Consider the following 56,464-nt stretch of genomic DNA (forward strand, 5'->3'; position numbering starts at 1 on the left):
TTGAGGTACCGGCGGTATTCGTCCTTGGCCCGGTGCGATTCGAGCTTCTCCTCGAAGCACCGCGCGCGAAGGTAGCGCGCCTGCTCGCGGTGGGCCGCCCTTGGGCTGCGCTGGGCAATCTCGTCCAGGCCAACCAGGAAGCTCTCGCACTTGCGCGAGTTCACCTTGAGCCGGGCGTAGCCCAGGAATCGCTCGTCGGCGTCCTTGGACACCAGCGCCATGGGAATCAACGGCTCGCGCTTCTCCGGTGATTGCTTCGCCACGGCCCCCGGAGGCGGCTGGGGCTCCGGCGTGGGCGACATGGGGACGTTCACCGACGGCACAGGGTAGGGCGCGAACTCGTGGTTCGGGTCCACGGGGGCCGGGGGCGCGGTCGGGGTACTTCCCGCGGCGGCCACGGGGGCCAGGGCATTCGCCGGTGGCGGCGCGGGCTCGGGCGCCGGGGCTTCCCCGATGGGCTCCTGCGGCGTGGGCGTCACCGCCGCCACCGCGCCCGGCGTCATGGGGGCGGGCGCGTCGGTCGGCTCGGGTTTCTGACGGGGGGCGGGCCGAGCACTGATGGGGCGGGGCGGGCTCACGGGGACTTCGTCCACCGGGTCCCGGAGCTCCGCGATGGCCCGCAGGTCCGGCTTCGACATCTTCCGCGGGTTCAGCGTGTGCTTCGCCGCGTGCAGTTCCACCCGCTCGCCAGGACCGACCAGCCGCGGCGGCTGGCCTGCCGCCTCGACGCGGACCTGCCCTTCCGCGACGGCCACGGCGGCGCCGTCCTTCGTGCGCTCCACCGTGAAGACAGTGCCCACCACGGAGACGCGCAGGCCCGCCACTTCCACCATGAAGCCTTGGCGCGCCGTGTGTGAGGCCTCGACGGACAGGCGTCCCTTGTTCACGGTGAGGTGCACCTCGCGCGACTCCGCGCGGGACAGCTCCACCTCCGAGCCCGCCGACAGCCGAACGCGGCTCTCATCCGGCAGCCGAAGCAACGCACTGGAGCGCGCGGGCGTCCGCACCGCCACGCCTGAACGCAGCCGCATGCCGGGCTTGAGCGCGCGCTCCGTGCCTCCCGCCTCGCGCAGGATGGCCCCCGCGACGGCGACCCGTTCTGTCTCCGTGGTGGCGTCGAGCTTCTCCGCTGCATTCGAGGGTACAGCCGGCTCGCTGCCGGCCGCGGCGTGAGCAGCGGTCTCCGGAGCCGGGGGCACCGTGGGAACCGCGTCACCGCCGTTCGACGGAACGGAGACGCCGGACGCAGGCTCAGAGGGCGCATCCCCCCGAGCCACGAGCGCTCCGCCCTCATCCGTTGCCCGGGGAGCGCGGACCATCCAGAACGCCAGCATCGCCGCGCAGACACCCGCGAGCGCCACGGCCCACGGCCAGCGGGCCCTGGGCGCGCTGCGCACCATGCGCCGAGCCGCTTCCGCGCGAAGTCCTTCGCCCATGGCGTCCGTGCGCGGCGCGGGCATGGTGCCGCGGCCCTCGTGGAGGACGGCGCGGGACTGCCGCACCTGCTCCAGCGCCTGGGCACATTCGGAGCAGGTGGCGACGTGCGCCTCCACCCGGCCGCGCGCATCTGCGTCCAACTCGCCCGCGGCCAGGGCCCACAGGGAGAGGTGCTCATGGCGCGCCATGGAAACCTCCGGGGCGGTTGGCGCCGAGCAGCCGCTGCATGGCTTCGTTGAACTCCAGCCGCGCATGGTGGAGGCGGCTGCGGACGGTGTTGGGTGAGCTGCCCACGGCCTCGGCAATCTCGTCCGGGCTCATTCCACACAGCTCGTAGTACACGAAGACGATGCGCTTCTTTGGCTTCAGCCGCTCCAGGGCCAACTCCACCAGCCGGGCCGCCTGACGCCGCGAGGCCACCCGCTCGGGGTCCTCTCCCTCCGCCGCAGCTTCCGGCAGATCCCAGACGGAGTCCTCCGGCCGGCGTCGCTTCCAGCGCAGGTGAGACAGGGCCACGTTGGAGCACACGCGATAGAAGAAGGTCCGGAACCGGGACTCGCCCCGGTAGCTCTTCACGGCCGTCAGCAGCCGGAGATAGGCCTCCTGGAGCAGGTCCTCCACGTCCACGCGGTTGCCGACCAGGTGCCACAAGGTGCGCGAGGCATCCGCCTGCGTGAGCGCATAGAGCTGTTCGAATGCCGTCAGGTCGCCCTCCTGGATGCGCCGGACCAGTGCCTGGAGCCGCACCTCATCCTGGGCGGGAACACCGGACACGTCGCGTCCCTTTCGCCCCTCGGGGAGGTGGGTGACGTGCGCGAATGAGCGGGCTCCACGCAGGAACACCAGGGGTTCTCCCTCAAGGGGTGGTCGTCGTGGTCCGGCGCGATGCGAGCCCGGCCCGGTGACCGACTGAAAGGTCCAGGCCACTACATACCTCCATGGCCATGGGTCTCCGGAAAGACGAAAGCCGATCAAATAAATTTTTTGATCATCCGTCTGCGCTACGGAGTCCATCGCTGCTGAAACCGGAAAACACCCCCGGTGGCCGGACCGGTACCCCTGAGTTCTCGGAGTCCCCACTCATGCGGAACACCCCCATACGTAGCCTCATGTGGCTGCCGTTGCTCGCCGTTCTCGCCGTCCTCCCGGGCTGCATCGTCCATGGAGAGGATGACTGGTACGACGACTACGACGACGACATCTGCTACTGCTCCTCCGACAGGGATTGCAGCACAGGTGAGAGCTGCCGCAGCGGCGTCTGTCGGACCGTTCCACCTGGCTCGGGCGAATGTTCCTCCTCCCTGGACTGCCCCGGGTCCCAGATCTGCATCAACAGCGTCTGCTCGCAGTTCTGCTCGCGTGACTCCGACTGCGGTTCGGGCCAGCGGTGCGACGACCACTACTGCGTTGGGAACGGCGGGACGCGCCCGGACGCGGGTTCCGATGGCGGGACGCGCCCGGATTCGGGGACGGACGGCGGGACGCGCCCGGATTCAGGTACGGACGGCGGGACACGTCCGGACGCTGGCTCCGACGGCGGGACGCGCCCGGATGCGGGCGTGGACGGGGGTTCTCCTCAGCAGTGCCGGGTGAACGTGGATTGCGGTGCGGGGAACTACTGCATCAACAACCAGTGCATCCGCGGCTGCTATGACGATTCCTGGTGCGACGCCACGGACACCTGCGTGAGCGGCCTGTGCCGTCCGCGCCCGGTGGACCCGAACACCTGCTCCACCGCGGCGGACTGCACCGGCGGGAAGGACTGTGTGGATGGCCAGTGCCGCGCGGCCTGCGACTCCACCACCCAGTGCCCGGACGACTACAGCTGCCAGATTGGCTACTGCATGCCCATCCCGGACGGGGGCCAGTGCCGCGCCAACTGCGAGTGCCCTGCTGGCCAGGTCTGCTTCAATGGCCAGTGCAAGCCGCCGCAGCCGGACCCGGGCCAGACGTGCGTGGCCAACTGCGACTGCCCCTCGGGTGACGTCTGCACCAACGGCTACTGCCGTCCGCCGGCCCCGCCGCCTCCTCCTCCGGACGCGGGCACGGGCCCGGCCTGCCAGGCCAACTGCGACTGCCCGTCGGGCCAGGTCTGCTCCAATGGCCAGTGCAAGGTGCCTCCTCCTCCGCCGGTGCAGGATGCCGGGACGTCCACCCCGGTGTGCCGCGCCAACTGCGAGTGCCCGTCCGGTCAGGCCTGCACGGACGGCGTCTGCAAGCCCGTCAACACGGGCAGCGGCAACAGCTGCCAGGCCAACTGCGAGTGCCCCGCCGGCGAGCGCTGCATCGACAGCGTCTGCTGGCTGTAGTCGGGACGGACGCCAGCGTCAGGGAGCCACCATGCGCCAGCAGCGGTGGATCTCCTTGCGCTGGAAGTCCTCGGGGATGGAGCGAGGGGTGATTTCCTCCACCTCCATCCCCCGCGTGGCCTTCGGTTCCAACTGGAATCCCAGGAAGTTGTTGGAGAAGTAGAGGACGCCACCGGGTGCGAGCAGCGCCCGGATGGCGGCCAGCAGGCGCGGGTGGTCGCGCTGCACGTTGAAGCTGCCCGACATCTTCTTCGACGTGGAGAAGGACGGCGGGTCGCACACCACCAGGTCATACCGCTCTGGCGCGTCGGCCTGTGCCTCCACCCAGGCCTTGGCATCCGCGCGCACCAGCGTGTGCCGCGCGTTGGCCAGGCCGTTGAGGTCCAGGTTGTCCTCGGCCCAGTCCAGGTAGGTGTTGGACAGGTCCACCGTCATCGTGCTCGCGGCGCCTCCAGCGGCGGCGTAGACGGTGAAAGCCCCGGTGTACGCGAAGAGGTTGAGGAAGCGCTTGCCCCGGGCCTCCTCCCGCACGCGCGCGCGGGTGTTGCGGTGGTCCATGAAGAGGCCGGTGTCCAGGTAGTCGCCCAGGTTCACCCAGAACTTCAGGCCCTGCTCCTCCACGACGATGCGCCCGCTGTCCTGGCCCACCCGGCCGTACTGCGAGCGGCCCCAGGGCTGGGGCGTGTGCGTCTTCACGAAGATGCGCTCGGGGGGAACGGCCAGCACCTGCGTCACCGCGGCCAGGACTTCCTCCCGCTGCGTGTCCGCGGCACCTGAGGCGATGGCGCGCCGGCGGGGATATTCCACGACGTGGGCGCAGTCGCCGTAGACGTCGATGGCGTACGGGTACTCGGGGATGTCCCTGTCGTAGACGCGGAAGGCCGTCAGCCCCTGCGTCCGGGCCCACTTCCGGAAGCGCTTGTCCCCCTTGCGCAGGCGGTTGGCGAACATGCCCTCGGGGCCGGTTGCGTCGTGAGAGCCATGCGTACCTTGTGTGTCAGCCATGCCCAAGCGTCCTTCCGTCCAGACCACCGCGGCTCCCCTCATCCCTGAGTCTCCGACGTACGACAAGCTCCGAAAGGCGGCCGCGGGATGTCAGGCCTGCCCGCTGTGGCGCACGGGCACCCAGACTGTCTTTGGCGAGCCTGAGGGCCAGCCGCGCCCCGGCCCCCGGGTGATGCTGGTGGGGGAGCAGCCGGGAGACCAGGAGGACCGGGCCGGCAGGCCCTTCGTGGGTCCCTCCGGGCGGCTGCTGGACGAGTCGCTGGAGGCCGCCGGCATCGACCGCGCGCAGGTGTACGTCACCAATACGGTGAAGCACTTCAAGTGGACCGGCCAGGGGCCTCGGCGCATCCACGCGAAGCCGACCACGACGGAGATTCGCGCCTGCCTGCCGTGGCTGGAGGCGGAGATTCGCGTGTTCCGCCCGGATGTCCTCGTCTGCCTGGGGGCCACCGCGGCACAGGCGCTGCTGGGCAAGGCGTTCCGGGTGACGCAGTCGCGTGGGCAGCCGATGGCGTCGGAATGGGCGCGGGTGGTGGTGGCCACGATGCACCCGTCCTCCATCCTCCGCGCGCCTGACCCTCGGGCGAGGGAGGCCGCGCTGGAGGCCTTCGTGGACGACTTGCGCCAGGTGGCGCGCATCATCCACGGCCTGTCTGAAGGGGAGGGCGCGCACGCGCCCATGTGAGGAAGCACCGCGGCGGGATTGCGGTCCGGACGCGAGGGAAGAAGACTCCGCCGCCATGAGCGTGCGCGTCGAGAAGAACGGCCCCGTCACCACCGTCATCCTGGACCGCCCGGAGGTACGCAACGCCGTGGATGGCGCCACCGCCCAGGCGCTGGCGGAGGCCTTCCGCGCCTTCGACGCGGACCCGGACGCGCGGGTGGGCGTGCTCCATGGAGAAGGGGGCACCTTCTGCGCCGGGGCGGACCTGAAGGCCGTCTCCGAGGGCCGGTTGCCCCGCCTGGAGCTGGACGGAGATGGCCCCATGGGCCCTTCGCGCATGGTGCTGTCGAAGCCCGTCATCGCGTCTATTGGCGGCCATGCCGTGGCGGGCGGACTGGAGCTGGCGCTGTGGTGTGATTTGCGCGTGGCCGAGGAGGACGCCGTCCTGGGCGTCTTCTGCCGCCGCTGGGGCGTGCCCCTCATCGATGGGGGGACGGTGCGGCTGCCCCGGCTCATCGGCCTGTCGCGGGCCCTGGACCTCATCCTCACGGGCCGGGCCGTGTCCGCCCAGGAGGCACTGGCCATGGGGCTGGTCAACCGCGTGGTGCCCCGGGGGCAGGCGCGCGAGGCCGCCGAGGCCCTGGCGCGCGAGGTGGCCGCCTTCCCGCAGGCGTGCATGAACGCGGACCGGCGCTCCGCCTACACCCAGGCGGGGCTGGGCACCGAGGACGCACTGCGTCAGGAGTTCGCCCGCGGCGTCAAGGTGCTAGAGTCGGAGTCCATTGTCGGCGCCACGCGTTTTGCCCAGGGGGCAGGGCGTCACGGGAAGTTCGAATAGGCGGGTCCTGCTGCGCGGCCGGGAGGGACTGTGTTAGTTCCCCCGGCATGCGCTTCGACACGCTTGCCATTCACGCCGGTCAGGAGCCGGACCCCACCACGGGCGCCATCATGACGCCCGTCTACCTGACTTCCACCTACGTCCAGGACGGCCCCGGAGAGCACAAGGGCTACGAGTACAGCCGGACGCAGAACCCCACCCGCAAGGCGCTCCAGGACTGTCTGGCCGCGCTGGAGGGAGCGAAGTACGGCGCGGCCTTCGCCTCCGGCCTGGCGGGCACGGACATGCTGATGCACATGCTGGATTCGGGCGACCACGTGGTCGTCTCGGACGATGTGTACGGCGGCACCTTCCGCCTCTTCGACAAGGTGTTCCGGCGGGCCGGGCTGCACTTCTCCTTCGTGGACCTGTCCAAGCCGGAGAACTTCGAGGCGGCGATTACGCCGAAGACGAAGATGGTGTGGGTGGAGTCCCCCACCAACCCGATGCTCAAGCTCATCGACCTGGCGCGCATCGCCGAGGTCGCCAAGAAGCGGAACATCCTCTCCGTCGCCGACAACACGTTCATGACGCCGTACTTCCAGCGCCCGCTGGACCTCGGCTTCGACGTGGTGGCGCACTCCACCACCAAGTACATCAACGGCCACAGCGACGTGGTGGGCGGCTTCGTCTGCACCAGCCGCGAGGACGTGGCTGAGCGGATGTACTTCCTCCAGAACGCGGTGGGCGGCGTGTCCGGCGCCTTCGACAGCTTCATGGTGCTGCGCGGCGTGAAGACGCTGCACGTGCGCATGGACCGCCACGCCTCCAACGCGATGAAGGTGGCGCAGTTCCTGGCGTCCCACCCGAAGGTGAAGAAGGTCACCTACCCGGGCCTGGAGTCGCACCCGCAGCACGCGCTCGCCAAGCAGCAGATGACGGGCTTTGGCGGCATGGTGACGTTCGACATCCAGGGCGGCCTGGAGGCGGCGCGTACCTTCCTGAAGACGGTGAAGGTGTTCGCCTGCGCCGAGTCGCTCGGCGGCGTCGAGTCCCTCATCGAGCACCCGGCCATCATGACCCACGCCTCCATCCCCAAGGAGACGCGCGAGCAGCTGGGCATCACCGACGGCTTCATCCGCCTGTCGGTGGGCATCGAGGACGCGCGGGACCTGGTGGACGACCTGGCGCAGGCGCTCGACGCCGCGAAGTAGCCGTCAGGGCCTCGTGCCCGGTTGCCCAGGGCCTCCCCGCGCTTCTCCTTTGTGGAAGCGCGCGGAGGCCCTTGTCATGCCGTCGTCCGGGCTGGAGGCGGCGTGCTGATTTGCTAGGCTGCCCGCTCAGGCAGTGTCCGCCCCTGGAGACCGACCCCCATGACCCGAGAAGAAGCGCAGATGCTGGCGCAGGCGTTCCTCGCCGCCAACGGCACCCCCAACAGCGTCGGCATCAACCCGCAGGGCTTCGGCGGCGTCGCCCTGGGCGATGCCCAGCTCTACTTCGAGTGGCACGACAAGGAGCAGGCGCTGGAGTGCAGCGCCCTCATCCACCGGTTCCGGGACACCCCCAAGCCGGGCATCCTGGAGGGCTTCCAGGACGAGCAGAAGAAGGGCACCGACACCGGCGGCGGCACCGTGGACTTCGAGCCGGAGAACAAGTCCCTGTTCCTCAGCCGCACCTACACCACGGCGCCACAGATCCCCATCTTCAACGACGACATGAAGCGGCTGATGAAGGCCAGCCTCGAGTGGAGCAGTACCGTCCTGAACCGGGTGGCGGACCGCGTCTTCGGACGCTGATCCTTTGCCGCGGTGCGGCAAAGTGAGGGGCGCCGCAACTTCCAAGACCCTGGGGCGATAATTCCCTCACTAGCAGTCCACTCCTTCCAAACCGTCTGGAGCCCCCCATGAACCCCATCGAGCGCGGCCGGAAACTCATCAACACGGTCCGTACCGGTGCCGAGAAGGCCATTGACCGCACGCAGGACGCCGTGGGTAACGCCGTCGACAACGTGAAGGACGCCGCGGTTTCCGGTGGCCGCAAGGTCGGCCAGTTCGTGGACGGCTTCGAGAACGCCGTCTCCGGCACCGCCCGGGGCGTGGGCAACGTCGTCGGCGGCGCCGCGCGGGGCGTGCAGGAGTTCTTCGGCGGCGGCAACCAGCCGGACCGCGTGCACGACGGCAAGCTGCTGGGCGCGAACGGCGCGACGTTCCCGCCGGGTACCCCGCTGGCGGACATCCCGGGCGTGACGCCGGCCAACAACCCGAACCCGCAGTCGACGGTCCTCTACGTCAACGGCATCCTGACGACGAAGGAGGCCCAGTCCGAGAGCCTGCAGGCCATCGCCAACGCGACGGGCTCGCGCGTCGTCGGCATCCACAACGCCACCGAGGGCATGGGCGCGGACCTGGCCCAGTGCGTGAAGGACAAGCTGGACAAGGGTACCAACCCCGCCGTGGACACCCTGGCGGACGCGCTCTACACCGAAATCAAGGCCGGCCGTGACGTGCACCTGCTGGCGCACAGCCAGGGTGGCCTCGTCTCCAGCCGCGCGCTGAACGACGTGTACAACCGGCTGCGCATCGAAGATGGGATGTCCAAGCAGGACGCCAAGGCGCTGATGGGGAAGATCGACGTGGAGACGTTCGGCGCCGCCGCCACCACGTACCCGGACGGCCCGAACTACGTGCACTACGTGAACCGTGGCGACCCGGTCCCCAGCATGTTCGGCCTGGGCCCCATCCCGGACAAGTGGAACCCCATCGCGGACGGTGGCAAGGGCTCCAAGGTCCACCACTTCAACGAGTTCCACCTGAACCCGTTCGACGGCCACAGTTTCGAGGCCGTCTACCTCAAGAACCGCGTGCCGTTCGACCAGGCCCGCGAAGGCAACTTCGACAAGTAACCCATGGCTACCGCTCCCCGCAGTGGCCTCGCTGGCCTGCTCAGGTCCTGGATTTCGGGCCTGGGCCCCGCTGCTCAGGCGGATACGCCGCTGACGAGGGAGTCTGCCCAGCGACTGGTCCAGGGCTTCCTCCATGAAGAGGGCACGCCGCCCAGCCCGGGCATCAATCCCCAGGGCTTCGGCGGGCTCTCCGCGGGGGGCGCGTCGCTCTACTTCGAGTGGTTGGAGGACACCCAGGCGCTGAAGTGCAGCGCCTTGGTGTACCGCTTCCGCGAGCCGCCCAAGCCCGGCGTCATCGAGGGCTTCCAGGCGGAGGAGCAGGAGGGCACGGATGCCGGTGGCGGCACCGTGGACTACGAGCGGGAGAACCGGGGCCTCTACCTGGCCCGGACGTACACCCGCATGCCGTCCGAGCGCGCCTTCGCCAAGGAGATGCGCCGGCTGATGAAGGTCAGCATCAAGTGGAACTCCGAGGTGTTGGATCGCGTCGCTTCGCGCGTGTTCCACCCGGAGGAACTGGAATCCAAGGACACGTCGCGTTGAAGTAGCGCCCATGCGCTACTTCGAGGACTTCCAGCCCGGGGACGTGAGCGAACACGGCCCCCACGTGGTGTCGCGCGAGGAAATCATCGCCTTCGCGACGCAGTTCGATCCGCAGCCCTTCCACCTGAGCGATGAAGCCGCCCGCGACAGCATCTTCGGCGGGCTGGTGGCCAGCGGTTGGCACACCGCCTCCCTGTGTCACCGGCTGTTGGTGGACAGCTTCCTGGGGCAGACGTCCAGCCTGGGCTCGCCCGGCTTGGATGAGCTGCGCTGGCTCAAGCCCGTGCGTCCGGGGGACACGTTGCACGTGCGCGTGGAGGTCGTCTCCGCCACGCCGTCGCGCAGCAAACCGGACCGGGGCGCCATCAAGCTCCGCATGGAGGTGCGCAACCAGAAGGACGAGGTGGTGATGACGGAGCTGGCCAACGTGCTCTTCGGCCGGCGTCCCTGAACACGAAGGGCCTCCCGTTTCCACTGGGGAAACGTGGAGGCCCTCGGTGCTTCCCGGGCGCGAGTGCGCCGGGGACTACGCCGCCGTGCGGTGCAGGTAGTCGATGAGGTCGATCTTGGTGACGATGCCGACCACCTTCTCGCCGTCCTTCACCACCGCCACGTTGTCCTGAGCGAAGACTTCGCGCAGACGGGCGATGCTGGTGTCGAGCGACAGCGCGCCCTGCAGCGGCGCGATGATGCTGTCGATGCTGTCGGAGAACTTCGCCTTGCCGGCGACCAGCGCGTTGAGCAGGTCGTACTCGTGCACCATGCCCACCGTGCGGCCGTCGTCGCCCACCACCGGCATCTGGCTGATGCCGTGGCCGCGCATCGTCTCGACCACCTGGTCGACCTTGTCACCGCGGCGCGCCGTCTTCACGTCCTTGCGCTTGTCGCCCAGGATGTCGCGGATGGTGCCGGCGCCCTTCTCCTCCAGGAAGCCGTTGTCGCGCATCCACTCGTCCGAGTGGAACTTGCTGATGTAGCTGCTGCCCGAGTCCGGGAGCACGACGACAATCGTCTTGCCCTTGCCGACTTCCTTGGCCAACTGCACCGCGACGTGAATCGCCGCGCCCGAGGAGCCGCCGGCGAAGATGCCTTCCTCACGCGCCAGGCGGCGCGCGGCGATGAAGCACTGGCGGTCATCGACCTGGCGCACGTCGTCCAGGTTCGTGAAGTCCATGGCGCCGCACAGCATGTCCTCGCCGATGCCTTCCACCTTGTAGACGTGCGGCTCGGTCAGCTTGCCCGTCTTGAAGTAGCCCTCGTAGACGGAGCCCTCCGGGTCCACGCCCACGTTCTTGAGGCCGGGAATCTTCTCCTTCAGGAACTTGCCGGCGCCGCTCATGGTGCCGCCGGTGCCCAGGCCTGCGACGAAGTAGTCGAACTTGCCCTCGGTCTGCTCGTAGATCTCAGGACCGGTGGTGTTGTAGTGCGCCTCGATGTTGTCGGGGTTGTGGTACTGGTTCAGCATGAACGCGCCCGGCGTCTCGCGGTGCAGGCGCTTGGCCGTCTCGTAGTAGCTGCGCGGGTCCTCGGCCGGCACGTTCGTCGGCGTCACCACCACCTGCGCGCCCAGCGCCTTGAGGCGGTTGATCTTCTCCAGGGACATCTTGTCCGGCATGGTGAAGATGCACTTGTAGCCCTTGACCGCCGCGGCCAGCGCCACGCCCATGCCGGTGTTGCCGGACGTGTTCTCGACGATGGTGCCGCCGGGCTTGAGCTTCCCCTCCCGCTCGGCCTTCTCGAGGATGTAGAGCGCCATGCGGTCCTTGATGGACGCGCCCGGGTTCATGAACTCGCACTTGACCAGCACGGTCGCGTCGTTCGGCCCGACGAGCTTGTTGAGCTTGACCAGCGGCGTGTTGCCAATGGCGGTGAGAATGTTCTCGTGGATGTCCATCGCGGCTTCCGTAAGTTAATGAGGGTTCGCGGCGCGTCTTATATGCCGCCGCACTGGCCCGGTCGACAGCGTGTGGCCTCTTGCGACCCTGGAGAGCGTTGAACCCACCCCGGCGGGCAGGGAGTTCCGACGCACCCGGACGAGGGGGGAGGATGGCTGGCCGCCCGTCGGGTTGGCGACAGCCCGGGGGGCGTCCGGCCATCCGCCCGGACAGGCCTTTGACCCGGATGGGCGCGCCTCCGATACTCGTGTGCGACTTGCGTCAACCCCCTCCGGAGAACCCCGTCGATATGGAACTCGAGGCCGCCCTGCGCGACCAGGTGGGACAGGCCATTGGCCGTCCCGTTCCCAACGCCCCCATCACGAAGCTGAAGGGCGAGGCGAGCAGCCGCTCGTACTACCGCGTTGGCGCGCCGCCCGAGAGCTGGGTGGTGATGGTGATGCCGCCCGACTCGACGAAGAAGAGCGACGAGGCCACCAAGGGCGAGCCGCCCAAGGAGCTGCCCTTCGTCAACGTGCACCGCTACCTGGAGAAGCTGGGTGTGCGCGTGCCAGGCATCCTCCGCTACGACGAGCCGGCGGGGATGATGGTGATTGAAGATTTAAGTGACATCACCTTCGAGTCCGCGCTGGAGGGCGGCAAGCACCACGAGGCGCTCTACAGCCGCGCCGTGGACCTGCTGGCGCGCCTGCGCGCGGCGGCGGAGAAGGCGGAGGACCCGGACTGCCTGGCCTTCACCCGCGCCTTCGACGAGGACCTCTACGACTGGGAGCTGCACCACTTCCGTGAGTGGGGCCTGGAGGCGTGGAGTGGCAAGACGCCCACCGACGCCGAGCGCGCCGAACTGGACGCCACCTTCCGCGACATCGCCCGGCAGCTGGCCGCCGCGCCTCGTGGCTTCACCCACCGCGACTACCAGAGCCGCAACATCATGGTGAAGGAGGGCGAGCTGGTCGTCATCGACTTCCAGGACGCGCTCCAGGGCCCGCGCCAGTACGACCTGGTGGCGCTCTTGCGCGACAGCTACGTGGAGCTGGACCGCGACTTCGTGGACGCGATGCTGGACCGCTACATCGCCACCTTCCAGGAGGTGAGCGGCGAGCGCATCGACGCGGCGTCCTTCAAGGCCTTCTTCGACTTGCTCACCATCCAGCGCAAGCTGAAGGACGCGGGCCGCTTCGAGTTCATCCACCGCGTGAAGGGCAACCCGGGCTTCCTGGTGTCCATCCCCGCGTCGCTGCGCTACGTGCGTGAGGGCTTCGCGCGGCGGCCGGAGCTGCGCAAGCTGCAGGACCTGGTGGCGAAGTACGTCCCGGAGCTGGCGGCCTGAGATGAAGGCCATGGTCCTCTGCGCGGGCCTGGGCACGCGCCTGCGCCCGCTCACCGAACGCTGGCCCAAGCCGGCGATGCCGTTTCTGGGGCAGCCGCTGCTGCGCTACCACCTGGCGGTGCTGAAGGCCGCGGGCGTGACGGCGGTGGGCATCAACACCCACCACCTGCCGGACACCATGGAGGCCGTGGCCCGCGCCGAGTGCGCCCGCGCGGGGCTGCCGCTGCACGTGGTGAATGAGCCCGTCATCCAGGGCACCGGCGGCGGCATTCGCGGCCTGCGGGACTTCCTGTCGGACGGCGACTTCATCGTCTTCAACGGCGACATCCTCTACCCGGTGGACCTGCGGCCGGTGGTGGCCGTGCATCAGGCGTCCGGCGCGCTGGCCACCATGGTGCTGCAGCCCATGCCAGCGGGGGAGACCTACGCGGCGGTGGAGCTGGACGCGGAGGGCCGCGTGCGCCGCATCGCCGCCCACGGCCCCGGCGGTGAAGGCCTGTCGCCGTGGCACTTTACCGGTGTGCACGTGATGTCGCCGCGCGTCTTCGACTTCATGTCGCCGCAAGGTGAGGAGGACATCAACCGCGGCGTCTATGTCCGCGCCATGGAAGCGGGGCAGACGGTGCGCGGCGTGCGGGTGGACGGGTACTGGTCCGACCTGGGCACGCCGTCGCGCTACCTCTCCACCGTGCAGGACGTTCTCGCCGGGCGCGTGCGGCTGGAGTGGCTGGGCGCGGACTCACCGCTGGCGGGGACCGCGCGCGGCGCGAGTGGCACCTGGGCGCACGCGGAGGCCCGCCTGGACGGCACGGCGGAGGGCCCGGTGTACCTGGGACGGGGCAGCGCGGTGGCTGCCGGAGCCACCGTGGGGCCGGGCGTGTCGCTGGAGCCGGGCGCGAAGGTGGCTTCGGGGGCGCGGCTCTCGCGAGCCACCGTCTTCGAGGACACCGAGGTGTCCTCCGGGGAGTCGCTCTCCGAGGTGCTCGCCTGGGGCGCGCACCGGATTGCCGCGCCGCTGAAGGGGCGCTGAGCGCCGCCGCTCAGGCGGCGTGGTAGCGGGCCAGCACGCAGGTGACGTTGTCGTTGCCGCCCGCGGCGTTGGCCATGTCGATGAGCTGCGAGCAGGCCTTCTCCAGCTCCGGCGTGCGCTGCAGGATTTCCTGCATCTGCGCGTCCGTCACCATGCCGCTCAGGCCGTCCGAGCAGAGCAGGAAGACGTCGTCTTCCTGCGGCTCCACGCGGGAGACATCCACCTGGACGTTCTCCTTCATACCCAGCGCGCGGACGATGACGTTCTTGTGGGGGAAGTTCTCGATTTCCTCCGGCGAGAGCTTCTTCGCCTTGAGGTAGTCGTTGAGCAGGGAGTGGTCCTCCGTCACCTGCTTCAGGGCGCCGCCGCGGAAGTAGTAGACGCGGCTGTCACCGACGTGGCCCACGTAGACGGCGCTCTGGGAGAAGTGCACCGTGACGATGGTGGTGCCCATGCCCTTGTATTTGGACTCGGAGCAGGCCTTCTCGAAGATGCGCGCGTTGGCGAGCTTGATGCCGGTGGCGAGCCGGTTCTCGTCATAGTTGCGCGACTTGTCCATCTTGAAGGGCCAGGTGGAGTCCTGGTCCTTGGACGTGAGCTTGTAGAACTCGCCGAGCTCGTCCACCGCGATGCGGCTGGCGATTTCTCCAGACGAGTGGCCGCCCATGCCATCCGCCACGCAGAAGAGAAACTCTTCCGGGAGCATCAGGAAGTTGTCCTCGTTGTGATTCCGCTTCATCCCAACGTGGGTGCTGCCAGCTACCTTGATGCGCATGCGCGAGAACTCTTCTAAAGGGGCGAGAAAACGTGGCGCCGGAGGTTAACAAAGCGCTCGGAAATCGGTCAAAACTCGTGCATCCCGGCCTGACAGGCAGGGGCACTTCGGGCAGGGCCTCAAGGAACCGGCTCGAAGCTCAGCACATCGCCTTCCTGGGTGCCGCTGGCCGCCAGGACACCCGCGGGAAGCTCCAGGACCGAGCGTGACTGGAAATACACGGATGTCGCACGCCAGGGCGGCAAGGCGGGCATCTGCTTGACGATGCGGCCCTGGGCGTCCAGGAACAGCACGTCAATGGGGATGCGCATGAAGAAAGTGTGGATGGAGTTGCAAGGGACGATATGGAGCCCCTCGCCCACCTCCAGCGAGCGGCGCCCCATGAGTCCCTTGAACCGTTGGAGGAACGAGGTGGCCTTGTCGGCCCGGTCCGCCAGCAGCCGTTGCCGCGTCTCGTTGTTCACCTTCCAGCGCATGTAGCGCCTTCTACCCCATGCTCGAGCCCCTGGCGCGTCCTCTCCACCTGGTCCTCGTTTCTCCCCAGATTCCCCCCAACACCGGCAACGTCGCCCGCCTGTGCGCGGTGACCGGTTGCCGGCTCATCCTGGTGGAGCCCCTGGGCTTCTCCATTGACGACCGGCAGCTCAAGCGGGCGGGGCTGGACTACTGGGACAAGGTATTTCTCCGCCTGTATCCAACCTACGCGGCCTATGTGGCGGACTACCCGGAGGCCCGGCGGTGGCTGTTCTCGGCCAGGGCTGAGACATCCCTGTATGAGGCCCGGTTCGAGGAGGGGGACCACCTGGTGTTCGGCTCGGAGGTGTCCGGGCTGGCGCCGGAGGTGATGGAGGGGGGCACGGGGACGGCCGTCACCATTCCCATGATGGAGGACCGCCGGAGCCTGAACCTGTCCACGTCGGTGGGAATCGGGACCTATGAGGCTCTGCGACAGGTCCGTTTCACCGGAGCGGGCAGGCAAGCACCCCCGGCAAGTTGAGGGGCCGTGTAGAGGGATTACACTGCGGCGACGCATGACCCCGTCGCAGGCCGCCGAAGCGCTCTATTCCGCCCACAAGTCCCGAGCCACCGGGAGGCTCACGCTTTCCTCGGGAGGGCGCGAGTCCCAGCTGTGGCTGCGTGAGGGGAACCTCGTGGGGACGCAGCTGGGCTTTGGGTTCCAGAGCCCGGCGCAGGCCCTGCTCCAGTCGGGGATGCTGGATGCGGAGGCGCTGGACACGCTGTGGGCGCGGGGTGGGGCGGGGGCTCCGGACGAGGAGACGCTGGAGGAATTCAACCTGGTGCCGGACGTGGTGGCGGAGCAGCAGGTGCTCGCGCATGTCCGGCGGTTGAGTGCGCTGGCGGAGCAGGCCGCGTTCGAGCCGGGGACGGTGGAGGCGGAGGGGTTTCAGCCCATCGCGGGCGTGCGGGTGGTGCGCGCGGCGCTGGAGGGGCCGATTCATGGCGGCGCCGCGGCGCGAGTGTTCCGGTGTGAGGATGTCGAGGCCTGTGGGCCGTGGCTCGCGGATGCTTCGGAGCGGGCGTTCCTGGAGACGTTGGCGGAGTTCCGTGAGCCGGAGTCGCTGACGCCCGCGCAGGAAGCGCTGCTGCTCGTGCTGGAGCGCGAGGGCTGGGTGCAGGCGCTCTCCGTGGAGGACTGGGAGGAGCGCGAGCGGGTTCGACAGGAGGAGGAAGAGGCTCGGCAGCGGGCGGAGGAGGACGCGCGGCTCGAAGAGGAGCGGCGGCGGGCGGAGGAGGCTCGGCTTGAGGCGGAGCGGCTTGCCGAGGAGGCTCGGCTTGCCGAGGAGGCTCGGCTCGCGGAGGAGGCTCGGCTCGAGGCGGAGCGCCTGGCGGAAGAAGCTCGACTCGCTGAGGCGGCTCGGCTCGAAGAAGCGCGCCTGGCGGAAGAGGCGCGGCTCGCCGAAGAAGCGCGCCTGGCTGAAGAGGCTCGGCTGGCGGAAGAAGCGCGGCTCGAAGAAGAGCGTCGCGTGGCCGAAGAGGCTCGCCGCGCGGAAGAGGCCCGTCTCGCAGAGGTAGCTCGGCTTGAGGCGGAGCGCCTTGCTGAAGAGGAACGGCGTCTCGCGGAAGAGGCGCGGCTCGAGGAGGAGCGGCGTCTCGCGGAGGAGGCGCGGCTCGAGGAGGAGGCGCGTCTTGCCGAAGAGGCTCGGCTTGAGGCGGAGCGCCTGGCCGAAGAGGCGCGGCTCGCCGAAGAAGCTCGCCTCGCAGAAGAGGCTCGGCTCGAAGAGGAGCGCCGCCTCGCGGAAGAGGCTCGGCTCGCAGAAGAGGCTCGGCTCGCAGAAGAGGCTCGGCTCGCAGAAGAGGCCCGCGTAGCCGAAGAAGCTCGGCTGGCTGAAGAGGCTCGGCTCGCGGAAGAGGCCCGGTTGGCGGAAGAAGCGCGGCTCCAAGAAGAGCGCCGCCTGGCGGAAGAGGCGCGGCTTGAAGAAGAACGCCGCCTTGAAGAAGAGCTTCGTCTGGCGGATGAGGCTCGCCGCGCAGAAGAGGCCCGGCTGGCAGAGGAAGCTCGACTCGCTGAGGCGGCTCGGCTCGAAGAAGCGCGCCTGGCGGAAGAGGCGCGGCTGGCGGAAGAAGCGCGGCTGGCGGAAGAAGCGCGGCTCGAAGAAGAGCGTCGCGTGGCCGAAGAGGCTCGCCGCGCGGAAGAGGCCCGTCTCGCAGAGGTAGCTCGGCTTGAGGCGGAGCGCCTTGCTGAAGAGGAACGGCGTCTCGCGGAAGAGGCGCGGCTCGAGGAGGAGCGGCGTCTCGCGGAGGAGGCGCGGCTCGAGGAGGAGGCGCGTCTTGCCGAAGAGGCTCGGCTTGAGGCGGAGCGCCTGGCCGAAGAGGCGCGGCTCGCCGAAGAAGCCCGCCTCGCGGAAGAGGCTCGGCTCGCAGAAGAGGCTCGGCTCGCAGAAGAGGCCCGCGTAGCCGAAGAAGCTCGGCTGGCTGAAGAGGCTCGGCTCGCAGAAGAGGCTCGGCTCGCAGAAGAGGCCCGCGTAGCCGAAGAAGCTCGGCTGGCTGAAGAGGCTCGGCTCGCGGAAGAGGCTCGGCTCGCGGAAGAGGCCCGGCTGGCTGAAGAGGCGCGTCACCTCGCAGAAGAGGCCCGCCTCGCAGAAGAGGCCCGGCTTGAAGAGGAGCATCGCCTCGCGGAGGAGGCGCGACTTGCTGAGGAGGCGCGGCTCGAAGAAGAGCGTCGTCTGGCGGAAGAGGCCCGGCTAGAGGCGGAGCGCCTGGCGGAGGAAGCGCGTCTGGCAGAAGCGGCTCTTCTTGAGGCTGCGCGCCTCGTTGAAGAAGCTCGCCTAGCTGAAGAGGCTCGCCTCGCCGAAGAAGCTCGTCTGGCTGAAGAGGCTCGGCTCGCTGAAGAAGCCCGGCTCGCTGAAGAAGCGCGCTTGGCGGAAGAGGCTCGGCTTGAAGCCGAACGTGTTGCAGAAGAATCGCGCTTGGCGGAAGAGGCTCGGCTCGAAGAGGAGGCCCGGCTCGCTGAAGAAGCCCGCTTGGCGGAAGAGGCGCGCCTCGAAGAAGAACGCCGCCTCGCCGAAGAGCGTCGTCTGGCGGAGGAGGCTCGGCTCGCGGAAGAGGTCCGTCTCGCCGAAGAAGCTCGGGCTGAAGAAGAACGCCGCCTCGCCGAAGAGGCTCGGTTGGCGGAAGAGTCGCGGCTCGCAGAAGCGGCTCGTGTAGCCGAAGAAGCTCGGCTGGCGGAAGAGGCTCGACTCGAAGAAGAGCGTCGTCTGGCGGAAGAGGCTCGCCTGGCTGACGAGGCGGCGCGTCTCGCTGAAGAGGCTCGGCTCGAAGAAGAGCGTCGCTTGGCTGAAGAGGCCCATCTCGCTGAAGAGGCTCGGCTGGCTGAAGAGGCTCGGCTGGCTGAAGAGGCCCGGCTCGCTGAAGAAGCCCGTCTCGCCGAGGAAGTTCGGCTCGCGGAGGAGGCCCGCCTCGAAGAAGAGCGTCGTTTGGCGGAGGAGGCTCGGCTGGCGGAAGAGGCCCGCCTCGAAGAAGAGCGTCGTCTGGCGGAGGAGGCTCGGCTGGCGGAAGAGGCCCGCCTCGCCGAAGAGCGTCGTCTGGCGGAAGAGGCTCGTCTCGAAGAGGAGCGCCGCCTCGAAGAAGAGGCCCGTCTCGCCGAAGAAGCGCGCCTCGAAGAAGAGGCCCGTCTCGCCGAAGAAGCGCGCCTCGAAGAAGAGGCCCGTCTCGCCGAAGAAGCGCGCCTCGAAGAAGAGGCCCGCATCGCGGAAGAAGCTCGCCTCGAAGAAGAGCGCCGCCTGGCGGAAGAGGCGCAGCGTGTGGAGGCCGCTCGGCTCGAGGCAGAACGCCTGGCGGAAGAGGCGGAGCGGCTTGCGGAGGAGGCCCGTCTCGCGGAAGAGGCTCGGCTCGAGGCGGAACGCCGTGCCGAAGAAGCCCGCCTCATCGAGGAGCGCCGTCTCGCGGAGTCCGCCCGCCTTGCGAGAGAGGCCCGCCGCGCGGAGGAGATCTGGGCCGCGGAGGAGGCCCGTCTCGCCGAGGTCGCGCGCGTCGAGGCAGAAGCCCGCCAGGCCGAAGAAGCCCGCCAGGCCGAAGAACTGCGCCTGGAGGTCGAACGCCGCCGCGCCGATGCCGTCCGTCGCGGCAAGGAAGCTCGCGCCGCCGAGCAGGCCCGTCAGGCAGACGAACCCCGTCCCACCGAAGACTCCACGCAGTCCGCCTCCATCCCCGAACTCGCGGCCGCGGACGTCGAGGCCCTCACGCTTGATGTGGGCGACATCCTGCTCACCGAGCTTCCCGCTCAGCCTTCCGAGGCGGATTCCTGGGCCGGCTCCGTCCAGGACGCCGGTGCATCCGACCTGGACCTGGCCGCTCTGCCCGAAAGCGCGGACGCCCTGCGAGTCGCCCGGCAGAAGGCCCAGGCCGAGCTCCTCCACGACATGGAGGAGGCCCTGCGCCGCTCGAAGTCCCAGCCGCTCGAGCCCTGGCTCGCGGACGAGCCGCCCCAGCCGACACCGCCCACCCGGACGCACGACCGTGTCCCGGTCCAGGACGAGCAGTGGCACACCGAGGCCATCTCCCTCAGCGCTGCGTCCGACACCGAGTCGGAACTCCCGCTGCTGGAAGTCGAACCCGAGCCCGAACTCTGGGCCGTGGCCGAGCCACTGCCCGCGCCCGCGGCCCGCCCCGCCGCCGCGGGCGAACCTCCGGTCCTCACGCCTGTCGCCGAAGACGACGCGGACATCCTGCTGGAGGCGACCCCCGACGAGGAGGACGACGCCAGCTGGGCTACCCAACCGTCCGCGCCCGCGCCGCGCCCGGCCGCACCCAAGTCAGGGGACGAGGACCTCTGGCGCATCGTCGCCTTCGACAAGGACGAGGGCGCCGACACCCTGACAGCGTCGTTCGAGGCCGCGCTCCTCCAGGTCGATACGCACCTGGAGTCGCTCGTCCGCTCGGATGTCAATCAGGCGAACGTCGATTTCGACGAGCCTCCTGTCGAGGCCATTGTCGAGGCGACCATCGAACCGGTAGCACCGGATTCATCGGGGGCCTTCCCCGGTGACAACTCATGGCCAACTGGCCAGACTGACTGGGACGAGCCGTCCGGAGACCTGGACGACTGGGACTTTGACGAGGACGACGTGGCGGCAGATCCCTCCAACCCCGACGAGGCAGCAAAGCTCCGGCGGCAGCGTCTCTTGCGCCGCGCCATGGAGAACATGGGTGTCCTCGGTGGGCGCCCGACCGCCGCACCGAGCGCCACGCCCGCGCCCACGAGCGAACCCGCCGCCGCCCCGGCACCCGCGGCCTCCGAGCCTCCCCGGCCCGACGAGGCCCGCCTGGCCCAGAAGCTCGAGCAGCGCTTCGCGGACGTCCAGGCCAAGCGAGACCACTTCTACGTGCTCGGCGTTCCGCAGGACGCCACGCGCGACCAGGTGAAGACCGCCTTCCTCAACCTGGCCAAGATCTTCCATCCGGACCGCCTGCCGCCGTCGCTGCCCCACATGGCGCCGAAGATCACCGCCGTGTTCGAAGCCATCCGAGAGGCCTACGAGGTCCTCTACGACGACACCCGGCGCAAGACGTACCAGCAGAACCTCCAGGCCCAGCAGGCCCTGCCCAAGCCGCCCGCGTCCGCGCCGACCGCCCCGGTACTCCGCCCGCAGGGCCGTGCCGACAGCAACGCCGACGACCTCTACAAGATGGGCGAGGTCTTCTTCCGCAAGCGCGACTTCACCACGGCCTCCGACCACTACGACCGCGCCCACGCGCTGGACCCCAAGCCCCTGTACCTGTCCGCTCGGGCCTGGGCCATCTACATGGATCCGGCGCGCAAGGCGGACATGGCCAAGGCCAAGCAGATGATGGCGGACGCGGTGCGCGCCGATCCGAATTGTGATCGGGCGCACTACCAGCTCGGCGTCATTGCCCGGGTCGAAGGCGACATGGACCGCGCGGAGCGCTGCTTCCGCGAGGCCGTGCGCGCCAACCCCAAGCACCTGGAGGCCAACCAGGAGCTGCGGCTCATCGACATGCGCAAGAAGAACCCTCCGAAGAAGGGAGGCTTCTTCCGCTAACGCGGCAGGCCTCACACTGGGTACGGGTGCTTCAGCCCGGCCCGATTTGACTCTCCCCGCACCTGACTCGAGCCGCCTGTCCAGCAGGAGGCCAGCCAGGTTACCCACCGGCCCCAGCCATTGACACGCCTGGAAAGCGGGCAGGATGCTCCCGCGTCAGGCTCCCTGGGCCGTCTGCAGTGACGAAAGGCATGGAACGTGGCCAAGCAGCACCTGCTCCTGGTCGATGGTGACGCGAAGAGCCTCCGGGTCATGGAGGTCAGCCTGAAGAAGGCTGGCTTCTCCGTGACGACGGCCATTCACGGCAAGGATGCGCTCGAGAAGGTCCAGATCAGCCCTCCGGACCTCGTGCTCGCGGACACGAAGATGCCGGAGATGGACGGCTTCGAGCTGTGCAAGACGCTCAAGTCCGACGAGCGCTTCAAGTTCATCCCGTTCGTCTTTCTGACGAGTCAGAAGTCGGTCGAGTTCAAGGTGCGCGGCCTGGAGCTTGGCGGTGACGACTACCTGACCAAGCCGATCTACATCAAAGAGATCGTCACCCGCGTGAAGATGATCCTCCAGAAGGCGGAGAAGGAGAGGATCGAGAAGCGGGAGACGACGAAGGGTGGCTTCGCCGGCAGCCTCGCCGACATGGGCGTGGTGGACCTGGTGCAGACCTTCGAGATTGGCCGCAAGACGGGTCTCATCAACATCCAGGGCGAGCGCACCGGCACTGTCTACTTCAAGGACGGACGCGTCATCGACGCGGAGCTGGGACGGCTCAAGGGCGAGAACGCCTTCTACCGGATGCTGAACACCTTCGAGGGGCAGTTCGAGGTGCAGTTCAGCGCGCTGGACCGTCCGGAGCGCATCGAAATCTCCACGCAGGGCCTGCTGATGGAGGGCATGCGCCGCCTCGACGAGTGGGGCCGCATGCTCGAGCAGCTGCCGCCGCTCGAGACGGTGTTCGAGATCGACTACCACCAGCTCGCCGACCGCCTGTCGGAGATTCCGGACGAGGTGAACGGTCTCCTGAGGCTCTTCGACGGCAAGCGCGCGTTGAGCCGCGTGGTGGAGGACTCGGACTTCGAGGACCTGGCTGCGCTGGGCATCATCAGCAAGCTGTACTTTGAGGGCCTCATCCGCGAGCTGGGCAACGCGCCGCTGGAGCCGGTGCAGAGCAGCAAGCCTGGCATCGAGCAGTGGCTCAACACGGCCCCGCAGGCCAGCGCGACCGTGGAACCCGCGCCTCCCGCGCCGGAGAATCCGCCGCAGCCCGTTCCCGAAGCCGCCGTGCCCGAAGCGGCCCCCGAGCCCGTGGCCGCCGCGCCGGAGCCTTCCCCGCGGTCCATGCCGCAGAGCGTGCTCGCGCCTCCCGCGGGCGTGGAGGACGAGCCGGCCGCGCCGCCGCAGCCGACCGCCGCGCCTGCGCAGCCCGCCAACGTGGTCGTCTTCCACGCGCGGCCCAAGCGCTCGGACACGCCCGAGTACACGCCCGAAGTTCCGGTGGCCGAGCCGGTTCCGGAGGTCCCCGCGCAAGAGGGCTCGGCGTTCCTGGTCGAGCCGCCGCCGGCCCATCGCGCCGTGGAGCACGCGCGTCGCAGCCTGCTGCTGGACTGGAGCCGCGTGGACACCGAGGGCATCAGCGCGCCCACTACGTGGGGGCCCGGCTCTGGCTGGTCGCACACGCCGCGGGCCCATGGCGCCTCCTCTTCCTCCGCCTTCGCCGTGAGCGCGCCCGCCTTCGAGCCCGTGCCCTCGCCGCGTGCGCCCATCTTCGGTGGCGCGGCCGTGGCACCCAATCCGTTCCCGCCCGTGCCCCCGCCGACGCCGGCACCGCCGTCATCCGAGGTGACGCTGGTGAGTGGCAGCGGCTACGTGACGCCGCCCATCCCGCCGGTGCAGGTCGATGCGGAGTTCGTGGCCGAAGAGGTTCCCGCCACGTCCCAGCGCGCGCTGCCGCCCTATCCGGGCCACGGCGTGCCCGAGCTGTCCGCCGAGCCGCCCACGCCCAGCGCGCCACTGGCCAGCACGGTCGAACCGTTTCTCGCATCCCCGGTATCGGCTCCGCCTGCCGTGGAGACGCAGCCCGCCGAGCCGGCCGCCACCGCGCTCGCGACGCCGGTCGATACCGCTCCAGTGCCGTCCTCGACGCCCGTGGATGCCGCGCCCGTGACGCCCGAGGAGGCCGCCCCGGCTGCCTCCTCGAAGCCCACCGACGACGGAGTCGTCACGCCCGTGAAGTCAGCGGACGCCGCCCCTGTTGCGCCCGCGAAGCCCGCTTCTTCCGGACAGTCGGCCGAAAGGAAGCCGGCGGCGGCCACGCACGCGAATGACGCAGGCGTGGCCAACGCGGGTCGTTCCAAGCGCACCGGGCTCATCATCGGCGCGGCGGTGGTCCTCATCGGAGCGGTCGCGGCCGTCGTCGCGGGGACGGGCAGCGGTCCGTCGCAAACGCCTCCGTCGAAGCCTCCCGTGGTGGAGACGAAGGCCCCCACGAACGGCGACGCCCAGCAGACGCCGCCCCCTGAGAAGGCGCCACCGCCCGAGGATGCCACGGCCAATGCTCCCGAGACTCCGCCGGAGCCGCCCGCCGCTACGCCAGATGCGGGCGTGGCCATTGCCGAGGCGCCGAAGCCGCCCGAGGCGACGCCCACCGAGACCACCGAGACCACCACTCCGCCGGCGCCCGCCGTGGATCCGGAGGTCGAGTTCGCCACGCTGGTGAAGCAGGCGAGGGCGGCCGTCGTCAGTCAGCGGTTCCGGTCGGCGGCGGGAAGCTATCGCAAGGCGCTGGCGCTCAAGCCGACGGCCACGGAGGCGAAGGCGGGCCTGGGCATCGCGCTGGTGAACGGCTTCACCACGGACGGGGCCTACCGCGAGGCGGCCAAGCTGCTGCAGGAGGTCGTCAAGGAAGAGGCCTCCAACGCCCGTGCCTGGCTGTCGCTGGGCATGGCGCTACAGTTCACCGGGAAGAATTCCCAGGCGGCCGACGCCTACAAGCAGTACTTGTTGCTGGAACCGACGGGGTCTTCCGCCGAAGAGGTCCGCACGTTGCTCAGGGGGCTGGGCAACTGAGCGGGGGCGGCCCCACTTCCTTCATTGGCCCCCTGAGAAGTGAGCCGCCTTGCTCGTCCTAGGACTGGAAACCTCGTGTGATGAGACTGCCGCCGCCGTCGTGGAGGACGGCCGCCGCGCGTTGTCGGATGTCGTCTCCACGCAGGTGGACATCCACCGGCGGTGGGGTGGGGTGGTGCCGGAGCTGGCCAGCCGCAACCACATCGTCCAGGTGCTGCCCGTCGTCCACGAAGCGCTGACGCGGGCGAACAAGACGCTCGACGACGTGGACCTCATCGCCGTCACGTCCGGCCCCGGCCTCATCGGCGCGCTGCTGGTGGGCGTGCAGGTGGCCAAGGGCCTGAGCCTGGCGACGGGCAAGCCCTTTGTGGGCGCCAACCACCTGGAGGGCCACCTGCTGGCCATCCGGCTGCTGGAGGTGGCGCCGGAGCCGCCGTTCCTCGGGCTCGTCGTCTCCGGCGGGCACACCAGCCTCTACGAGGTGCAGGCCTACGGGCAGTACCGGCTGGTGGGCAGCACACGCGACGACGCGGCCGGCGAGGCATTTGACAAGACCGCTCGCATCCTCGGCCTGCCATATCCGGGCGGGCAGCCCATCGATCAGCTGGCGCAGCAGGGGAATCCGGAGGCCATCCGCTTCCCGCGCGCGCTGCCGGGCGACAACTTCGACGTGTCCTTCTCCGGGTTGAAGACGGCGGTGCTGCACCACGTGCAGAAGCACGGCGTGCCGCAGGGCCAGGCGCTGGCGGACCTGTGCGCGTCCTTCCAGGAGGCCGTGGCGGACGTGCTGTCGAAGAAGCTGGTGGCCGCCGCGCGCCGGTTGGGCCACAAGCAGCTGGTGCTGTGCGGCGGCGTCGCTGCGAACTCGCGGCTGCGGGCACTGTGTCAGGCGCGGGCCGAGGAGCGGGGGTTGAACATGTTCCTGCCCCCGGTGCGGCTGTGCACGGACAATGGCGCCATGATTGCGGTGGCAGGGTATGAGGCGTACCGCCGCGGCCTGCGCGGAGATTTCCGCCTCGCCGCCGACCCGGCCTGGCGCATGTAGAGGGGAGCAGACGGGTGGAATCGCCAAGAGACATCCTCAAGCGGCATGGCCTGCGCGCCAAGTACAGCTGGGGACAGAACTTCCTCGGAGACGAGGACGCGCTGGAGGCCATCGCCGACGCGCTGAACCTGCGCGCCGATGAGCCGGTGGTGGAGCTGGGCCCGGGCCTGGGCCACCTCACGCGCTTCCTGGCCGCCACCGGGGCCCGCGTCACCGCCGTGGAGCGGGACCGGGACATGGTGATGGTGCTGGAGAAGGAGGCCATCCCCGGCGTGCGCGTGGTGTCTGGCAATGCGGCCACGGTGGACTTCGCGCAGGTGGCCAATGCGCCCGACGTCGCGGTGGCGGGAAACCTCCCGTACCACCTCACCAGCCCCATTCTCTTCCGAGTGCTGGAGCAGCGGGCCCATGTCTCGCGCGCCGTCTTCACGCTCCAGAAGGAAGTCGTGGTGCGGCTCGCCGCGGAGCCCGGCAACCGTGACTACGGGCTGCTGACGGTGCTGCTGGGCATGCACTACGACGCGGACAACGTCCTCACCCTGGAGGCCTGGCGCTTCCATCCGCCCCCGAAGGTGGACTCCGCGGTGCTGCGGCTCACCCGCCGCAAGTCGCCGCGCGCGCCCATCATCGACGAGGCCCGCTTCACCCGCGTGGTGAAGGCGTCCTTCGCGCACCGGCGCAAGACGCTCATCAACTCCATCAAGTCGGACCCGACGCTCGGGACGACGGAGACGCTCATCGCCGCCCTGGAGGCCGCGGGCGTGGATCCGCAGCGCCGCGCGGAGACGCTGGCTCCCGAGGAGTTCGCCGCCATCGAGCGCGCGCTTGGCCCCGTGAAGGAGGCCCCGCCTACGCCCGCGGAGTAGGGCGCAGCTAGCGTCCGCGCATGCCCAGCGCCTGGAGCAGGCCGCCCTGCTGCTCCAGGTAGGCGAAGAACTCGGCTTCGGGGATGCGCATCCGGGCGAGCACGCCGCGGAGGATGTCCTCCACGGTGCCGTCCTGTCGGCGCTTCAGCTCCATGGCCGTCTTGAGCAGCACCACGCCGTAGAGCGGATCCGGCTCCACGGGAGGTGTGGGCGCTCGCTGGGTGGGCGTGCTCTGGCGGGCCTCTTCCAGCCGCACCACTGTTTTCGCCCTGTGTCTGCCGCTCATGTCCGGAGACCACCCCGCGCACACGCCAAGAAGTCGCGCGGACCGTAGGGGATGCGTCTCGGAGCGTCAAGGGACGCGGGCCGCCGTGGAAAATTGCCGGATTCCAGCGGCCGTGTTGTGTTATCCGCCCGCGTGCGTGGCCGCGCCTTCGCGCGATGTCTCGCGCGCGCGGTCTCAAAGCGCATTCCGCGGGCGGGAGGCCTCGGGCGGATGGACTACCGGTATATCGTGGTGGAAGGGCCCATTGGCGTGGGCAAGACGAGCCTCTCCAACATCCTCGCGGAGCGTCTGGCGGGGCGGCGCATCCTCGAAGTCGTGGAGGAGAACCCCTTCCTTTCCAGCTTCTACACGGACCGGCAGAAGTTCGCGTTCCAGACGCAGATCTTCTTCCTGCTGTCGCGCTTCCGGCAGCAGCAGGAGCTGTTCCAGCAGGACCTCTTCAGCTCGATGACGGTCAGCGACTACCTGTTCGCCAAGGACCGCATCTTCGCGCACCTCAATCTGGACGCGCACGAGCTGGCCCTCTACGAGCGCGTCTTCGAGGCGCTCGGGCCCCGCGTGGCCAAGCCGGACCTGGTCATCTATCTCCAGGCCCGACTGGACGTGCTCCTGCACCGCATCAAGAAGCGCGGCCGGGAGTTCGAGCGCAAGTTCGACCCCACGTACCTGGAGGGGCTCGTCCACTCCTACAACAACTTCTTCTTCCACTACACGGACACGCCGCTCCTCGTCGTGGATACCTCGGACATCGACTTCGTGAATGTCGAGGCAGACAGGGAAGACCTGCTTGCCACCATCCGGAAAGCGAAGCCGGGGACGCAGCATTACGTTCCGAAGGCTTCCCGCCGGGGCTGAAAGTCAGGCTCCTGGTGGGACGTCCGCCTTCAATGCCCCCACGGCAGGCGCGGGGGCGTTAGAGTGCGGTGGCGGGCCCAGGGCTCCCGGCGATCCCCTGAGGGGACGGCGAGGCGCGAATGGACCCGTCAGGCCGTTCAACCCGTAGCCATAGGAGGTGAACCGTGAAGGACAAGGTCACCATCCACACACTGAAGCGCTTCAAGCAGATCGGTCAGAAGATCTGCATGGTCACCGCTTACGACGCCACGTTCGCCCACATCCTCGAAGAGGCAGGCGCGGACGTACTGCTGATAGGCGACTCGCTAGGCATGGTCATCCAGGGGCATGACTCCACGCTGCCGGTGACGATGGACCAGATGGTCTACCACACGGCCGCCGTGGCCCGTGGCGCGCGCCGGGCGCACGTCGTGGCCGACCTGCCCTTCATGAGCTACCAGGTGTCGAACCAGGAAGCGGTCCGCAACGCGGGCCGGCTGGTGGCGGAAGGCGGCGCGGGCAGCATCAAGATGGAGGGCGGCGCCGAGTTCGCGGACACGGTGCGGGCCATCGTCCGCGCGAGCATCCCCGTCATGGGACACCTGGGGCTGACGCCGCAGTCCGTCCACAAGATGGGCGGCTATGTCGTCCAGGGCCGTGGCGATGACCAGGCGCGGCAGATTCTGGACGATGCGCTGGCGCTGGAGCAGGCCGGGGCCTACGCGCTGGTGCTGGAAGGCGTGCCCATGGACCTGGCGCGCACCGTGACGCAGCGCCTGTCCATCCCCACCATCGGCATTGGCGCCGGCGTGGACTGTGATGGCCAGGTTCTCGTCTGCTACGACCTGCTGGGCATGAACCCGGACTTCAAGCCGAAGTTCGTGAAGCGCTACGCCAACCTCCACGGCTCGATTACGGATGCCGCGGGCACGTACTTCGCGGAGGTCCGCAAGGGCGCGTTCCCGGACGAGGAGCACTCCTTCAAGGCGAACAAGAACATCCGGCTGGCGACGGGGGCTCCGGCTCCGGCGGCCCGGGTGGAGCCATCCGCGCCCACCGAGGATGGCGAGAAGATGGGCCCCGTCTACGGGAGACCCGCCTAGTCATGGCTCCCGCCGTCCTGAAAACCGTTGAGGACGTGAAGGACTGGACGGCGGGGCTGCGCCGGGAGGGGCACCGGCTCGCGCTGGTGCCCACCATGGGCTTCCTGCACGAGGGTCACCTCTCGCTCATTCGCGAGGGGCGGCGCCGCGCGGACGTGGTGGCCGTGTCCATCTTCGTGAACCCCACGCAGTTCGGGCCGCGGGAGGACTTGTCCCGCTACCCCCGGGACTACGAGGGTGACGTCGCCAAGTGCATCAGCGCGGGCGCGCAGGCCATCTTCGCGCCCGCGGGCCCGGAGGTGATGTACCCGCAGGGCTACCAGACGTACGTGGAGGTGACGGACGTCAGCCAGGGCCTGTGCGGGGCCCGGCGTCCGGGGCACTTCCGCGGGGTGGCCACCGTCGTCACGAAGCTGCTGACGCTGTTCCGCCCGGAGGTGGCGCTCTTCGGGGAGAAGGACTACCAGCAGCTCCAGGTCATCCGGGCACTCAACCAGGACCTGCACCTGGGCGCGGACATCGTCGGCATGCCGACGGTGCGTGAGCCGGACGGCCTGGCGATGAGCAGCCGCAATGCCTACCTATCCCCCGAGGAGCGGCAGCGGGCGCTGGCCCTGTCCCGGGGGCTCAAGGCCGCCCAGGCGCTGCTGCGCGAGGGCACGCGGGAGTCGGAGCCCCTGGTGGCGGCCGTCCGGCGCGAATTGGAAGCGGCGGGGCTCCGGGAAGACTACGTGGAACTGGTGGATGCGGAGCGGTTGACGCCGCTGGCTTCGGTGGCGCCCGGGCAGCCTGCCCGGTTGCTCGTCGCGGCCTTCAGTGGCACGACGCGCCTCATCGACAACATGCAGTTGGGTGGTGAGGAGAACGCGGGACGCGTATGACATCCGGAGGGAAGTCAAAGGGAGTGGGCAGCGAGCCCGGCGTGAGAGTCATCGCGGAAAACCGTCGTGCGCGTTTCGACTACACGGTCGACGAAAAGCTGGAGGCCGGGCTGTCGCTCACGGGAAGCGAGGTGAAGTCTCTGCGAGACGGAATCGCCAATCTGTCGGACGCCTACGCGCTCCCCAAGGGGGACGAGCTCTTCCTGCTCAACGCGAACATCGGCTCCTACAAGGCGGCGAGCGTCTTCGACCACCTTCCCACTCGGGGGCGCAAGTTGTTGATGCACCGAGGAGAAATCGACCGTTGGACGGCGAAGGTGCGTGAGCGGGGCTATTCGATCATCCCGCTTGTGCTGTACTTCAGGAAAGGCCGTGCCAAGGTGGAGCTGGGGCTCTGCCGGGGCAAGACGCACGAGGACCGGCGCCACGACATCAAGGAGCGGGAGACGAAGCGGGAGATGGACCGGGCGATGCGCCGACGTTGAGAGGGGCGCCCGAAGTTCTTTCGCCGTACACCGATGGACGACAAGAAGGTTCTCGACAAGAAGGAGCGGCTGCTGGCCGCGCTCGACCAGGGCATGGTGATGATTCACCTGGACGCGCGCCGTCCGGGCGTGCTCGTCCCAGCCTCCGTCAAGACGGAGGCGCACCTGCGCCTCAATCTCTCGTACCGGTTCGACCCACCGGACCTCACGGTGGGCGAGTGGGGCGTGCGCTCCACGCTGAGCTTCTCTGGCTCGCGCTTCACCATCGCGGTGCCGTGGTCGGCGTTGTTCGCCATCGCCAGCCACGTGACGAAGGAGTTCTGGATGTACCCGGAGGACATGCCGCCGGAGTTGCTCCAGCAGACGGCTGCGTCACGTCCGGCGCAGCCCCTGCCCGTGGCACCCGTGCCGGTGGCAGCGGAGCGCCCGCGCACCTTCCTCCGGGAAGTGCAGGGCGAGCGGCGCGATGATCCGCCCGCCGACGTTCCGCCCACGGACGGACCCCCGGACGAGCCACCTCCGCCGCGTCGTGGTCATCTCCGCCTGGTGAAATGAGGCGCGCTCAGCGCTTCAGCTTCGCCTCGATGTGGGCGGCCTCGCCGCCGGAGAACGTCCCCTTCCACGTGCGGTGGCCTTTGAGCCGGACCTGGATGGGGACGCGTCCTGCTGGATGGCGGTTCTCGAGCAGCAGCGGCGTTGTCCCCAGCTCCGCGTCCCGGACCCAGACGGTGGCTCCGGGCGGGTCGCTGTCGACGCGCAGCATCGGGGCGGACAGGCGAAGCCCCGTCGCTGACATCACCCGGATGAGCAGGGTGGAGCGCTGGGGCCACAGCCAGATGCCGGTGCCCACCAGCAGCGCCAGGAGCAGCAGCCCCAGTGCCCGTTTCAGGCGCGAACGCCGGAGGAGGGCCGCCTCATCGGGCCAGTCGCTCTCGGGTGAAGGTGGGCGCTCCGCCAGCTCCAGTGCATCGGCGTCGGTCTGGAGCACGCTCTTCGCGCCCGGCGTGACGTGTGTCTGGGGGACACTCTCCGCGAGCGTCTGATGCGCGGTGAGCTCGAGGCCCGCGGATGGAGAGAAGGCGCCCGGAGCGGTGGGCGTGCGAGGCGTTGCCGCCGCGCCGTTCGAGGCATCCGGCCACATCGCGCAGTGTGAGCACCGCGCTTGGGGCGAGGAGAGCACGTGGTTGCATCGAGGGCAGCGATGCACCATCCGCCCACTGACGCTGAGCGCCGCGCCGCCTGGCATGGAGAGCGGCTCTTCTTCCGGCGCAGCGGCCTCGGCGGGCGACGCCGCATGCACGGCCATCGCCGGCGCCCCCCCGTCAACCTGTGCCCGCGTCACGGGGCGCCCGGAAGCCGCTGCCTGTTCACTCAGGGACGGCGGCAATCCCAGCCCGCGAAGGAACGCGGCCAGCGTCTGCGACGTCGCGGGCTCGCCGACTTGGGCCAACCACCGGGCAAAACCTTCGGCCAGTGACTCCGGCGAGTGGAAGCGCTCCTGAGGCGCCCTCGCCAGCATGCGCATGACGGCGCCCGCCAGTGGCGCGGGAACGCCCTGCGGTGGCTCCACAGGCCGCGTCAGGATGGCGTAGGCCACCGCGCTCGCGTCCTTCTCGGTGTGGAACGGATGCCGCCCCGTGAGCAGCTCGTAGAACACGATGCCCAGGGAGAACTGGTCGCTCGCGGCGGTGGCGGGAGCGCCTTGCAGCACCTCGGGCGCGGTGTACGCCTCCTTCCCTCGGAAGACGCCGGGCTCGGTGTGCGCCGCGCCGGCCATTCGCGCGATGCCGAAGTCCGTCAGCTTCACCTCGCCCTCACGAGACACCAGCACATTGGAGGGCGACACGTCGCGGTGGGCCACCATCACCGGCCGCCCGTCATGCACTTTCCGGTAGGCATGGCCGAGCCCCGCCAGGGCCTGATGGACGATGAAGGCGGCCAGGTGCGGAGGGAAGCGCACGCCCTGGCGCGCGGCCGAGCGCAGCAGCACGCCCAAATCCCACCCGTCCACCAGCTCCATCACCAGGAAGAGCCCTTCGGGGCCCTGGCCCACGTCGAAGACGGTGGCGATGTTCTGGTGTTGCAGCAGCGTGGCCAGCCGAGCCTCGGCCAGGAACATGCGCGCGATGTCCGGCTCGCGAGCCAGGTGGGGCAGCACCCGCTTGATGGCCACCGGCCTCTCGAATCCCTCCGCGCCGCGCGCGACGCCGAGGAAGAGCTCCGCCATGCCTCCAGAGGCCAGCGGGCGAACGAGCCGGTAGCGTTCGTTCACAGGGCGCTCAGGCGGCGGGCTGGGTGATGTCGCGCAGCAGCTGCCAGGGGTAGATGCCGGTGGTGTGGCCGTCGCTAAAGCTGAAGGCCAGCGCGTAGTTTCCCACGGGCTGCACCTGCTTGATGCGCAAGTCGGCGGGGACCTTCGACGGGTCCAGCGTCCGCTTGTTCGTCCATTCATCCACGCACGCGGCGCAGGGGCACTGCTGGCGCAGCACCTGTGCGGTGGCGCTCGTCTTCGCCCCGTCGTCCCACGTCAGGTCCAGGCGCGCGCCATCCGAGGACAGCTGTGCGTCCGTCGCGGTGACGGCTTGGGGGGCGGGCTTGATGCGGTCCCAGAAGCTCAACGTTCCACCTTCCAGAGTCTCAACAGTCTAGCGCCCTCCCTACCATCCTTCGGCCGTCAGGAGGCGAGCTTCACGGGCAGCCGGTGGCCCTCCAGCCGCACGCCCTGCTTCGCCAGCACCTGCTTCAGGGCCTGGACGACCTTCGGGTCCAGCTGGGCGCCGCTGAGGTTGTCGAGGATTTCCATCGCCTTCTCCAGCGGCATGGCCTTCTGGTACGGGCGGGTGGAGGTGCAGGCGTCGAAGGTGTCCGCGCACGCGACGATGCGGGCCAGCAGGGGAATGTCCTCGCCCTTGAGCTTGTCCGGGTAGCCGGTGCCGTCCCAGCGCTCATGGTGGTGGCGGACGCACGCGCGCACCGCGCCCAGGAAGCTCACCGGCCCGATGATGGCGTCACCGATGGCGGGGTGCTCGCGCATGATGGCCATCTCCTGGTCCGTCAGCCGCGTCTGCTTGCAGAGGATGGACTCCACGATGCCAATCTTCCCGATGTCGTGGAGGATGCCGCCGTACTGCAGCTGCCGCAGCTCGCGCTCGGTGAGCGTCATCTCCCGGCCAATCTGCACGGAGACGTCGCCCACGCGCTGGCTGTGGCCGCGGGTGTACGCGTCCTTCGAATCGATGGAGTTCGCCAGCGCGACGATGGTCTCCAGGTAGCCCTTCTCCAGGCTCTCGTAGAGGCCGCGGTTCTCCATGTCGTACGCGAGCAGCTGCTTGCTCATGTAGTTGAACGTCTGAGCCAGCTCGCCCAGCTCGTTCTTCTGCTTGATGTCCACCTCGACGCCGAACTTGCCGTGCGCCAGCTCCAGCGCGCCGCTGATGAAGCCCTTGAGCGGCCGGGTGAGGTTCCGAGAGAAGAGCGCCGCCAGCACCACCGCCACCAGGATGGCCGCCCCCAGACCCAGGAGGATGCGCTGCTCCATGGTGTCCACCTGGCGGTAGGCGTGCTCCACGGGCTGCTCGGAGACGATGGCCCAACCCGTCTCGGGGAGTACCGTGTACGCGGCCACCACCGCGTCCCGGCCCTCGCCGAAGTTGCCGACGTGGAACAGCTCCATGTTCGACTTACCCACCAACTGCTTCAGCAGGTGCGCCACCGGGCCACGCTGCGCCACGTCCTCGCCCAGGCCGGCGACGCCGCCACCGCCCGCCACGAGGTGCCCGTGCCGGTCCGCCAGATAGGCGAAGCCGGTGCTGCCCACGCGCTCCTGCTCCAGCATCTTCCGCAGGTCGGTCAGGGACAGGTCCGCCGCGATGTACCCCCGGACGGGCTCGCCCACGGGGAAGGCCAGCGTCAGCACCGGCTCGCTGCCCTGCGGGGCCTTCACCACATCCGCGTAGCGCACGCCCTCGATGTTCTCGAGCAGCGCCCGCGCGCGCTCCTCATGTCCGGCCAGCGCGGTGGGCGGCACGTCGTGCTTGGAGAAGGCCTGGAGTCCCGGCAGCCGCTGGCGGTCGGCGTCGAACACGGTGAGCGCCAGCACATCGCGCCGCTGGTTGAGCACCGAGGCCAGGTGCGTCTGCTGCGCTTCCAAGGGCAGGCCGAAGAAGCCGGGCACGCGGGCCAGGCCCAGCACCGCGTCGGTGGGCTCGCCCAGGAAGATTTCGGCCTTGAGGCGCAGCTGCTTCACGCGCTCCTGTGCCAGTTCCTGGGCGTCGCGCACCAGGAGCTCCCGGGTGTGGGAGACGGAGAGCCACCCCACCATCAGCGTGGGGACGACGCCCACCACCAGCATCAACAGGAGGATGGCTTTGAACAGGCGCACGGCGTGGCTCCTCCAGGGGTTACTGCCACTGGCCCTTCTTCACTTCGAGTTTGAGGCGCTCGGGCACCAGTTCGAAGTGCCTGGGCGCGCTGGGCTCGGACGGGCCCGCGGGGCCCACCGCGCGCACCGTCCACCGGTAGCTTCCCGCGGGCAGCACTGGCAGCTTCGCTTCCAGGCTGGTGACTGTCTGGGTGAAGACGGCGCGTTGCTCCTGCGCGCGCGACACCTCCACTTCATAACGTTCCGCGCCCCGTACCGCCTCCCAGGTCAGCTTCACCGGGCCCAGGTGCCCGTCCCGGTCCGGGCGCCGCTTCAGGCGCGCGGAATCTTCCGGTTGCCCGGGGCTGGGGGCCACCAGCGGCGGGAGGGGCGCGGGGGGCGGACGGCCCTTCTCCACGCGGATGGACTCGCCCTTGGCGACGGGCTGGGTGACGCCCTCGGCCTCCACGCGGACCGGCGGGCCGTGCTTCACGGTGACGGTGGTGCTGTCGCCGTCGCCCACTTCCACGGAGAACGCGGAGGACTGCGGCGAGCGGTCCGCCGCCACCATCTTCCCCACGGCATTGGCCTCCGAGGCCGCCTGCGTGTAGCGCGCCTCGCGGAAATGGATCTCCGCGTTCTTCAGCCGGGTGGAGACTTCTGGGGGCACGCTCGCATCCTTCGAGCTGGCCACCAGCGTGCGCGCCGTCTCCAGGGCCTTCTGCGCCAGCACGCGCTCGTGGCCGGGCACCTTCAGCCGGGTCCCCGCCGCCACGTCGTCCGAGGAAAGTCCGTTGAATGCGCGCAGCTCCCCCACGGCGCGCGCGTCACCCAGGGTGCGCTGGGCCACCTGGCGCAGGGACTCGTTGGGGCCCACCACCACGGTGCCCGGGGGCGTCGTGCCCAGCCATGTGATGAGGAGGAGCGCCGCCTTCATTGGAAGACAATCTCCCTTCCCGCCTGGATGGTGGCGGACGGCGTGGTGACGGACAGGGACTGGGTGGCGGGCTTCTCCAGCTCCGCGTCGATGCGGCCCCGCAGCACGGTGAGGTCCGTGCGCTGCTGGCCAGGACGGGTGCGCGTCTCCGCGATGCTGATGAGCGAGTCCCCACCCAGGTGCACCGTGCTGCCGTTGGCGGCGAAGACGATGTCGGTGCCAGCGCCCGCCTCGGTGCGGACCTTGTCGTTTTCGTAGAGCGGCTGGCCTTCCCGGGCGGGGCTCCACTCGTCGGCCGTGGCGCGCTTGATTTGGACGCCGCCCTTCATGGCTCGCAGGTGCGCGCGGTGCGTGGCCACCGTGGGCAGCGTTGCCGCGTCGGGCGCGGACGGACGCTCATCGGCGGTGCAGCCGGCGGGGAGGGCCGAAAGCGCGAGCGCAAGCAGCATGGGTGACCAGCGTCGTCCATTCACGAGAGGAGTTCCGGGGACCCGAAGTCTATCGAAGGTGAACCCGAGAGGGGGGCGGGCCTGGGTACGCGCACGCTAGTCCAAACGGCGGTGCTCCAGGCAGGGGAGGTTGCGGCGGATGCGTGCTTGCAGCTCCGGGTCCACTGGCGCCAGCGCCAGCCCTTCACCCTCGGAGGCCCGCGCTGTCACCAGGCCCCATGGGTCCACCACCAGGGCGTGTCCATAGGTGACGCGGTTGGCTGAGTGCCGTCCCCCCTGAGCGGGCGCCAGTACGTACGACTGGTTCTCGATGGCGCGGGCCCGCAGGAGCACTTCCCAGTGGTCCTTGCCCGTCATGAGGGTAAAGGCCGCCGGAACCGCCAGCAGCGTGGCGCCTTCGCGGGACAGCCGCCGGTACAGTTCAGGGAAGCGCAGGTCGTAGCAGACGGACAGCCCCAGCCGGCCGACCTCCGTCTCCGCGGAGACGACCTCCGTTCCCGGCGCCACCGCCGCGGACTCCTGATAGGTCGCACCATCCCCCACCTCGACGTCGAAGAGGTGGATTTTCCGGTACACGGCCAGCCGCTCGCCGCCAGGGCCGAAGAGGACGCTGGTGTTGTAGAGGCGCCCACCCGGCGCGCCCGTCTCCAGCACGCTGCCGGCGAGGAGCGTCACCTTCAGCTCCCGGGCCAGGCTGGCCATCCGGGACAGCGACGGACCGTCGAGCCCCTCGGCGGCGTCCTGCCGCTCGGGCTCCGGCCCCATCCAGGAGAAGTTCTCGGGGAGGCCCACCAGCCGGGCTCCCAGCCCGGCGGCGCGCCGGACGAGCCGGGTCGCGGCCTCCAGGTTGAGGGCCTTGTCGGCGGTGGACACCATCTGCGCGGCGGCGATGAGGTGCATGGGCGCGTTATAACCCCCGTCGGGCCTCGGAACCCCTGGGAATTCCTCGCTCTGCCGGGCGCGTTTCACCCGGAGCAGGAGGGTGCGTCCTTCCTTTACACCCCGACGGGGCGTGTGCTACGGACGCCCCCGACATTTTTCGATGAAGCACTTCGAAAAGTGGGCCGCGTGCCCGCTTTTCGTGTTTTTGGAGACTGGTTTCCCGCTTATGTCGGAGAAGAACCTCAAGCAGACGGTGGAGGAGCGGGCCTTGGCCCTGCTCGAACCCATTGTCGCGGGTGAAGGCCTGGAGCTCGTGGACCTGGAGTTCCTCCGGGAGCGCGAGGGCTGGGTGCTCCGGTTGTTCATCGACAAGCCGGGTGGCCGCGTAGGGCTGGACGAGTGCACCCAGGTGTCGCGCGCGGTGGATCCGTCGCTCGACGTGGAGGACTTCATCCCCCACGAGTACAGCCTGGAGGTTTCCAGCCCCGGAGTGGACCGTCCGCTGAGGAAGCCGACGCACTTCGAGCGGGTGAAGGGACAGAAGGTGAAGGTGAAGACGTTCGGCCCGGTGGGGGAGCCCCCGCGCAAGAACTTCACCGGCACGCTGACCGAGGTGGCAGGCGACGGAATCTCGGTGGAGGTGGAAGGGGCCGGAACCTTCCACATCCTCTTCAAGGACATCGCCAAGGCGAACCTGGAGTTCCAGTTCTAGACGTCGACATACAGGGTGCCCCTCCGCGCGAGGGCGCCCGTGGACCCTTTTAGGAGAAGACCATGCCCACGCAGCAAGCCAACCCGAGTGTCAACCTCAACCTCGTCCTGGACCAGGTCGCCAAGGACAAGGGCATCGACCGGGCTGTGCTGATTGCCACGCTCGAAGACGCGATGAAGACCGCGGCCAAGAAGCACTTTGGCCAGGACCGCGAGCTCGAGGCGAAGTACGACCCGGACAAGGGCGTCGTGGAGCTGTTCCAGGCCATCACCGTGGTCGAGGAGATTGTCGACCCGGTCCAGGCGGTGAATCAGATCTCCCTGGTCGAGGCCCACAAGAAGGGCATGGAAGTGGAGCCGGGCGACGAGCTCGTGTTCCAGATCTTCTACCGGGACGAGGACGCCGCCGAGGCCAAGGCCCAGGACGACCAGTACGGTGACATCCTCCGCCTGAAGACCTTCCGCCGCGGCTTCGGCCGCATCGCCGCGCAGACGGCCAAGCAGGTCATCCTGCAGCGCACGCGTGACGCGGAGCGGGAGAACGTCTTCAACGAATACCGCGACCGGAAGAACGAAATCGTCACCGGCATCGCCCGCCGGTTCGAGCGCGGCAACATCATCGTGGACCTGGGCCGCGCCGAGGCCGTGCTGCCGGTGCGCGAGCAGGTCCCGCGTGAGACGTACCGCCCCGGCGACCGCGTCCAGGCCTACGTGCTGGACGTGCTCCGTGAGTCCAAGGGCCCCCAGATTGTCCTCAGCCGCGCGTCCGTCAACCTGCTCACCAAGCTGTTCGAGATGGAGGTGCCGGAAATCGCCGAAGGCATCGTCGTCATCGAGGCGGCGGCGCGTGAGCCGGGCGGCCGGGCGAAGATTGCCGTGTCCAGCCGGGACTCCGACGTGGACCCCGTGGGCGCCTGCGTCGGTATGAAGGGCAGCCGTGTGCAGGCGGTGGTGCAGGAGCTGCGCGGTGAGAAGATCGACATCGTCCCGTTCGACGAGGATCCGGCCCGCTTCGTATGCTCGGCGCTGGCCCCGGCGGAGGTCAGCCGCGTCATCATCGACGAGGCCAACCACGCCATGGAGCTCATCGTCCCGGACGACCAGCTCAGCCTGGCCATTGGCCGCCGCGGTCAGAACGTGCGCCTGGCCGCCCAGCTGACGGGCTGGAAGCTCGACATCAACAGCGAGAGCCGGGTGCGGGAGCTGCGCGAGTTCGCCAACCGCTCGCTGGGCTCGCTGCCTGGCATCAACGAGATGCTGGTGGAGACGCTCTACGCGCACGGCTTCCGTCAGGCCCGGGACATCGCCGAGGCCAACGCGGAGCTGCTGGCGCAGCTGCCCGGCATCGACCCGGCCCGCATCCCCTCCATGCAGGAAGCCGCCCGGACCCGGATGGTCGAGGATCAGGCGGAACTGTCGCGCATGGATTATGAAAGGGAGCAGGCCCGCATCGCGGAGGCTCGGCGGCATCCGGACGAGCTCAGCCAGCCCGAGCGCATGGCGCGCGTGCGTGGCGTCGGTGAGAAGACCATCGAGCAGCTCATCCTCGCCGGGTACCGCTCGGTGGAGGACATCGCCAACGAGAAGGACTTGGCGAAGTTGGGCGATGTTCCGGGTGTAGGTATCAAGAAGGCCCGCCAGCTGAAGAGCGCGGCGGAAAACTATCTGGTGGAGGAAGCCAAGCTGCGCGCGGAGCTGAATGCCGAGCGCGGCGCCATGACGGCGACACTTGAGGGTGGCGCGGAAGCCACCAAGTCGCCGTAAGCTAAGCGAGCAAGGGAGGGGACGTGCGGCGCCCGGCTGGCCGGCCCAGGCCGGAAGTTCAGAACGCGGGGTCAGGTCCGGTCCGGACGTGCGTCGGATGCGGGTCGCGGCGACTACAGGCGGAACTTACCCGGTTCGTGATAGTGCCCGGAGGCGCCATCGAGGTCGACAGGAAGAGGCGGCTGCCAGGACGGGGCGCCTACCTGTGCGGTGCCGGTTGTCTGACGGCAGCGCTGAAGCGGAAGGCGTTTGGTAGGGCCTTTCGCGGAAAGGCGGGCCAGGTTGACCCGTCGCAGCTCGGACAGGCATGGGAGCAGGGGGACGGTGAGCGGAGGGGTGCGGGGGGGAGTGGGTGTTAGTCACCACTCGCACACATTTTCGGGTTTGGACTAGGGTGCTGCGCCCCGGAGTCGGCGGAGCAGAAGGCCATCAAGGGCAATATGTCGAAGAAGCGCGTCCACGAAATCGCCAAGGAACTCAAGAGCCACGGGATTGAGCTCGACAACAAGGAGGTCGTCACCGAGCTGTCGAGCCTCGGTTACGACGTCAAGAGCCACTCGTCGTCTCTCGATGACGACCAGGCGACCGCTGCCGTCCAGAAGATTCTGGACAAGCGCAAGCCGAAGCAGGCCACGCCGCCCGTGACGGCGAAGGGCTTCGTCGTGCGCCGCAAGGTGGGTCCGCCCGCCGGTGCGACCGCGGACAGCGGGGCCGAGGCTTCACAGGCCGCCGAACCCGCCTATGAGCCGCCGTCGGCGCCCGAGCCCGCTACGTTCGCCGCCGAGGAGCCGGTGCATACGGCTCCGCCCGTCGAAGCGCCCCGTGCGCCCGTCGAGGCGCCGAGCGCACCGGAGCCCCAGCGTGTCGAGGCCCCGGTCGCCGCCGCGGCGGAGCCGTCGGCTCCCACTGCTGTCACGTCTACGCCCCCCGCGCAGGTTGCCGAGGCCCCCAAGGCCCCTGCCGCCGCCGAGGTGGCTTCACCCCCGCCCGCCGCCGAGGCCCCTCAGGCCCCGGTGGAGGCTCCCCGCGCTGCCGTGCAGGCTCCCGCCGCCGCGCAGCCTCGTCCCTCTGTTCAGGAGAGCACCACCTTGCCCCAACCCCCCCCACGCTCACCGGTACCGCCGGCAGTCCGGACGTCTTCGAGCACTCCTTCGTCCGCGACCGTCGTCTCCCGGGGCCCCGCGCCTGGCTACCAGCAGCGTGGTGGGCCCGGTGGTGGTCGTCCGGGTGGCCCGGGTGGTCCGGGCGGTCGTCCCGGTGGTCCGGGCGGCCGTCCCGGTGGTCCGGGCGGCCCGGGTGGTCGTCCCGGTGGTCCGGGCGGCCCGGGTGGTCGTCCCGGTGGTCCGGGTGGTCGTCCGTCCTACCAGGGACCGGGCTCCTATCAAGGCGCCGGGCGTCCCGGTCAGGGACCGGTGCGTCCGACCTCGGCGCCCGGCACGGGGGTGCAGGCCTCGGCCTCGGCCTCTCCGACGCCGCAGGGCCCCACGATCATGGTCGGCGGCGTTCCGCACGCCCAGGTGTCGCCCACGGGCACAGCCCGTCCCACGGCGACCCAGGCCGTCGTCATCTCGCGCCCGCTCATCCAGGTGCGCCGCGTGACGCCCACGGCCGGTCAGGCCAAGCAGTACCCCATGGCGCCGGGCCGCACGGGCATCCCCGAGCGGCGTGAGTACAAGGTGGTCCCGGACCACCTGGGCCGTGGCCGCGAGCTGGTGGACGTCTCCAAGAACAAGGAGCGTGGCCAGCGCAAGCGCACCAGCGGTGATACGCAGAGCGTGTCCAAGCAGGAACTGACGGACATGGTCTGGGGCCGCGTCACCATCCCCATCCGTGGCAAGAAGCGCAAGCCCACGAAGAAGGGCGCCAAGACGCAGATCACCCAGATGGCCGAGGAGAAGAAGGTCATCAAGCTGCAGGAGGGCATCTCCGTGTCCGACCTGGGCCAGCGCATGGGTGTGCGCAGCGCCGAGCTCATCAAGAAGCTGATGGGCCTGGGGAAGATGGCCACCGCGAACCAGCTGGTGGACGCGGACACGGCGGAGATGATCGCCGGCGACTACGGCTGGAAGATCGACCGCGTGGGCTTCGAGGTGGAGGACTACCTGCCCGAGGTGGAGGCCCGTCCCGAGGACGAGCGTCCCCGTCCGCCGGTCGTCGCCATCATGGGCCACGTCGACCACGGCAAGACGAGCCTCCTGGACGCCATCCGGAAGGCCAGCGTTGCCCAGGGTGAGGCCGGTGGCATCACCCAGCACATCGGCGCTTACAGCATCAGCACCGCGCGCGGTGACGTGACGTTCCTGGACACGCCGGGCCACGAGGCCTTCACGTCCATGCGTGCCCGTGGCGCCGACGTGACGGACATCGTGGTGCTGGTGGTGGCCTCGGACGACGGCGTGATGCCCCAGACGGTGGAGGCCATCAAGCACGCGAAGGCGGCGGAGGTGCCCATCGTCGTCGCCATCAACAAGATGGACCTGCCGGCCGCGAACCTGGACCGCGTGAAGAAGGACCTGGCCACCCACGAGCTCGTGCCGGAAGAGTGGGGCGGGGACACCATCATGGTGCCCGTCTCCGCGAAGACGAAGGAGAACCTGGAGCTCCTGCTGGAGAACCTGGCCCTCCAGGCCGAGGTGCTCGAGCTGACCTCCAACCCGAGCCGTCCGTCGGTGGGCGCCATCATCGAGGCCAAGCTGGACCGCGGCCGTGGCCCCGTCGCCACGGTGCTGGTGCAGGAAGGCACGCTGAAGCTGGGTGACGCCGTCGTCACCGGCTCGCACTACGGCCGCGTCCGCGCGATGACGAACAGCCGCGGCGAGCAGGTGAAGGAAGTGAAGCCGGGCTACTGCGCCGAGGTCGTCGGTCTGTCCGGCGTGCCGGGCGCGGGTGACGCCATCAACGTGGTGGCGGACGAGAAGGCGGCCAAGCAGATCGCCGAGCACCGCAACATGAAGGAGCGGCAGACCGAGCTGTCCAAGGTCAGCCGCGAGTCCCTGGAGCAGCTGTTCGCCAAGACGAAGGCGGGCGGTGGTCCCAAGGAGCTGCGCGTCGTCATCAAGGCGGACGTGCAGGGCTCGGCCGAGGCCGTCAGGCAGGCCGTCCAGAAGCTCTCCACCCACAAGGTCAAGGTGGAGGTGGTCCACTCCGGTGTGGGCGCCATCACCGAGGGCGACGTGATGCGGGCGGCGGCCTCCAAGGGCGTCGTGCTGGGCTTCAACGTCAACCCGGAGTCCGGAGCGGAGGCCGCGGCCAAGGCCCAGGAAGTGGTGCTCAAGAGCTACTCCATCATCTACGAGCTCATCGACGGGGTTCGTACGGAGATGGAAGGCCTGCTGGAGCCCATCCGCACCGAGCGGAAGCTGGGTCGTGCGGAGGTGCGCAACACCTTCAACGTGCCGCGTCTGGGCACCATCGCCGGTGCGGCGGTGCTGGATGGCGTCATGAAGCGCGGCGCCTTCGTCCGCCTCATGCGCGAGAACAAGCAGCTGTTCTCCGGGAAGATGGCGTCGCTGCGGCGCTTCAAGGACGACGTCAAGGAAGTCGCTCAGGGCTTCGAGTGCGGTATCGGCATCGAGAGCTTCAACGACCTCAAGCCCGGTGACATCATCGAGGCGTACGAGATCGAAGAGACTCGGCAGAGCCTCACCTAGTTGCAGGAGAGCCCCGGCGCCTCCCTGAAACCCTGGGAAGACCCCATCTTCCCAGGGTGCTGATGCCCGGGTTGCCACCGCCTTCGGGCGTGGCCACCCGTGGCAAGGGGGACATTCATGTTCGTAGGTGTCGCACGCCTCACCCTGCAGATTCCGGACAGTGGCTCGCTGAAGTCCAAGCGACAGGTGCTCCGCCGGGTGACGGAACGACTCAAGGCCCGCTTCAACGTGGCGGTGGCCGAGGTCGAGGACCAGGATCTCTGGCAGAAGGCGTCACTGGCGCTCGCGGTGGTGGGCAACGAGCGACGCCACGTGGACGAGCAGCTGGAGAAAATCATCCACTCCGTCGAGGAGATGTACGTCGCCCCGCTGTTGTCGCGGGAGACGGAAATCCTCGGCTTCGGGGACCAGCTCTTCGCGAGCGGCCAGGCGGCCTCGCGAGGTTCCTTCTCGGCGCGGGCTGTGGACGAGGACGCGGAGGAGTTGGACCTTTCCCCGGAGCAGGCGGCGGCGCATTCGGAGGCCGCCATTGCCCGCTTCCTGCGCGGCGAGCGCGGCTCGCTCGCGGAGGCGGAGGGGTTGGGAGAGTGGGAAAGCCGCCATGAAGGTGGCATGGATGGCGGCACGGGCCGCCCGTCTCCGTCGAGCGGTGGACGGATGACGTTCGACGAGGCACGGGCTCGGGCCCGTTCCCTGCGCAACCCGCGAGACTGGGAGAAGAAATGACGACGCATTCCCGACCGGAGCGCGTGGGGCAGGAAATCCAGGCGGCCATCGGTGACTTGCTCACCCGGGGCATGCTGAGGGATCCGCGCATCGGCTACATCACGATTACTGGCGTGAAGGTCTCCCCGGACCTTCGCGTGGCCCGTGTCTTCTATTCGATGATGGGCAGCGAGCAGGAGCGGGCGGACACGCAGAAGGGCCTGGAAGCCGCCAAGGGCTTCGTGCGCCGCGAGGTGACGTCCGCCGTCAACCTGCGCGTGTCGCCGGAAATCTTCTTCTCCTTCGACGAATCGGTTGGCGAAGGTGACAAGATTGACCGGCTGCTGCGCGAAGTCCGCAACAAGGAAGGCTGGTAGGTCCAGCTCCGGGCCTCCACGATTGGCGTGCCATGGACGGCGTCCTCGTCATTGACAAGCCCACCGGCCCCACGTCGTTCGACGTGGTCCGTCAGGTGCGTTCGCTGCTTCGCCTGAAGAAGGTGGGCCACACGGGGACGCTGGACCCGCTGGCCACTGGAGTGCTGCCGCTCTGTCTGGGGGAAGCCACCAAGGTCGCGGGCTTCATCACCGAGGGCGACAAGGCCTACGACGCCACGGTGCGTCTGGGCTCGGAGACGGACACCCTGGACGCGGAAGGGCAGGTGACGGCGCAGGCGCCCGTACCGGCCCTGACGCCCGCGCTGATTGAAGCCGCGTTGGCGCGCTTCCGGGGCACCTTCGACCAGGTCCCACCCATGTATTCGGCCGTCAAGGTGGGCGGGAAGCGGCTCTACGAACTGGCTCGTGCGGGCGAGGAAGTGGAGCGCGCCGCCCGCCAGGTGACGGTGTACGAGCTGGTGCTGCGGGACTTCTCCGCCGAGCGCCTGCAGCTGTCGGTGCGCTGCTCCAAGGGCTTCTTCGTGCGCACCCTGGCCCAGGACGTGGGCCGGGCGCTGGGCTGTGGTGCCCACCTGGAGGCGCTGCGGCGCACCGCCAGTGGCCCCTTCTCCCTGGCGCAGGCGCTGCCGCTGGCGGACGTGCCGGAGCTGCTGAAGGAGGGCGCGCTGGCCAGCCGGCTGATGACCATGTCGCATGCGCTGGTGGAGCTGCCGGAGGTGCGGGTGGGCGCCGCTGACGCCAAGCGCGTCTCCCACGGTGTCCCGGTGGAGGTCCCCGCCGGGAAGGTGGGACGGGTGCGCGTCATGGGCCCGGACGACGCGCTGCTGGCGGTGGCCGAAGTGACCGGTGGCCGCCTGCGCTATCTGCGCGTCCTGGTGTAACGCCGGGATTTTTCGCGGGGTTGTGGCTGTACGTCTTCTCACTGTCCCGGACTTTCCGGGGCTGGCGGGCAGGCGTCGAAGGTTGACCCCACGGGGGGTGAAGCTTATAAGCCCCCCGCTCGTTAGACGGATGCACCCGGTCTGTACCCCTCCGCGGACCGTGGTGACGCGAGCAGCAACCTCCACCGGAGCGGGCAAGGAAGAGTCTCATGTCGCTGCACCAGGAGCGTAAGTCGGAGCTGGTGTCGAAGTTCCGGACCCACGAGTCGGACACGGGTTCCCCCGAGGTCCAGGTGGCGCTGCTGTCCGAGCGCATCACCATGCTCACCGAGCACTTCAAGACGCACAAGAAGGACCACCACTCCCGCCGCGGTCTGCTGAAGCTGGTCGGTCAGCGCCGCCGCCTGCTGGACTACCTGAAGTCCAAGGACGTCGCGCGGTACAAGAAGCTCATCGACGGCCTCGGCATCCGCAAGTAGGCAGTTGAGCAGGACCCGGGGCGCTGGCGGAAACCAGCGCCCCGCGCGTTTAGGACATAGGCAGTAAGGCAGTGACGTGAAGCAGTCGAAGCGCGGTGGGTGGAGGCGGGCAAGGGAGTGGTGGCTGCGGAGGTTTTGGTTTCCGTTCGGATGGGCTGACCGCGGTCGGCCCCTGCGACCAGGGATCAAAAGTTCCGAGACATCCCTCCGGCGCTCCGCAAGCGCCCTCCGCAGTACATGCTGGCGGTTGCCTCAACTGGCGCCTGTCCCAGGCCCTGGTGACCGCTCAAACACCCCGAGGGCCCTCCCGGGGTGCCGGGTCCATTTCTCGGACCGGGTGCGCGCGGTGGGGTCTTCGCCCTGAAGGATCCAGAGGCACGGACATGTTGAAGAAGAGCGTCAAGATTGGCGAGAGCGAGCTGAGCATTGAAGTGGGTCGTCTGGCGAAGCAGGCCGACGGTTCAGTGGTGGTTCGCTATGGCGACACCATGCTGCTGGTGACGGCGGTGAGCGCCCGGGAGAAGAAGGACATCGACTTCCTCCCCCTGACGGTGGAGTACCAGGAGAAGCTGTATTCGGCCGGCCGCATCCCCGGCAGCTACTTCAAGCGCGAGGGCCGTCTCACGGAGAAGGAGACGCTGGCCAGCCGCCTGGTCGACCGCTCCTGCCGCCCGCTGTTCCCCGAAGGCTACGCGTACGAGACGCAGGTCATCGCCAGCGTCATCTCCTCCGACCCGGAGAACGAGGGTGACATCCACGGCATCACCGGCGCCTCCGCGGCGCTGTGGGTGTCGGACATCCCGTTCGACGGCCCCATCGCCGGCATCCGCGTGGGCCGCGTCGGCGGTCAGCTGGTGGCCAACCCCACCGCGAAGCAGCGTGAGCAGAGCGACCTGGACCTGGTCATGGCGGTGAGCCGCAAGGCCATCGTCATGGTGGAAGGTGGCGCGGAGGAGGTCTCCGAGGCCGACATGGTCGCGGCGCTCGACTTCGGCTTCACCGCGGCGCAGCCCGCGCTGGACCTGCAGGACGAGCTGCGGCGCGAGCTGAACAAGCAGGTCCGCTCCTTCGACAAGCCCGCCGCCGTGGACGAGGGCCTGCGCGCCAAGGTGCGTGAGCTGGCCATGGACGGCATCAAGGCGGGCTACGGCATCAAGGAGAAGGGCGCGCGTTACGAGTCGCTCGGCAAGACGAAGAAGGAGACGCTCGCCAAGCTCAAGGAGCAGCTGGGCGACGGCTACACCCCGCTGGTGGAGAAGCACGCCAAGTCGGTGGTGGAGGACCTGAAGTACGAGCACATGCGCGAGATGACGGTCAACGGCGGCCGCATCGGCGACCGTGGCCACGACGTGGTCCGTCCGATTACGTGCGAGGTGGGCGTGCTCCCGCGCACCCACGGCAGCGCGGTCTTCACGCGCGGCGAGACGCAGGCGCTCGTGGTCACCACGCTGGGCACCAGCGATGACGAGCAGCGCCTGGAGATGCTGGGCGGCATGGCCTTCAAGCGCTTCATGCTGCACTACAACTTCCCGCCGTTCAGCGTGAACGAGACGAAGCCGCTGCGTGGCCCGGGCCGCCGTGAAGTCGGCCACGGTGCGCTGGCGGAGCGCGCGCTGCGCAACATGGTGCCCAAGAGCGAGTCCTTCCCGTACACGGTGCGCCTGGTGTCGGACATCCTGGAGTCCAACGGCTCCTCGTCCATGGCCTCCGTTTGCGGCGGCACGCTGGCGCTGATGGACGCGGGTGTTCCGCTCAAGGCCCCGGTGGCGGGTATCGCCATGGGGCTGGTGAAGGAGGGCGACAAGATTGCCATCCTCTCCGACATCCTCGGTGACGAGGACCACCTGGGCGACATGGACTTCAAGGTGTGCGGCACCTCGAAGGGCATCACGTCCATCCAGATGGACATCAAGATCACCGGCCTCACGACGGAAATCATGAGCCGCGCGCTGGAGCAGGCGCGTCAGGGCCGCCTCCACATCCTGGGTGAGATGCTCAAGACGCTGGCCGAGTCCCGCAAGGAGATCAGCCAGTACGCGCCGCGCATCACCACCATCCAGATTCGTCCCGAGTTCATCAAGAACGTCATCGGGCCGGGCGGCAAGGTCATCAAGGACATCATCGCCCGCACGGGTGCCGCGATTAACATCGAGGACTCGGGCCGCGTGGACATCGCCAGCGCGAACGGTGATGCCGTGAAGGCCGCCATCGCGATGATTCAGGCGCTGACCCGCGAGGCGGAGATTGGGAAGATCTACACGGGCACGGTGCGCAAGATCGCCGAGTTCGGCGCCTTCGTGGAGCTGTTCCCGGGCACCGACGGCCTCATCCACATCTCCGAGCTGTCCGACAAGCGCGTCAAGAGCGTCTCCGACGTGCTGAACGAGGGCGACGAGGTGCTGGTGAAGGTCGTCAGCATCGACAAGACGGGCAAGATTCGCCTGTCGCGCAAGGAGGCCATGGCGGAGCGCGCCGCGCAGCAGGGCGCCGCCGCCGCGGGTGAGGCCGCCGCGCAGCCGGCGCCCGCGCCCACGCAGCCGGACGCCAAGGCCTAGTGCCCGAAGGCCCGGGCTCCTTCACTGAGAGCCCGGCGCTCATGACGCCCCCTTCCGCCACCGCGCGGGAGGGGGTGTTTTCGTTTCGGGCCGGGGTGGCTTAGACACTTCCAGACGGGCCGTGCGTTGAGGTGCGAGCCCCATCCGCACGGAGGCTGTTTGCCACCTCGACCACCGCCCCCGTCATCGTCCACGCCCTTCCTGGCGGATGTCTCCCGTTTCCTGGGGGCCTTCCGTTGGGCGTTCATGCCGCTGGGCCTGGTCGCGTTGGTGGCGGTGGGGGTGCACTCGGCGGCGGACACGCTGGATGAGCGGTTGCTGGCGCTGGTGGACCGGGTGGACGCTGGCTTCGACGCGCTCGTGGGCCGCTACGCGCTGACGGCGCCTCTGGTGGAGTGGGTGTCGCTGGAGCAGCGCACTCGGATCGCGCGCTTCCTCGCGCTCGCGTGGGAGCTGGCCGCGGACGTGGTGCTGGCGTTGCCCGCGCTGGGCTACCGGGAGTCCGCGGCACCGGTTCCAGCGGAGGCGTGGCGCGCGGTGATGGAGCCCCAGAAGGCCGCGCGTCCGACGTGGCGGCAGCTGTGGTCGCGGTGTCTGCGCAAGCCCACGCCCATGCGGTGGCTACGGCCTCTGGCGACGGCGGCCGTGGTGCTGGCGGGCGCGTGCGCGGTGGCCAAGCTCATCCAGGGCTCGGTGTACCTCTCCTGGCGTGAGCTCTTCGGGGATGGTGCCGCGGATGTAGCGGCGCGGGCACTGGCGGTGGCCTCGTTGGTGGGCGTCCTGGTTTCGCTCGGGTGGCGCGCGGTGCTGCGCAACCTGCAACACGCGGACGCGGTGTGTGAGGAAGCCGGGGGCAGGGCGGCCTTGCGGCGCGGGCTGCTGGGCTGCGCGGTGGTGGTGCCGCTGGCCGTGGCGGCGGTGGTGGATGCGATGCCCTTGCTGTCTTTCTTCCGGTAGGTGCCCATGTTCCCGCGCCAGGCGAAAGGACTGCTCGACTTCTGCATGGCGACGCTGTGCTTGTGGGCGGCGTACCACCACACGCCCGCGGGCGCGCTGGTGCGCAAGGCCACGGCATGGGCCACGGGGACGCGCAGCAACGCGCGGCCCTTGCTCGCGTACTACGACGGCGTCAGTGGCACCTCGCTGTCGCCGCCACTGATGGCTCCCGACGTGCCCCTGTCTCGGGCCCTCACGGACGCGGAGGCCCTGGCCTGGGGAACCCACCTGGCGCTCAAGGGCGCCCAGGTGCGAGCCCGCCAGCCCGCGCTGGAGCTGGCCGCGGAGCTGGGTGTCCCCGCCGCGTCGCTGTTGGACCCGCAGACGGGGCCGGCGGCCGCGCGCAGCCTGCACACCGCGCTGGCCAAGGACTTTCCAGGAGAGGAGGTCCGGCTCACGGCGCTCTTCGCGGGCCGTGTCCCCGCGCGCTACGCGCTGGAGCGGGTGGAGGCGGAGGGTGGGGCGCCCACGCTGGAGCGCCTGTCGGGCCAGCTCCCGCCGGGCTTCGAGGACGCGTCCGTGGGCGCCGCACAGGCCCTGGCGCTGGCCACCGCCTTCGGGCTCGCGTGGCCTGTTCATGAGAGCGCGCGTGTAACGAGTCCCTTCGGCGAGCGCTTCCACCCAGTGCTGGGGCGCCGGAAGATGCACACCGGTGTGGACCTGGGCGTGCCGGTGGGGACGCCCGTGGTGGCGGTGGCGGATGGCGTCGTCCGGCGTGCCAGCGAGGACGCCGTGAATGGCCGCGTGCTCGTGGTGGACCACGGGCGGGGCGTGACGACGGCGTACTGTCACAACTCGGAGCTGCTGGTGAAGGTGGGACAGCGCGTGAGCCGGGGAGAACTCGTGGCGCACTCGGGCAACACGGGGCGCTCCACCGGTCCCCACCTGCACTACCAGCTGGAGCTGGCGGCGCGGCCCATGGACCCGCTGAAGTTCCGCACCGCCTTGCGGTCCGTGGCGAAGGACACCGCGCCCTGAGGGGCTTCACTTCACCGTGCGCACAGCGGCGGACGGCCTGACGGCGCGGCTCATCCGCATCGGAGCGTTCGGCCAGGGTTCACGAGGGGCCGACGCGCGCGGTTGTCACGCCGCCGTGGCACGAAGCGGCGGCAGCTGTGTTAGTCCCAGCGCATGTCTTCCCCCCTCACGGTGAAGGTGCGCCGCGTGCGCACCCATGCGGAGCCCCTGCCACTTCCCCGCTACGAAACGGCACAGGCCGCGGGCCTGGACCTGCGCGCGGACATCGAAGGGGAGCGGGTGCTGGGGCCCCTGGAGCGGCTGGCGGTGCCCACCGGGCTCGCGCTCGCGCTACCCGCTGGGTACGAAGGGCAGGTGCGTCCGCGCTCGGGCCTGGCGCTGCGGCATGGCGTCACCCTCCTCAACTCGCCGGGGACGGTGGACGCGGACTACCGGGGAGAGGTGCAGGTCATCCTCGTCAACCTCTCCAATGAGCCCTTCACCCTGCGCCGGGGCGACCGCGTGGCCCAGCTGGTGGTGGCCGCCGTGCCGCCGGTCTCCCTCCTGGAGGTGGAGCTACTGGAGGAAACCTCCCGGGGTGGAAATGGCTTCGGGTCCACGGGACGCTAGTTGCTGACTTCCTCGCTCGGCGTTCCTTGATGACAGGGGAGCGTGCAGAATAAGAGGCTGGGCCTTCCCCCGAGGTGGCCCCCCGACTGCCTCCTGGAGTACGCCAGCTTTGCTCTGCTACCGCTGCGGCAGCCTCGTTCCTGCCTCCCAAGACACCTGTCCCACCTGTGGGCTGAAGCACGATGCCTCGGCGCGTCCTCCCGCCGGGGCGGCTCGCCGGCGCGGCGCGGACGGCGCACCCTACAAGCCAGGGGACGTCGTCGCCGGCCGCTACGCCATCCAGGAAGTGGTGGGCTCCGGGCCCATGGGCTTCGTCTTCCGAGCCCAGGACGAGGAGATTGACGTCGAAGTGGCGCTCAAGGCCGTGCACCCGCGCCTGGTGCAGCAGCCCGAGGAGCGCATGCAGTTCGCGCTGTCCATGCGCGTGGCCAAGAAGCTCAACCATCCGAACCTCCTGCGCGTGTACGAGGAGGGCGTGGATGGGGACCGGCCCTTCATCACCATGCAGCTGCTGGAGGGCATGACGCTGCGCCGGATGATGGAGCAGCGCACCGCGCGGGGGCAGCTCTTCTCGCTGAAGGAAGTGGAGCCGCTGCTGTCGCAGATGGCGGCCGCCCTGGATGCGGCGCATCGCTTCGGACCGCACTCCGACCTCAAGCCGGAGAACGTCATCGTCCTGCCGGACCTGCTCAAGGTGACGGACTACGGCCTGGGGCTGGCCGTGCCACACCTGCCCTTCGTGCAGGCCCAGAAGGGGCAACGCGCGGACGTCTACATCGCGCCGGAGTACGTGGGCGGGGGCGAGCTGGACACGCGCATGGACGTGTACTCGCTCGCGGCCATCGTGGGGGAGATGCTCACCGGGCTCGTGCCCGAGGACGGCGTCATTCCTGGCCTGACGATGCACCACTCGGACCTGCCGACCTCCATCGAGGCGCTGTACCGGCGCGCGCTCAACTTCAACCCGCTGGCCCGTCCGAAGACGGCGGGTGAGTTCCTCACCGAGTTCTCCAACATCCTGGCGCGCACGCCGGCCGCGGTGGTGTCACGCGCGCGGAGCCTCCCGGCCCCTCCGGGCTCGTCGGCCGCGAACACCGCGAGGCAGGCGGCGAGGCCTCCGCCCCCGGTGCCCACGGGCATGCTCCCGGCCGTGCAGGTGGAGGACCTGCCTCCTCCTCCCGGTGTCGCCGCGCCCAAGCCGCCCGCGCCCATTCCGGACCTGCCGCCGCCGGTGGATGCCACGCAGCCACTGGATGCGGCGTCGCTGGCCGCCATCATGGGCCGAGGCAAGCCCGCGTCCGCGCCCGCGCCGCAGCACCTGACGGAACAGGCGCTGCCCTTCATCGCGCCGCCCGTCGCCGCGAAGGCCGCGCCCTCGGCTCAGGGAAGTGCTTCGCGGCCCGTGTCGTCTCCGCCCGTGTCCTCCCGCTCCGCGCCGGCGCGGAAGGATGCCGAGGACGCCAGTGAGCGTGGCGCCGCGTCCGCGCAGGAGTCCGAGGCCGCGCTGAGCCGCTCCGCCGCGCCCACGCAGGTGGATGCCCCCGCGGTGACGGATGGCCGCTCCAGCGCGATGACCCTGGACGAGGCGCCAGCGGTGCCCGCGCCCCGCCCCGCCCCGCCCACGCTGGACGCCGCGCCCGCGGTGGGCCGCTCCCGGTCGCGTGCTCGCGACGGCGCGCAGGACGAGGCGTCGTCGCGTTCGCGAGAAGGCGGCGCCGAGGACACCGGCAGCCGTGCTCGCGGCCGTGCCTCTGAGGACTCCGGTATTCGCACCCGCCGCCGGGGTTCGGAGGTGTCGGACCCGGGCGCTCGTTCCGGCGCGAAGCGGAGCGAACCGTCGGAAGTCTCCAGTTCCCGCGCCGCGCCTCGCGGAGCGGTGCTCACCAGGTCCGCCACGCGCGCGGCGAAGCCCCAGCGTTCCATGTTGAGGTTGGCGTTGCTCGTCCTCGGCTGCCTGGCGTTGGGCGCGGGCGGGGGCTTCCTGGCCATCAAGTTGCTGCAGAAGTCCGGAGGGCAGGGGAAGGTGCCTGCTGCCGGGCCCGGTGGCGCGTCAGCGCTGGCGGCGCCCGTGGGCGGATGTCCCGCGGGCATGCGGCTGGTGAGTGGCGGGGCCTTCAAGATGGGGCGGAGCGACGACGACGCACTGGCCAGCCCGGACGAGCGCCCCGTCGCGAGCATCCAGGTGTCTTCGTTCTGCGTGGATGAGTACGAATTCCCCAACCGGGCTGGCGCGATGCCGAAGGTGGCCGTGGCCTGGGAAGAGGCGCGGGGAACGTGCGAGCGCGAGGGCAAGCGGCTCTGCACGGAAGAGGAGTGGGAGAAGGCATGCAAGGGGCCCGGCAACTCGCGGTTCCCCTTCGGCGAGGAGCAGGCCGTGGGCGCGTGCAACACCGCGGCGAACCCGGGTGGCCTGGCGGCCTCCGGGCGCTTCGAGCGCTGCAAGTCGGGCTACGCGGTGATGGACCTGGCGGGCAACGCGGCGGAGTGGACGGCTACCCGCGTCGGCGGCCAGGGCTACGCGCTGAAGGGCGGCGCCTTCGAACAGCCGGACCCGGCGTCACGTTGCTCGGCGCGGAGCAACGGCGTGCCCACGGAGCGCTCGAACGCGGTGGGCTTCCGCTGCTGCGCGAGCGTGCGGCAATGAAGGGCCGCGTCGCCGCGCTCCTCGTCGCGCTGCTGCCGACGGTGGCCGTGGCGCAGCAACCAGCCCGTCCCCGCGTGGTGGCGGTGAAGTCCGCCCACCTGGCGCCGTACGCCTCCGTCATCGCCGGCTTCGCGGCGGAGGCCCGGGCCGAGGTGCAGGAGGTCATGCTGGACGAAAGCGCGGGCGCGGCCGCGCGGCTCTTCAAGAAACTGGCGGCGCAGAAGCCCGCGCTGGTGCTGGCCCTGGGGCCCCTGGCCGCCAACGCCGCGCGGCGCTCGCTGGGCGAGGACGTGCCCGTCCTCTTCGCCATGGTGCCCTACTACGAGAAGTACGGCCTGGATGGCGCCAACGTCACCGGCATCTCCCTCACCAGCGACATGGGGCCGGAGCTGGAGGCGCTGAAGGCCGTGTCGCCGAAGGTGAAGCGCGTGGGCATCCTGCATGACCCGCGGTTCTCCGCGGGGACGGTGACGCAGGCCCGCGCGGCGGCGGCCTCGAGGGGCATGTCCATCCTCCCGCTGGAATTGGAGGCGGGGGGCCGGGCGGAGAAGGCGTTGGACGGCGCGGTGGGCAAGGTGGACGCGCTGCTGATGGTGGCGGACAAGACAGTGGGCAACGCGGCGGTCGTCCAGGCGCTCATCGCCTTCGCAACGGCGCACCGGGTGCCGCTGGCCGCGTTGACGCCCAGCCAGGTGAAGGAAGGGGCCACGCTGGCGCTCTCGCCCAGTCCCACGGCCATTGGCCAGCAGGCCGGGCGGCTGGCCAACCGCATCATCCACGAGAAGGTGAATCCAGGAGCGCTGGCGGTGGTTCAGCCTGAGGGGCTGGACTTGTCTCTCAATCTCACCGCCGCCAGGAAGTTGGGTCCGTCCTCCGACGCCGTGCTGGAACTCCTCCGGCTCGCGGCGCGGCGGGACTTTGCCGTGAAGGTCTACGAGTGATTCCGCGATACAGCCGTCAGGAGATGTCCTCCCTCTGGTCCGACGAGGCCCGTTACAGCCGTTGGCGCGACGTGGAGCTCGCCGCCCTGGAGGGCATGGTGGAAGCCGGGCTGGCGCCCCGCGAGGCGCTGCAGGACTGCCTGGCTCGCGCCGGAGACTTCACGTCCCAGGACGCGGCGAAAATCGAGGAGATTGAGCGCACCACCAAGCACGACGTCATCGCCTTCCTCACCTTCATGGAGGAGCGGGTGGGGCCCAGCGCGCGCTGGCTGCACCTGGGCATGACGTCGTCGGACGTGCTGGACACGTCGCTGGCGCTCACCCTGCGCGACGCGCTGGACCTCATCCTGAAGGACGTGGACCGCGTCATGGCCGCGGTGGAGAAGCGCGCCTTCGAGCACAAGCACACGCTGCAGATGGGCCGCAGCCACGGCATCCACGCGGAGCCCATCACCTTCGGCCACAAGCTGGCCATCTGGTACGACGAGCTGCGCCGGGCCCGCACGCGCCTGGAGCACGCGCGTGAGAGCATCGCCGTGGGGAAGATTTCCGGCGCGGTGGGCACCTTCGCGCATCTGCCGCCTGCGGTGGAGGAGCACGTCTGTCGCAAGCTGGGCCTCAAGCCCGCGCCTGCCTCCAGCCAGGTGGTGCAGCGGGACAGGCACGCGGAGTTCTTCACCGCGCTGGCGCTGCTGGGCTCGAGCATCGAGAAGTTCGCCGTGGAGATTCGCCACCTCCAGCGCACCGAGGTGCGTGAGGCGGAGGAGCCCTTCACCGCGGGGCAGAAGGGCTCCAGCGCCATGCCACACAAGCGCAACCCGATTCTGTCGGAGAACCTCACCGGCCTGGCGCGCCTGCTGCGCGGCTACGCGGTGAGCGCCATGGAGGACGTGGCGCTGTGGCACGAGCGGGACATCTCCCACTCCTCCGTGGAGCGCGTCATCGGCCCGGACGCCACCATCCTCGCGGACTTCATGCTCATCCGCTTCGCGCGGCTGATGGAGGACCTGCGCGTCTACCCGGAGCAGATGAAGAAGAACCTGGACCTGCTGGGCGGCGTCGTGAACTCGCAGCGCCTCCTGTTGGAGCTGGCGCGCAAGGGCATGGACCGGCAGGCCGCGTACGTCATCGTCCAGCGCAACGCGATGAAGCTGTACGAGGAAGGACTCGACTTCCGGCAGGCCCTGCTCGCGGACGAGGACCTGCGGAAGATGATGACGCCCGAGGAGATTTCCGACTGCTTCTCCCCGGGCTACCACACGCGCCACATGGACGACGTCTTCCAGCGCGTGTTCGGCCGGAGCGCGTAGGCGCCCCGTGCCGGTGATGGAGGAGGGCTACTTCAGGTAGCCCTTCTCGCGCAGGTTGCGCTCGATGCGGGCCTTCACGTCGCCCGGCTCCAGCGTCAGCGTGGTGCCGGTGATGTGCTCGTAGGCCGCCACGTACTTCGCGGCCAGGTCCACGCGCACGTCGTCAGGGATGGGCGGCGGCGTGCCCTGGCCGGAGAAGTTCCGCTCGCGGATGAGCCACTGGCGGATGTTCTCCTTGTCCAGCATGCGCTGGTCCTCGCCCTTCGCGAAGCGCGCCTCGTACTCGTCGGCCACCCAGTAGCGGCTCGAGTCCGGGGTGTGCATCTCGTCGATGACGTAGAGCGTGTCGCCCACCTTGCCGAACTCGTACTTGGTATCCACGAGGATGAGGCCGCGTGAGCGCGCCCACTTCTGGCCCTCCGCGAAGAGGCCCAGCGCGGCCTCGGAGATGCGCGCCCAGTCACGAGGCGTGGCCAGCCCGCGCGCCAGAATCTCCTTCTCGGAGATGGGCTCGTCATGCAGGCCGTACTCCGCCTTGGTGGACGGGGTGATGATGGGGGCGGGGAAGGCCTCGTCCTTGCGCAGGCCGTCCGGGAAGGGCAGCCCGTAGGTGGTGTGCGCGCCCTTCTGGTAGTCGCGCCACAAGCTCCCGGTGAGGTAGCCGCGCACCACCACTTCCACGGCGAAGGGCTGACAGGCGCGTGCCACGGTGACGTTGGCGTCGGGCACGTCCAGCACGTGGTTGGGGACGATGTGCTTCGTGCGCTCGAACCAGAACGCGGCCAACCGGTTGAGCACCTCGCCCTTGAAGGGGATGGTGGTGAGGATGTGGTCGAACGCGGACAGACGGTCCGTCGTCACCAGGATGAGCCGGTCATCCTGGCGGTACGTTTCGCGAACCTTGCCGCGGTAGTGCTGGCCGAGCGCGGGCAGGTCCGTCTGCTGGAGGGTGAGGGGAAGCTGCGCGTGAAGTGCGGAGGTATTCACTGTCGCCTCGCGGCCCCTCTCTCGCGGGAAGGGCGAGAGGCAACGGGGCCTGACTTGAGGCGCGCGACTCTACTGGAGCGAAGCGGGCAGGGAAGAAGGACCGTACGCCGCTGCCAGGTAGAGGAAAGCTGGGTTGATGCGCAGGATTCCGTCCACGTAAGCGACCGCGTACGGCGCGCCCGACGCCCGGTCCACCTGCACCGCGCCGTTCGGCTCGATGCCCCAGTGGGCGAGCAGCGTGCGGGCCACCAGCTCGGCGGCTTCACGCTCGGAGAGGCCCTGGAGGCCCTCGCGGCGGTCATCCGGCCAACGCTCTCCGCCGGACTCGAACACCAACTCCAGTGGAGCACCCGCGTCGGGGGCCTGGAACAGGTCCATCTTCGGGTCGAAGCCTGGCGCGGCGAGCAGCTCGCCCTGACGGCTGACCGGGAAGAGGACCA

50 protein-coding genes (2 of these 50 running past the window's edge) are annotated in these 56,464 nt (G+C 69.5%); 35 read left to right on the top strand and 15 right to left on the bottom strand.

The genetic code is table 11. The features are described 5' to 3' along the window. Both BHS09_RS09835 and BHS09_RS09840 read right to left on the bottom strand, forming a co-directional pair. Positions 1-1,625 carry the 5' portion of a FecR domain-containing protein gene (locus BHS09_RS09835; RefSeq protein WP_237080274.1) on the bottom strand. 55 nt of this gene lie to the left of the window's left edge, so only the first 1,625 of its 1,680 coding nucleotides appear in the window; it begins with the start codon at positions 1,623-1,625; its stop codon lies off the left edge, out of view. After that, positions 1,612-2,280 (bottom strand): RNA polymerase sigma factor, encoded by a 669-nt coding sequence (locus tag BHS09_RS09840; RefSeq protein WP_140797751.1) that lies wholly within the window; start codon positions 2,278-2,280, stop codon positions 1,612-1,614. Before BHS09_RS09840 ends, BHS09_RS09835 begins: the two co-directional genes overlap by 14 nt. Positions 2,281-2,519: 239 nt before the next feature. On the opposite strand from BHS09_RS09840, the gene BHS09_RS09845 reads away from it, so the two are divergent. Then, positions 2,520-3,746, top strand: a complete 1,227-nt coding sequence (locus tag BHS09_RS09845) for a DUF7107 domain-containing protein (RefSeq protein WP_140797752.1) — start codon at positions 2,520-2,522, stop codon at positions 3,744-3,746. 18 nt (positions 3,747-3,764) lie between these two features. On the opposite strand, the gene BHS09_RS09850 is transcribed toward BHS09_RS09845, so the two are convergent. After that, positions 3,765-4,751, bottom strand: coding sequence for a class I SAM-dependent methyltransferase (locus tag BHS09_RS09850; RefSeq protein WP_174258710.1), 987 nt, complete (start codon positions 4,749-4,751; stop codon positions 3,765-3,767). Here BHS09_RS09850 and BHS09_RS09855 point away from each other — a divergent pair. The 7 genes from BHS09_RS09855 to BHS09_RS09885 all read left to right on the top strand — a co-directional run bounded on the left by BHS09_RS09855 (position 4,750) and on the right by BHS09_RS09885 (position 10,128). Then, positions 4,750-5,436 carry a UdgX family uracil-DNA binding protein gene (locus BHS09_RS09855; protein ID WP_140797753.1) on the top strand — a complete coding sequence of 229 codons (687 nt, stop codon included), beginning with the start codon at positions 4,750-4,752 and terminating at the stop codon, positions 5,434-5,436. The two genes, BHS09_RS09850 and BHS09_RS09855, sit on opposite strands and share 2 nt — an antisense overlap. A gap of 55 nt (positions 5,437-5,491) precedes the next feature. Beyond that, on the top strand, positions 5,492-6,253 hold the full coding sequence (locus tag BHS09_RS09860) for a crotonase/enoyl-CoA hydratase family protein (protein ID WP_140789182.1): 762 nt from the start codon (positions 5,492-5,494) through the stop codon (positions 6,251-6,253). A gap of 47 nt (positions 6,254-6,300) precedes the next feature. Beyond that, the gene (locus tag BHS09_RS09865) at positions 6,301-7,446 is read left to right on the top strand and encodes a cystathionine gamma-synthase (protein WP_140789184.1); all 1,146 of its coding nucleotides are present in this window, start codon (positions 6,301-6,303) and stop codon (positions 7,444-7,446) included. Positions 7,447-7,605: 159 nt separating this feature from the next. Continuing rightward, on the top strand, positions 7,606-8,028 hold the full coding sequence (locus BHS09_RS09870; protein ID WP_140789186.1) for a hypothetical protein: 423 nt from the start codon (positions 7,606-7,608) through the stop codon (positions 8,026-8,028). A 107-nt stretch (positions 8,029-8,135) separates the two neighbouring features. Further along, positions 8,136-9,134: a hypothetical protein gene (locus BHS09_RS09875; protein ID WP_140797754.1), complete on the top strand. Its 999-nt coding sequence runs from the start codon at positions 8,136-8,138 to the stop codon at positions 9,132-9,134. 3 nt (positions 9,135-9,137) lie between these two features. Beyond that, positions 9,138-9,677 (top strand): hypothetical protein, encoded by a 540-nt coding sequence (locus BHS09_RS09880; RefSeq protein WP_140797755.1) that lies wholly within the window; start codon positions 9,138-9,140, stop codon positions 9,675-9,677. Positions 9,678-9,687: 10 nt separating this feature from the next. Next, positions 9,688-10,128, top strand: coding sequence for a MaoC family dehydratase (locus BHS09_RS09885; protein ID WP_090491992.1), 441 nt, complete (start codon positions 9,688-9,690; stop codon positions 10,126-10,128). Between the two features lie 75 nt (positions 10,129-10,203). Here the strand turns inward: BHS09_RS09885 and BHS09_RS09890 are convergent, their stop codons facing one another. Then, positions 10,204-11,571, bottom strand: a complete 1,368-nt coding sequence (locus tag BHS09_RS09890) for a pyridoxal-phosphate dependent enzyme (RefSeq protein ID WP_140789192.1) — start codon at positions 11,569-11,571, stop codon at positions 10,204-10,206. A 290-nt stretch (positions 11,572-11,861) separates the two neighbouring features. Between BHS09_RS09890 and BHS09_RS09895 the strand changes: the two genes are divergently transcribed. Continuing rightward, positions 11,862-12,902 (top strand): aminoglycoside phosphotransferase family protein, encoded by a 1,041-nt coding sequence (locus tag BHS09_RS09895; RefSeq protein WP_140797756.1) that lies wholly within the window; start codon positions 11,862-11,864, stop codon positions 12,900-12,902. A 1-nt stretch (position 12,903) separates the two neighbouring features. After that, positions 12,904-13,932: a nucleotidyltransferase family protein gene (locus BHS09_RS09900; protein WP_140789196.1), complete on the top strand. Its 1,029-nt coding sequence runs from the start codon at positions 12,904-12,906 to the stop codon at positions 13,930-13,932. Between the two features lie 10 nt (positions 13,933-13,942). Here the strand turns inward: BHS09_RS09900 and BHS09_RS09905 are convergent, their stop codons facing one another. Beyond that, entirely contained in the window at positions 13,943-14,707 is a 765-nt protein-coding gene (locus tag BHS09_RS09905) for a Stp1/IreP family PP2C-type Ser/Thr phosphatase (protein ID WP_140797757.1), read from the bottom strand. Positions 14,708-14,826: 119 nt separating this feature from the next. Continuing rightward, on the bottom strand, positions 14,827-15,183 hold the full coding sequence (locus tag BHS09_RS09910; protein ID WP_140789200.1) for a DUF192 domain-containing protein: 357 nt from the start codon (positions 15,181-15,183) through the stop codon (positions 14,827-14,829). A 17-nt stretch (positions 15,184-15,200) separates the two neighbouring features. On the opposite strand from BHS09_RS09910, the gene BHS09_RS09915 reads away from it, so the two are divergent. From BHS09_RS09915 to rsmA, 5 genes are all read left to right on the top strand, one after another. Beyond that, on the top strand, positions 15,201-15,704 hold the full coding sequence (locus BHS09_RS09915; protein ID WP_140789202.1) for a tRNA (cytidine(34)-2'-O)-methyltransferase: 504 nt from the start codon (positions 15,201-15,203) through the stop codon (positions 15,702-15,704). 34 nt (positions 15,705-15,738) lie between these two features. Beyond that, complete coding sequence (locus BHS09_RS39265) at positions 15,739-21,228, top strand: J domain-containing protein (RefSeq protein WP_237080443.1); 5,490 nt, start codon at positions 15,739-15,741, stop codon at positions 21,226-21,228. Positions 21,229-21,426: 198 nt separating this feature from the next. Beyond that, entirely contained in the window at positions 21,427-24,288 is a 2,862-nt protein-coding gene (locus tag BHS09_RS09935; protein ID WP_140797759.1) for a response regulator, read from the top strand. A gap of 49 nt (positions 24,289-24,337) precedes the next feature. Further along, the gene (gene tsaD, locus BHS09_RS09940; RefSeq protein ID WP_140797760.1) at positions 24,338-25,333 is read left to right on the top strand and encodes a tRNA (adenosine(37)-N6)-threonylcarbamoyltransferase complex transferase subunit TsaD; all 996 of its coding nucleotides are present in this window, start codon (positions 24,338-24,340) and stop codon (positions 25,331-25,333) included. 14 nt (positions 25,334-25,347) lie between these two features. Then, positions 25,348-26,199 carry a 16S rRNA (adenine(1518)-N(6)/adenine(1519)-N(6))-dimethyltransferase RsmA gene (rsmA, locus tag BHS09_RS09945; RefSeq protein ID WP_140797761.1) on the top strand — a complete coding sequence of 284 codons (852 nt, stop codon included), beginning with the start codon at positions 25,348-25,350 and terminating at the stop codon, positions 26,197-26,199. Positions 26,200-26,206: 7 nt separating this feature from the next. On the opposite strand, the gene BHS09_RS09950 is transcribed toward rsmA, so the two are convergent. Continuing rightward, complete coding sequence (locus tag BHS09_RS09950) at positions 26,207-26,485, bottom strand: hypothetical protein (RefSeq protein WP_043710562.1); 279 nt, start codon at positions 26,483-26,485, stop codon at positions 26,207-26,209. A gap of 210 nt (positions 26,486-26,695) precedes the next feature. On the opposite strand from BHS09_RS09950, the gene BHS09_RS09955 reads away from it, so the two are divergent. The 5 genes from BHS09_RS09955 to BHS09_RS09975 all read left to right on the top strand — a co-directional run bounded on the left by BHS09_RS09955 (position 26,696) and on the right by BHS09_RS09975 (position 30,343). Next, entirely contained in the window at positions 26,696-27,340 is a 645-nt protein-coding gene (locus tag BHS09_RS09955; RefSeq protein ID WP_011552138.1) for a deoxynucleoside kinase, read from the top strand. 164 nt (positions 27,341-27,504) lie between these two features. Continuing rightward, positions 27,505-28,422 (top strand): 3-methyl-2-oxobutanoate hydroxymethyltransferase, encoded by a 918-nt coding sequence (panB, locus tag BHS09_RS09960; RefSeq protein ID WP_140789212.1) that lies wholly within the window; start codon positions 27,505-27,507, stop codon positions 28,420-28,422. Between the two features lie 2 nt (positions 28,423-28,424). Beyond that, entirely contained in the window at positions 28,425-29,303 is an 879-nt protein-coding gene (gene panC, locus BHS09_RS09965; RefSeq protein ID WP_140789214.1) for a pantoate--beta-alanine ligase, read from the top strand. Next, complete coding sequence (gene smpB, locus BHS09_RS09970) at positions 29,300-29,788, top strand: SsrA-binding protein SmpB (protein WP_140789216.1); 489 nt, start codon at positions 29,300-29,302, stop codon at positions 29,786-29,788. Before panC ends, smpB begins: the two co-directional genes overlap by 4 nt. Positions 29,789-29,821: 33 nt before the next feature. Beyond that, the gene (locus tag BHS09_RS09975) at positions 29,822-30,343 is read left to right on the top strand and encodes a ClpXP protease specificity-enhancing factor SspB (RefSeq protein WP_140789218.1); all 522 of its coding nucleotides are present in this window, start codon (positions 29,822-29,824) and stop codon (positions 30,341-30,343) included. 7 nt (positions 30,344-30,350) lie between these two features. Here the strand turns inward: BHS09_RS09975 and BHS09_RS09980 are convergent, their stop codons facing one another. The 6 genes from BHS09_RS09980 to BHS09_RS10005 all read right to left on the bottom strand — a co-directional run bounded on the left by BHS09_RS09980 (position 30,351) and on the right by BHS09_RS10005 (position 36,434). Beyond that, positions 30,351-32,015 carry a serine/threonine-protein kinase gene (locus BHS09_RS09980; RefSeq protein WP_237080277.1) on the bottom strand — a complete coding sequence of 555 codons (1,665 nt, stop codon included), beginning with the start codon at positions 32,013-32,015 and terminating at the stop codon, positions 30,351-30,353. 52 nt (positions 32,016-32,067) lie between these two features. Further along, positions 32,068-32,406 (bottom strand): DUF971 domain-containing protein, encoded by a 339-nt coding sequence (locus BHS09_RS09985; protein ID WP_140789222.1) that lies wholly within the window; start codon positions 32,404-32,406, stop codon positions 32,068-32,070. A 56-nt stretch (positions 32,407-32,462) separates the two neighbouring features. Further along, entirely contained in the window at positions 32,463-34,169 is a 1,707-nt protein-coding gene (locus BHS09_RS09990; RefSeq protein WP_140789224.1) for an HD domain-containing phosphohydrolase, read from the bottom strand. A gap of 19 nt (positions 34,170-34,188) precedes the next feature. Beyond that, positions 34,189-35,085, bottom strand: coding sequence for a LysM peptidoglycan-binding domain-containing protein (locus BHS09_RS09995; RefSeq protein ID WP_140789226.1), 897 nt, complete (start codon positions 35,083-35,085; stop codon positions 34,189-34,191). Further along, positions 35,082-35,534 carry a FecR domain-containing protein gene (locus BHS09_RS10000; protein WP_174259231.1) on the bottom strand — a complete coding sequence of 151 codons (453 nt, stop codon included), beginning with the start codon at positions 35,532-35,534 and terminating at the stop codon, positions 35,082-35,084. Before BHS09_RS10000 ends, BHS09_RS09995 begins: the two co-directional genes overlap by 4 nt. Positions 35,535-35,630: 96 nt before the next feature. Continuing rightward, positions 35,631-36,434: a carbon-nitrogen hydrolase family protein gene (locus BHS09_RS10005; RefSeq protein WP_140789230.1), complete on the bottom strand. Its 804-nt coding sequence runs from the start codon at positions 36,432-36,434 to the stop codon at positions 35,631-35,633. A 208-nt stretch (positions 36,435-36,642) separates the two neighbouring features. Here BHS09_RS10005 and BHS09_RS10010 point away from each other — a divergent pair, with 208 nt between their 5' ends. From BHS09_RS10010 to purB, 15 genes are all read left to right on the top strand, one after another. Beyond that, positions 36,643-37,128: a ribosome maturation factor RimP gene (locus BHS09_RS10010; protein ID WP_140789232.1), complete on the top strand. Its 486-nt coding sequence runs from the start codon at positions 36,643-36,645 to the stop codon at positions 37,126-37,128. Between the two features lie 62 nt (positions 37,129-37,190). After that, complete coding sequence (gene nusA / locus BHS09_RS10015) at positions 37,191-38,891, top strand: transcription termination factor NusA (RefSeq protein WP_140789234.1); 1,701 nt, start codon at positions 37,191-37,193, stop codon at positions 38,889-38,891. A gap of 23 nt (positions 38,892-38,914) precedes the next feature. After that, the gene (locus BHS09_RS39885) at positions 38,915-39,250 is read left to right on the top strand and encodes a YlxR family protein (protein WP_140789236.1); all 336 of its coding nucleotides are present in this window, start codon (positions 38,915-38,917) and stop codon (positions 39,248-39,250) included. Positions 39,251-39,331: 81 nt separating this feature from the next. Then, the gene (gene infB / locus BHS09_RS10025; protein ID WP_140797763.1) at positions 39,332-42,541 is read left to right on the top strand and encodes a translation initiation factor IF-2; all 3,210 of its coding nucleotides are present in this window, start codon (positions 39,332-39,334) and stop codon (positions 42,539-42,541) included. Positions 42,542-42,658: 117 nt separating this feature from the next. Further along, positions 42,659-43,267 carry a DUF503 domain-containing protein gene (locus BHS09_RS10030; RefSeq protein WP_140789240.1) on the top strand — a complete coding sequence of 203 codons (609 nt, stop codon included), beginning with the start codon at positions 42,659-42,661 and terminating at the stop codon, positions 43,265-43,267. Then, positions 43,264-43,623, top strand: coding sequence for a 30S ribosome-binding factor RbfA (gene rbfA, locus BHS09_RS10035; protein WP_013938669.1), 360 nt, complete (start codon positions 43,264-43,266; stop codon positions 43,621-43,623). The genes BHS09_RS10030 and rbfA overlap by 4 nt, the downstream gene beginning before the upstream one ends. 32 nt (positions 43,624-43,655) lie before the next feature. Next, positions 43,656-44,525, top strand: a complete 870-nt coding sequence (gene truB, locus BHS09_RS10040) for a tRNA pseudouridine(55) synthase TruB (protein WP_140789242.1) — start codon at positions 43,656-43,658, stop codon at positions 44,523-44,525. A 209-nt stretch (positions 44,526-44,734) separates the two neighbouring features. Beyond that, the gene (rpsO, locus tag BHS09_RS10045; RefSeq protein ID WP_011552156.1) at positions 44,735-45,004 is read left to right on the top strand and encodes a 30S ribosomal protein S15; all 270 of its coding nucleotides are present in this window, start codon (positions 44,735-44,737) and stop codon (positions 45,002-45,004) included. A gap of 383 nt (positions 45,005-45,387) precedes the next feature. Then, positions 45,388-47,559, top strand: coding sequence for a polyribonucleotide nucleotidyltransferase (gene pnp, locus BHS09_RS10050; protein ID WP_140797764.1), 2,172 nt, complete (start codon positions 45,388-45,390; stop codon positions 47,557-47,559). A gap of 159 nt (positions 47,560-47,718) precedes the next feature. Next, positions 47,719-48,516 carry a hypothetical protein gene (locus BHS09_RS10055; RefSeq protein ID WP_140789246.1) on the top strand — a complete coding sequence of 266 codons (798 nt, stop codon included), beginning with the start codon at positions 47,719-47,721 and terminating at the stop codon, positions 48,514-48,516. Between the two features lie 6 nt (positions 48,517-48,522). Then, positions 48,523-49,533, top strand: coding sequence for a M23 family metallopeptidase (locus BHS09_RS10060; RefSeq protein ID WP_174259232.1), 1,011 nt, complete (start codon positions 48,523-48,525; stop codon positions 49,531-49,533). 153 nt (positions 49,534-49,686) lie between these two features. Next, on the top strand, positions 49,687-50,142 hold the full coding sequence (gene dut / locus BHS09_RS10065; RefSeq protein ID WP_140789250.1) for a dUTP diphosphatase: 456 nt from the start codon (positions 49,687-49,689) through the stop codon (positions 50,140-50,142). A 109-nt stretch (positions 50,143-50,251) separates the two neighbouring features. Then, positions 50,252-52,786: a bifunctional serine/threonine-protein kinase/formylglycine-generating enzyme family protein gene (locus BHS09_RS10070; protein ID WP_140797765.1), complete on the top strand. Its 2,535-nt coding sequence runs from the start codon at positions 50,252-50,254 to the stop codon at positions 52,784-52,786. Further along, positions 52,783-53,727 carry an ABC transporter substrate-binding protein gene (locus BHS09_RS10075; RefSeq protein WP_174259233.1) on the top strand — a complete coding sequence of 315 codons (945 nt, stop codon included), beginning with the start codon at positions 52,783-52,785 and terminating at the stop codon, positions 53,725-53,727. Before BHS09_RS10070 ends, BHS09_RS10075 begins: the two co-directional genes overlap by 4 nt. Next, positions 53,724-55,037, top strand: coding sequence for an adenylosuccinate lyase (gene purB / locus BHS09_RS10080; protein WP_140789256.1), 1,314 nt, complete (start codon positions 53,724-53,726; stop codon positions 55,035-55,037). The genes BHS09_RS10075 and purB overlap by 4 nt, the downstream gene beginning before the upstream one ends. A gap of 27 nt (positions 55,038-55,064) precedes the next feature. Here the strand turns inward: purB and BHS09_RS10085 are convergent, their stop codons facing one another. Both BHS09_RS10085 and BHS09_RS10090 read right to left on the bottom strand, forming a co-directional pair. Beyond that, positions 55,065-56,024, bottom strand: coding sequence for a phosphoribosylaminoimidazolesuccinocarboxamide synthase (locus BHS09_RS10085; RefSeq protein ID WP_140789258.1), 960 nt, complete (start codon positions 56,022-56,024; stop codon positions 55,065-55,067). 69 nt (positions 56,025-56,093) lie between these two features. Continuing rightward, on the bottom strand, positions 56,094-56,464 hold the 3' portion of the coding sequence (locus tag BHS09_RS10090; RefSeq protein WP_174259234.1) for a hypothetical protein. Its footprint extends 217 nt past the window's final position; 371 of the gene's 588 nt are visible here — the last part of the coding sequence; its start codon lies off the right edge, out of view; the stop codon is at positions 56,094-56,096.

Source organism: Myxococcus xanthus, assembly GCF_006402735.1.
Lineage (GTDB): Bacteria > Myxococcota > Myxococcia > Myxococcales > Myxococcaceae > Myxococcus > Myxococcus xanthus_A.

Excerpts from the sequence above, each read along its gene's own strand:
- BHS09_RS09975 (WP_140789218.1), top strand. The coding sequence starts at position 29,822 with ATGGACGACAAGAAGGTTCTCGACAAGAAGGAGCGGCTGCTGGCCGCG.
- BHS09_RS39265 (WP_237080443.1), top strand. The coding sequence starts at position 15,739 with ATGACCCCGTCGCAGGCCGCCGAAGCGCTCTATTCCGCCCACAAGTCC.
- infB (WP_140797763.1), top strand. The coding sequence starts at position 39,332 with ATGTCGAAGAAGCGCGTCCACGAAATCGCCAAGGAACTCAAGAGCCAC.
- panC (WP_140789214.1), top strand. The coding sequence starts at position 28,425 with ATGGCTCCCGCCGTCCTGAAAACCGTTGAGGACGTGAAGGACTGGACG.
- BHS09_RS09890 (WP_140789192.1), bottom strand. The coding sequence starts at position 11,571 with ATGGACATCCACGAGAACATTCTCACCGCCATTGGCAACACGCCGCTG.
- BHS09_RS09850 (WP_174258710.1), bottom strand. The coding sequence starts at position 4,751 with ATGGCTGACACACAAGGTACGCATGGCTCTCACGACGCAACCGGCCCC.
- BHS09_RS09900 (WP_140789196.1), top strand. The coding sequence starts at position 12,904 with ATGAAGGCCATGGTCCTCTGCGCGGGCCTGGGCACGCGCCTGCGCCCG.
- BHS09_RS09845 (WP_140797752.1), top strand. The coding sequence starts at position 2,520 with ATGCGGAACACCCCCATACGTAGCCTCATGTGGCTGCCGTTGCTCGCC.
- BHS09_RS09860 (WP_140789182.1), top strand. The coding sequence starts at position 5,492 with ATGAGCGTGCGCGTCGAGAAGAACGGCCCCGTCACCACCGTCATCCTG.
- BHS09_RS10060 (WP_174259232.1), top strand. The coding sequence starts at position 48,523 with ATGTTCCCGCGCCAGGCGAAAGGACTGCTCGACTTCTGCATGGCGACG.
- BHS09_RS10075 (WP_174259233.1), top strand. The coding sequence starts at position 52,783 with ATGAAGGGCCGCGTCGCCGCGCTCCTCGTCGCGCTGCTGCCGACGGTG.
- nusA (WP_140789234.1), top strand. The coding sequence starts at position 37,191 with ATGCCCACGCAGCAAGCCAACCCGAGTGTCAACCTCAACCTCGTCCTG.
- rpsO (WP_011552156.1), top strand. The coding sequence starts at position 44,735 with ATGTCGCTGCACCAGGAGCGTAAGTCGGAGCTGGTGTCGAAGTTCCGG.
- dut (WP_140789250.1), top strand. The coding sequence starts at position 49,687 with ATGTCTTCCCCCCTCACGGTGAAGGTGCGCCGCGTGCGCACCCATGCG.
- BHS09_RS09895 (WP_140797756.1), top strand. The coding sequence starts at position 11,862 with ATGGAACTCGAGGCCGCCCTGCGCGACCAGGTGGGACAGGCCATTGGC.
- BHS09_RS09980 (WP_237080277.1), bottom strand. The coding sequence starts at position 32,015 with ATGGCGGAGCTCTTCCTCGGCGTCGCGCGCGGCGCGGAGGGATTCGAG.
- rbfA (WP_013938669.1), top strand. The coding sequence starts at position 43,264 with ATGACGACGCATTCCCGACCGGAGCGCGTGGGGCAGGAAATCCAGGCG.
- BHS09_RS09880 (WP_140797755.1), top strand. The coding sequence starts at position 9,138 with ATGGCTACCGCTCCCCGCAGTGGCCTCGCTGGCCTGCTCAGGTCCTGG.
- BHS09_RS10000 (WP_174259231.1), bottom strand. The coding sequence starts at position 35,534 with ATGCTGCTTGCGCTCGCGCTTTCGGCCCTCCCCGCCGGCTGCACCGCC.
- smpB (WP_140789216.1), top strand. The coding sequence starts at position 29,300 with ATGACATCCGGAGGGAAGTCAAAGGGAGTGGGCAGCGAGCCCGGCGTG.
- BHS09_RS09950 (WP_043710562.1), bottom strand. The coding sequence starts at position 26,485 with ATGAGCGGCAGACACAGGGCGAAAACAGTGGTGCGGCTGGAAGAGGCC.
- BHS09_RS09865 (WP_140789184.1), top strand. The coding sequence starts at position 6,301 with ATGCGCTTCGACACGCTTGCCATTCACGCCGGTCAGGAGCCGGACCCC.
- BHS09_RS09955 (WP_011552138.1), top strand. The coding sequence starts at position 26,696 with ATGGACTACCGGTATATCGTGGTGGAAGGGCCCATTGGCGTGGGCAAG.
- BHS09_RS10005 (WP_140789230.1), bottom strand. The coding sequence starts at position 36,434 with ATGCACCTCATCGCCGCCGCGCAGATGGTGTCCACCGCCGACAAGGCC.
- BHS09_RS10030 (WP_140789240.1), top strand. The coding sequence starts at position 42,659 with ATGTTCGTAGGTGTCGCACGCCTCACCCTGCAGATTCCGGACAGTGGC.
- BHS09_RS09995 (WP_140789226.1), bottom strand. The coding sequence starts at position 35,085 with ATGAAGGCGGCGCTCCTCCTCATCACATGGCTGGGCACGACGCCCCCG.
- BHS09_RS10010 (WP_140789232.1), top strand. The coding sequence starts at position 36,643 with ATGTCGGAGAAGAACCTCAAGCAGACGGTGGAGGAGCGGGCCTTGGCC.
- BHS09_RS09875 (WP_140797754.1), top strand. The coding sequence starts at position 8,136 with ATGAACCCCATCGAGCGCGGCCGGAAACTCATCAACACGGTCCGTACC.
- pnp (WP_140797764.1), top strand. The coding sequence starts at position 45,388 with ATGTTGAAGAAGAGCGTCAAGATTGGCGAGAGCGAGCTGAGCATTGAA.
- BHS09_RS09870 (WP_140789186.1), top strand. The coding sequence starts at position 7,606 with ATGACCCGAGAAGAAGCGCAGATGCTGGCGCAGGCGTTCCTCGCCGCC.
- BHS09_RS09855 (WP_140797753.1), top strand. The coding sequence starts at position 4,750 with ATGCCCAAGCGTCCTTCCGTCCAGACCACCGCGGCTCCCCTCATCCCT.
- truB (WP_140789242.1), top strand. The coding sequence starts at position 43,656 with ATGGACGGCGTCCTCGTCATTGACAAGCCCACCGGCCCCACGTCGTTC.
- BHS09_RS09885 (WP_090491992.1), top strand. The coding sequence starts at position 9,688 with ATGCGCTACTTCGAGGACTTCCAGCCCGGGGACGTGAGCGAACACGGC.
- BHS09_RS09905 (WP_140797757.1), bottom strand. The coding sequence starts at position 14,707 with ATGCGCATCAAGGTAGCTGGCAGCACCCACGTTGGGATGAAGCGGAAT.
- BHS09_RS09910 (WP_140789200.1), bottom strand. The coding sequence starts at position 15,183 with ATGCGCTGGAAGGTGAACAACGAGACGCGGCAACGGCTGCTGGCGGAC.
- BHS09_RS09915 (WP_140789202.1), top strand. The coding sequence starts at position 15,201 with ATGCTCGAGCCCCTGGCGCGTCCTCTCCACCTGGTCCTCGTTTCTCCC.